The following is a 56045-nucleotide window of genomic DNA, read 5'->3' as shown; positions in this document are numbered from 1 at the left end:
CGTAGCTCGCCGCCAGCATCGCCAGCCGGCCGATGACACCGTACATGTAGAAGCGGTTGGGCGCGCTGGCGCCGGGCTTCTCGCCGGGGCGTGGCAGGTGCGGCGAGTCGGCAAAGGCCAGCGGCACGTAGCTGGCGCCGGGGGCGTTGAGGTTCTCGTCGATGCCGCGGTGAGCATGCACGCGGTAGAAGCCGCCGACGACGTAGCGGTCCATCATGTAGACGACCGGCTCGGCCACGGCCTCGTGCACGCGCTCGTGCGTGGGCACGCCCTCCTGCACGACGACTTCCTGACCGAGGTCGTCGGGCAGCGATGAAGCCAGCGCCTCGATGTCCTTGGCGTCGCGCACCGTCAGCACGCTGCGGCGGCCGTAGCTGCCCACGTCGCTCTTGATGATGACGAAGGGCTTCTCGTTGATGCCGTATTCCTTGTACTTGCGACGCACCTTGGTCAGCTGGGCATCGGCGGCCGTCTGCAGCGCCTCCAGCCCCGAGCGGCCATGCATGTCGACGCTGGCGGACATCGGGTTGATGAGCCACGGGTCCATGCCCAGCAGCTTGGCGAAGCGCTTGGCCACCTCCTCGTAGGCGCGGAAGTGCTGGCTCTTGCGCCGCACGCTCCAGCCGGCGTGCAGCGGCGGCAGCAGGTATTGCTCGTGCAGGCCCATCAGCTGCGGCGGCGTGCCGCCGGCGAGGTCGCTGTTGAGCAGGATGGTGCAGGGGTCGAAGCCCTTGAGCATCAGCCGGCCGCGCTTGCGCACCAGGGGTTCGATGACCAGGCTGCCGCCATTGGCCAGCGGCAGTTCGACGGGCTCGGTCTGGGCCGGGTCCAGCGCGCCCAGGCGCACGTTCAGGCCGGCCTGCGTGAAGATGCGCACCAGCGTCGCGAGGTGATCCAGGTAGAAGCTGCAGCGCGCGCCCGGCTCGGGGATGAGCAGCAGGTTGCGCGCCTCGGGGCAGATCTTCTCGATGGCCGCCATCGCGGCCTGCACGGCCTGGGGCAGCATCTGCGGCGTCAGGTGGTTGAAGCCGCTGGGGAAGAGGTTGGTGTCGACCGGCGCCAGCTTGAAGCCGGCGTTGCGCAGGTCCACCGACGCGTAGAAGGTCGGCGTGTGTTCCATCCATTCCAGCCTGAACCAGCGTTCGGTCGCCGGCATGGATTCCAGGATGCGGGCTTCCAGCTCGTTGATGGGGCCGTTCAAGGCAGTGATCAGGTGGGGAACCATGGCCGAATGATGTCAGATCGAAGGGCGAAGGCGGCCGCACTTGGGGGCGGCCGCGCGGATCACAAGACGCCGTCGGCGCAGCAGGTGCGGTCGCGGCCGGCGTGCTTGGCGCGGTAGAGCTGATCATCGGCCCGCGCGATGGCCGCCGCCAGCGTTTCGCCGGCCTGAACCCGCACCGCGCCGGCGCTGAAGTTGACATCGAAACCCAGCACCTCGCGGCAGCGCCCTGCCAGCGCCTCGTGCAGGCGCGCGTCCAGCCGCTCGAACGCGGCCGGCTCGCACTGGCGCAGCAGCACGCAGAACTCCTCGCCGCCGTAGCGGCCGACCAGGTCGCTGGCGCGCAACACGGCGCGCAGCGTCTCGCCGGTCAGCCGCAGCACCTCGTCGCCGACCGGGTGGCCGTGCTCGTCGTTGACGCGCTTGAAATGATCCAGGTCCAGCATCAGCAGCACGGCGCCCGGGTCTGCGGTGCCGGCGCCCGAGCCCAGCGCACGGCCGGCGCGGCCCATCCATTCGCGACGGTTCAGCAGGCCGGTCAGCGTGTCCAGCGATGCCAGCCGCACCAGCGCCTGCTCGGCGGCATCGCGGTGGGCAAGCAGGAATCCCATGGTGCCCAGCACCAGGCTGGCATTCAGCAGCAACAACGACGTGAGGTTGAGCGGATGCGGCGTGATGAAGTTCGGATAGACCGCCGGCCAGCCCAGCACCAGCACGGCGCGGGCGAGCGTCATGACGCCGTTGGCGGCCGCGGCCACGCCGCACAGCCAGCGCCAGCGCACCCCGCCGGCGCCCCGCAGCAGCAGCCAGCTGCCCCAGAGCACTTGCGCGCCGATGGTCAGGTTGGCGACCCCGGTCGCGAGCACCTGGTCCGGCAGCACGGCGAAATGCGCGACGCCCAGCAGCAACGGCACCACCACCAGCCAACGCCGGGGCACCGGCAGGCTCAGGAAGCGGCAGGCCGTCAGCACCATCGCCGAGGCCGACGCGCTCAGGGCCGTGACCCCGAGCGTCGCCAGCAGGCGCGGCAGCACCAGCGTCGCCGCGATCAGCAGCGTGAAGCCGGCGGCCTGCCCCAGCAGCATGAACTGCCAGGCCTGCAGGCCGCTGCGCGCACGGATGCCGACGCCGACCACCAGCGCCAGGCTCATCAGCAGCGCGTTGACCAGCACCGCCATGAGAAGGGTGATCACGTCCATCGCCGCCAGCATAAGCGGGCGGCCAGCGCGGGTCAGCCGCCCGGCCCGTACCCGCCCCCACCCGGTGTGCGGATGACGAAGACGTCGCCGGGCGCCATGTCGGCCTGGCCGATGTGGCCCAGCATCTCGACGCGGCCGTCGGCGCGCTCGATGCGGTTTTCGCCCGGCGCACCAGCCGCGCCACCGGCCAGGCCGAAGGCCGGATGCTCGCGCCCGTTGCTGAGGATGGAGGCGGTCATCGGGGCCAGGAAGCGCAGCCGGCGCTCGCCGCCGTCACCGCCGCGCCACTGGCCGGCGCCGCCCGTGCCGGGCCGGATGGCGTAGCTGTCCAGCCGAACGGGGAAGCGGAACTCCAGCACCTCCGGGTCGGTCATGCGCGAGTTGGTCATGTGCGTCTGCACGACCGGCGTGCCGTCGAAGCCCGGGCCGGCGCCCGAGCCGCCGGAGATGGTTTCGTAGTACTGGTACCGGGCGTCGCCGAAGGTGAAGTTGTTCATCGTGCAGCCGCCCGCGGCCATGACGCCGAGCGCGCCGTAGAGTGCGTTGGTGACGCACTGCGAGGTCTCGACATTGCCCGCCACGACCGCCGCCGGCGCCGTCGGATTGAGCATGCAGCCCTCCGGCACGATGACCTCGATGGGCTTGAGGCAGCCGGCGTTGAGCGGGATGGCGTCGTCCACCAGCGTGCGAAAGACGTAGAGCACGGCGGCCATGGTGATGGACCGGGGCGCGTTGAAGTTGTTGGGCAGCTGGGCGCTGGTGCCGGTGAAGTCGACCACCGCACTGCGCGCCTGGGCGTCGACGCGCACGCTCACGTGGATCTCGGCGCCGTTGTCCAGCGGCAGCGTGAACCGGCCGTCCTTCAGCACGGAGATCACGCGGCGCACCGACGCCTCGGCGTTGTCCTGCACATGCTGCATGTAGGCGGCCACGGTCTCGCGGCCGAACTGGGCCACCATGGCCTGCAGCTCCTGCACGCCCTTCTCGTTGGCCGCCACCTGGGCGCGCAGGTCGGCGAGGTTCTGTGCCGGGTTGCGGCTGGGGTGCGGGCCGCTCGCCAGCAGCGCCAGCAGCTCCGCCTCGCGCAGCCGGCCGGCTTCGACGAGCTTGAAGTTGTCGATCAGCACGCCCTCCTCGGCGATGGATCGGGAGAACGGCGGCATGGAGCCGGGCGTGATGCCGCCCACGTCGGCATGGTGGCCGCGGCTGGCCACGAAGAACCGGGGCCGTGCGTCGCCGTCGAGGAAGACCGGCGTGACGACCGTGATGTCGGGCAGGTGGGTGCCGCCGTGGTAGGGGTCGTTCAGCACGTAGACGTCGCCCGGGCGCATGCCCGCGTTGCGCTGGATCACCGAGCGGATGGACTCGCTCATCGAGCCCAGGTGCACCGGCATGTGCGGCGCGTTCGCGATCAGCTGGCCCTGGGCGTCGAACAGCGCGCAGGAGAAGTCCAGGCGCTCCTTGATGTTGACGGAGTGGGCGGTGTTCTGCAGCCGCAGGCCCATCTGCTCGGCAATGTTCATGAAGAGGTTGTTGAACACCTCCAGCATGACGGGGTCGGCCTCGGTGCCCAGCGCTCGGCGCGTCGTGCGTGCCTGAACGCGGGTGAGCAGCAGTTCGCCGCCGGGCTGCAGCTCGGCCTGCCAGCCGGGGTCGACCACGGTCGTGGCGTTGCGCTCGGCGATGACGGCAGGGCCGGCGATGCTTGCGCCAGGCGCCAGCAATTCGCGCTGGTGCAGCTCGGCCTCGCGCCAGCCGGCGGGCTGGCCGTCGGCCAGGCAGTACATGCGCACGCGCTCCAGCGGCAGCGGCTGGTGCCTGGGCACTGGCGCCGGCTGTGGCCGCGGTGCCAGCTCGGCGCCGGCGGCCAGCGCCTCCACCGAGACCGCCTCGATGACGAGGGGACGGTCGGGCATCAGGAAGGCGAAGCGCTGCCGGTAGCCGACCTCGAAAGCATCGCGCAGCGCCGCGATCGCCTGCCGCGCCGGTTCGCCGAGCGGCAGCACGCAGCCCAGCGCCGTGTCGGTGCCCTGGTAGCGCAGCTGGGCGCGGGCCACCGTGCGCAGCGCGTTCGCCGGCACGCCCTGGCCGGCCAGCTCGGCGCAGGCCTGCTCGGCCAACTGCCCGGCCAGCGCGCGGGCTGCGGCCAGGCCGGCGTCGTCCAGCTCGCGCTCGACGGAGGCCTCGCGCATGGCGGTCTGGTCGGCCAGGCCCATGCCGTAGGCGCTGAGCACGCCGGCCAGGGGGTGGGCCAGGATGCGCGTCATGCCGAGGGCGTCGGCGACGAGGCAGGCCGCCTGGCCGCCCGCGCCGCCGAAGCACTGCAGCGTGTAGCCCGTGACGTCGTAGCCGCGCGCGACGGAGATGCGCTTGATGGCGTTGGCCATCGCGCCGACGGCGATCTGCAGCGCGCCGGCCGCGACCTCCTCGGCCGTGGACGGGGTGCCGGCGCGGCTCATCGCCTCGGCGAGTTCGGCGAAGCGCTGCTGCACGACCTCGCGGTCCAGCGGCTGATCGGCGGCCGGCCCGAACACGCGTGGGAAATGGGCCGGCTGGATGCGGCCGAGCATGACGTTCGCATCGGTCGTGGCCAACGGGCCGCCACGCCGGTAGCTGGCCGGGCCGGGGTTGGCGCCGGCGGACTCCGGGCCCACCCGCAGCCGCGCGCCATCGAAGCGGATGACCGAGCCGCCGCCTGCGGCCACGGTGTGGATGCTCATCATGGGCGCCCGCATGCGCACGCCGGCCACCTCGGTGTCGAAGGCGCGCTCCAGCTCGCCGGCAAAGTGACTCACGTCGGTGGACGTGCCGCCCATGTCGAAGCCGATGACCTTGCCATGCCCGGCCGCCTGCGCGGTGCGCACCATGCCGACGATGCCGCCCGCGGGGCCGGACAGGATGGCGTCCTTGCCCTGGAAGCGGCTGGCCGCCGTCAGGCCGCCGGAGCTCTGCATGAAGAACAGCTGCACGCCCGGCATCTGGCTAGCCACCTGCTCCACGTAGCGGCGCAGGATGGGGCTGAGATAGGCGTCCACGACGGTGGTGTCGCCACGCGGCACGAACTTGATCAGCGGGCTGACCTCGTGGGACACCGACACCTGCGTGAAGCCGACCGCGAGCGCCAGCGCTTTGGCCGCCAGCTCATGGGCCGGCGCGCGCCAGCCATGCAGGAAGACGATGGCGCAGGCGCGCAGACCGGCGTCGTGGGCGGCCTGCAGCTCGCCGCGCAGCGCGGCCTCGTCGAGCGGCTCGATCTCCCGCCCCTGGGCGTCGCAGCGTTCGCGGGCTTCGACGACGCGCTCGTACAGCAGCTCGGGCAGCTGGATGTGGCGCTCGAACAGGCGTGGCCGGGCCTGCGTGGCGATGCGCAGCGCGTCGCGGAAGCCGGCGGTCGTGACCAGCAGCGTGCGGTCACCGCGCCGCTCCAGCAAGGCGTTGGTGGCGACCGTCGTGCCCATCTTCACGCACGCCACGCGCTCGGCGGTGATCAGCTCGCCGGGCTGCAGCCCGAGCAGGCGGCGCATGCCCTCGACGGCGGCGTCGCGGTACTGCTCCGGGTTCTCGGACAGCAGCTTGAGGGTGTGCAGCGTGCCGTCGGGGGCCTGGCCGACCAGGTCGGTGAAGGTGCCGCCGCGGTCGATCCAGAACTGCCAGCGGTCGGAGGCGGGAGGGGATTGCATCGAAGGGGTCCTGACAGAGTCGAGAAGGGGAGGCGCTCAGGCCGTGGCGGGCAGCAGTTCGCGGCCGCGGGTCTCGGGCAGCGCGAGGGCGGCCACGATGACGACGCCGTAGCACAGCGCGGCCATCCAGCCGAGCGTCTGCCCAAGCGGGTGGGTGGTGCTGAAATGGCCGATCAGCGCCGGGCAGATCGCGCCGACGGCACGGCCGAAGTTGTAGGAAAAGCCCTGGCCGGAGCCGCGCACGTCGCTTGGGAACAGCTCCGAAAGGAAGGCGCCCATGCCGGAGAAGATGCCCGACAGGAAGAAGCCGAGCGGGAAGCCGAGGACCAGCATCACGCCGTCGGTGATGGGCATCTGCGTGTAGCTCAGCACCAGTGCGCCGCCCATCACCGCGAACAGGATGAAGCAGCGCCGCCGGCCGATGGCGTCGCTGAGCCAGGCGCTCGTCAGGTAGCCGGCGAAGGAGCCGCCGATGAGCACCAGCAGGTAGCCGCTGGTGCCGAGCACGGACAGGTGGCGCTCGGTCTTCAGGAAGGTGGGCAGCCAGGTGGTGACGGAGTAGTAGGCGCCCTGCATGCCGGCGGCCAGCAGGCTGGCCAGCAGCGTCTGGCGCAGCAACGCGGGCGAGAAGATGCGCAGGAAGCTGCTGCGCTGGCCGGTGCGTTGGACGCGCTCGCGCTCGGCGCGGTAGACGGCCGGCTCGTCGAGGTTGCGGCGGATGTAGAGGATGAGGAAGGCGGGCAGGATGCCGATCCAGAACAACACCTTCCAGGCGGTCTCGGCCGGCAGCACCGAATACATGCCCCAGAAGGCCAGCGCCGAGGCGGCCCAGCCGACCGCCCAGCTGCTCTGCACGAGGCCCGAGGCCTTGCCGCGATGCCGGGCGTTGATGGACTCGGCGATCAGCACCGAGCCCACGGCCCATTCGCCGCCCATGCCGAAGCCCTGCATGGCACGCGTGAAGAAGAGCTGCTCGAACGACGACGTGAAGCCGCTGAGCGCGGTGAAGGCCGCGAACCACAGCACCGTCCACTGCAGCACGCGCACGCGGCCGAACCGATCGGCCAGCACGCCGGCCGCCCAGCCGCCCACGGCGGACGTGAGCAGCGCGCCGGTGGCGATGTAGCCGGCCTCGGCCTTGCTCATGCCCCAGGCCATGATCAGCGTGGGAATGAGGAAGGTGTAGATCATGTAGTCGAAACCATCGACGGCGTAGCCGGCGAAGGTGGCGGTCAGCGTGCGCCGCTCCGCGGGCGTGGTGTGTTGAAGCCACATGGTGTCGGTCCCGGTTGGTGGGTGTGGATCAGTGGCCGAGCAGCTCGCGATTGAGCAGGTCGGTCACCAGCATGTGACCCGGTGCATGGGTGATGCAGAACGGCAGCCGGGCGGTTGCGATGGCAGCCTGCGGCGTCACGCCGCAGGCCCAGAACACCGGCAGTTCGTCAGGCCGGAGCTCGATGGCGTCGCCGTAGTCGGGCCGGGCCAGGTCGTGGATGCCGATCAGCGACGGGTCGCCGATGTGCAGCGGCGCGCCATGGACCTGCGGCAGCCGCGAGGTGATCTGCACCGCACGGATGGCGTCGGCGGCGCGCAGCGGGCGCATGGACACGACCGTCGGCCCATGGAACGGCCCGGCCGCGCGCGTCGGGATCGCGCTGCGGTACATGGCCACGTTGCGGCCCTGCTCCACGTGGCGCAGCGCGATGCCCTCGGCCAGCAGCGCATGCTCGAACGAGAAGGAGCAGCCGATGGCGAACGTGACGAGGTCGTCACGCCACCAGCGGCCCACGTCGTTGGGCTCGTCGACAAGCTCGCCGTCACGCCAGACCCGGTAGCGCGGCACGTCGCTGCGCAGGTCCAGGTCGGCGCCCAGCGCCGGCACGGCGGTGTCGCCGGGCGACGTCACCGCCAGCAGCGGACAGGCCTGCGGGTTCAGGTCGCAGAAGCGCTGGAAGTCGGCGGCCTGCGCGGCGGGCAGGATGGCGAGGTTGGCCTGCACATGCGCCGCAGCCAGCCCGCTGGTGTGCCCGGTGAGCACGCCGGCGCGCGACGCGCGACGGATCTGCAAGGCTGTTGCAGCGGAAGAAAGGGCGAGGTCTGGCATCGGGTCTCCGGGTCACAGGCCGCATGGCAAGCGGCGTTGCGACGCATTCTGGGATTCCGAAGCCTCGTCCATCCAACGCAATATTTCAGTCGCCTTCCATCGAAAAAATCGATGAGGACAACGGCGGATTTGCTAGTCGATTCAGCGCACCGCTGGCATCCGGACTTTCCCGACCTTCGCTTTGGCGCCTGCGGTGACGTGCGCGATGGCGGAGTCCAGCACGCTTTCGGCGAGGCGGGACGTGGGGTCCTCGCGATAGCTGGCGTGGATGGGCAGCGGCGTCAGTTCAACGTCGCTGCGCAGGACCACCAGCGGGGCGCGGCGCGTCATCGGCTGCACGGCGGCCAGCGGCAGCGTGGCGACACCGAAGCCGCCCTCGACGAGCCGCACCATGGCGGAGATCGATGACACCGCATGCACCCGCGGCAGCGGCAGGCCGGACTCCTGGTAGAGCTGCAGCAGCGCCTGATGCGGCTGCGAGCCGCGCTGGAAGGTCAGCAAGTCCTGCCCGGCCAGGTCCGCCAGCGAGTAGCGCCGCCGCGTGTGCAGCTCCCGGTGCCCGACGAAGCTCATGGCCATGGCCGGCATGGGGCGGGTGCGGACGCCGCCGCCGTCGCTGGCGGGGATGGCGGCGAAAACGAGGTCCTGGGCGCCGCGCCGGACCTGGTCGACCAGCACCGGCGAGGTTTCCACCGTCAGCTCCAGCTCGAAGTCCGGGTTGGCCGTCCGCATCTGCTGCAGCCAGTCGGTCAGCCAGCTGTGCACGACCGACTCGATGGCGCCGATGCGCAGCGCCACCGGGCGTGCGGCGTTGCCGCCCATCTCCTCCTTCACCTGGCGTTGCATCTCCAGCAGCCGCTGGGCCAGCACGTCGAAACGCTGGCCGGCCATGGTCAGGCGGAACTGCTTGTCGCGCCGGTCCAGCAGCACCACGCCGAGTTCCTCCTCCAGCGCGGCGATGCGGGCCGACAGCGCGGACTGCGTGATGTGCAGCTTCTCCGCCGCCCGGGTGATGCTGCGCAGGGAAACGGCCCAGTGAAAGGCCTCGACAAAGCGGAGGTTCATGGCGGGCGATTATTCGAAATCCGGCGGCGCATGAAAAAAGCCGCCCACTGGGGGCGGCTCGGCGCTGCGGCTGCGGTCGATTACTTGTGGTACGCCGTCTCGCCGTGCGAGGAGATGTCCAGGCCTTCGCGCTCTTCCTCTTCGGTGACGCGCAGGCCGATGGTCAGGTCCACCAGCTTGTAGGCGATGACCGAGACGATGCCCGACCAGGCGATGGTCACGCCGACGGCCTTGGCCTGGGTCAGGAACTGGCCACCGATGGAGAAGGCGTCCGGCGCGATCATGGTCGCGGTGACCCAGTCGCCCATGGCGCTGGGGCCGCCGAGGTTGGGCGAAGCGAACACGCCGGTGAGCAGCGCACCGACGATGCCGCCGACGCCGTGGACGCCGAAGACGTCCAGCGAGTCGTCCGCACCCAGCATGCGCTTCAGGCCGGTCACGCCCCACAGGCAGGCGAAGCCAGCCACCAGGCCGATCACCAGGCCACCGCCGACGCCGACGTTGCCGGCGGCGGGCGTGATGGCGACGAGGCCGGCGACGGCGCCCGACGCGGCGCCCAGCATCGAGGCCTTGCCCTTGAGCAGCGCCTCACCCACGCACCAGGCCAGCACGGCGGCAGCCGTGGCAGCCAGCGTGTTGATGAAGGCCAGCGCGGCGAAGCCGTTGGCTTCCAGCGCGGAGCCGGCGTTGAAGCCGAACCAGCCCACCCACAGCAGCGAGGCACCGACCATGGTCAGCGTCAGGCTGTGCGGCGTGAACTGCTCGCGGCCGTAGCCGACGCGCTTGCCCACCATGTAGGCGCCCACCAGGCCGGCCACTGCGGCGTTGATGTGCACCACCGTGCCGCCGGCGAAGTCCAGCGCACCCCACTGCCAGAGCATGCCCGCCTTGCTGTTCATCTCGTCCGCCACGGCGGCGCTGGCGTAGGCGTCGGGGCCCATCCAGAACCAGACCATGTGGGCGATCGGCAGGTAGCTGAACGTGAACCACAGCACCAGGAAGGCCAGCACGGCCGAGAACTTCATGCGCTCGGCGAAGGCGCCGATGATCAGGCAGGCGGTGATGCCGGCGAAGGTCGCCTGGAAGGCCGCGAAGACGATCTCGGGGATGTAGACCCCCTTGCTGAAGGTGGCCGCGTTCGCGAAGGTGCCGGCGACGTTGTCCCAGATGCCCTTCATGAACAGCCGGTCCGTGCCGCCGATGAACTTGTTGCCCTCGGTGAACGCGAAGCTGTAGCCGTACAGCACCCACAGCACGACGATCAGCGAGAACCCGACCATCACCTGCATCAGCACCGACAGCATGTTCTTGCTGCGCACCAGGCCGCCGTAGAACAGCGCCAGGCCCGGTACCGTCATCATGATGACGAGCAGCGTGGACAGCATCATCCAGGCGGTGTCGCCCTTGTTGGGCACGGGCGCAGGCGCGGCTGCGGCGGACGCCGCCTCGGCCGGCGCGGCCGCCGCCGGAGCGGAAGCGGCGTCGACCACGGCAGCGGCCGTGGCCGTAGCCGCACTGGCGGCCGGCGCGGAGGCCGCATCCTGGGCCCAGGCGCCCGGCGCGAGCAGGCCCGCCGCGAGGGCGAGGCCGGCAAGGAGTTTCTTCATTTGAGTGCTCTCCAAACGGTTGTTATGCGACGCGTCAGAGCGCGTCATTGCCGGTTTCGCCGGTGCGGATGCGGACGACCTGGTCCAGCGGCGACACGAAGATCTTGCCGTCGCCGATCTTGCCGGTGCGGGCCGAGGACTCGATGGCCTCGATGACGCGCTCGACGACGTCGTCATTCACTGCCGCCTCGATCTTGACCTTGGGCAGGAAGTCGACGACGTATTCCGCGCCGCGGTACAGCTCGGTATGGCCCTTCTGGCGGCCGAAGCCCTTGACCTCGGTGACCGTCAAGCCCTGCACGCCGATGGCGCTCAAGGCCTCACGCACCTCGTCGAGCTTGAAGGGCTTGATGACGGCAGTGATCAGTTTCATGTCGAACTCCAGTGCTTCTTAGAAGGTCTTCTTCACGCCGACCACCAGCGTGGTCTTGCCCAGGAACTTGCCGTTGGCCGGGCTGGCGTAGAAGGTCTTGTCGGCATCGGTGCCGATGACGGCGCCGCTGAGCACCAGGCCGGAGAAGTCCTTGGCCAGCGTCAGCGAATAGTCGGTGTAGGACGCGACGGCGAGGTTCTTGACGGTCTGGTGGCCCACGTGCGGGGTCAGCGTCATGCCGCCGCCGACGTCGAAGGTGGCCGACACGTCGAAGTAGCTCGAGTTCTTGCTGTTGGCGTTGCCGAACAGGTTGGTCGTGCTGTGCGAATACTTGGCCGTGACGGGGCCGAAGGTCAGCGCGCCATAGACCTCGAACGTGTTGGCGTTGGCGAAACCAGGCACGTTCTTGAGCTTGTTGCTCGGATAGAGGTAGTACAGGCCGCCAACGTCCAGCGTCAGGCCCGAGGCGACCTCGGTCTTGTAGCCGCCGTAGAGGTCGATCTCCACATCCGCGTCACCACCCGGGATGTCCTTGATCCACTTGATGGTCGAGGCCCAGGTGCCGACATAGAAGCCGCTCGGGGACGCGTAGTCGATGCCGCCCTGCAGGGCCGGCTTCAGGCGGCTCTGCGAAATGCCGCGGTAGCGGTATTCGCTGACCGCGCCGACGTTGAACGACAGCGGATCCGGCTCATCGGCAGCGAAGGCCGGCAGCGCCGTGGACAACGCCAGGACGAGCAGCGAAAGGGACGACTTCATGCGGGGCTCCTGTTTCAGTTGGGAAGGGCAGTCGGGCGTTAACTGCAGCTTCCGTGCCAAGGCCCCGCCTCGGCACACCGCACGAATCTGGGCCGCCAGCGCCCAGGATGAAGGCGGAATTTGCACCAAACTTGGTTGCGCGGCACCGATGAAAGCACCATTCGGGTGCGACGGCCCTGGATCGGGGCGGGCAGGTCTGAGATGCGTCGCGGCCGGCCCGGCTTGTCAGGCAACGGCACCCCGGGCGCCGCACTATGCTGCGGGCCTCGCGACGCGCCCTGCCACCATGTCCCTCGCCACCGTCCACTCCCGCGCCCTCGACGGCCTCGCCGCCGCGCCGGTCACCGTGGAAGTCCATCTCGCGAACGGCCTGCCGAGCTTCACCGTCGTGGGCCTCGCGGACACGGAGGTCAAGGAAGCCCGCGAGCGCGTCCGCGCGGCGCTGCAGAACAGTGGGTTGTCCTTCCCCACGAACAAAAGGATCACCGTCAATTTGGCGCCCGCCGACCTGCCGAAGGAGGGGGGCCGCTTCGACCTGCCCATGGCCCTGGGCCTGCTTGCCGCCAACGGCCAGATCGACGCCGCCAAGCTGGCACGTTTCGAATGCGCGGGTGAGTTGTCGCTGGCCGGCGAACTGCGCCCGGTTCGCGGTGCGCTCGCGATGGCGCTGGCCTTGCGGCAGAACGGCGCCGGCCGCGAACTGCTGCTCCCCGAAACCAGCGCGGCGGAGGCGGCCCTGGTCGACGGCCTCACCGTGCGGCAGGCCAGGCACCTGCTGGATGTCGTCGCCGCACTGCAGCCCGATGGCGAGGGCTTGCCGCGCGCGGCCGCGTTGCCCCGCGAGAAGCAAAGCGGCCTGCCCGACCTTGCCGACATCAAGGGCCAGGCTGCCCCCAAGCGGGCGCTGGAGATCGCCGCCGCTGGCGGCCACTCGCTGCTGATGACGGGCCCGCCCGGCACCGGCAAATCCATGCTCGCCCAGCGCCTGCCCGGGTTGCTGCCGCCGCTGGATGACGAAGCCGCGCTGGAATCCGCCGCCGTGCTCAGCCTGGCCGGCCAGTTCGACATTTCGCGCTGGGGGCAGCGGCCTTTTCGGGCGCCGCATCATTCGGCGTCGAGCGTGGCACTGGTGGGTGGCGGCTCGCCGCCGCGGCCAGGCGAGATCTCATTGGCCCAGCATGGTGTCTTGTTCCTGGACGAGCTGCCCGAGTTCCCGCGCGCCGCCCTCGAAGCCCTGCGCGAACCGCTGGAGACCGGCCGCATTCTCATTTCACGCGCGGCGCGGCAGGCAGAATTCCCCGCCCGCTTCCAACTCGTCGCGGCGATGAACCCCTGCCCTTGCGGCCACCTGGGCAACCCGCTCAAGGCCTGCCGATGCACCCCCGATCAGGTGGCGCGTTATCAGGGCCGGCTCAGCGGGCCCTTCCTGGACCGGCTGGACCTGCTCATCGAGGTTTCGGTGATCCCGCCGCGCGAGCTGCAAGACCTGGCAATGGGCGAATCCAGCGCTGTGGTCGCCGAACGGGTGGCCGCGGCACGGGAACGCGCCGTTGTGCGGCAGGGCGTGGCCAACGCGCTGTTGCAGGCTCAGGATTTGGCGACACACGCCGTGCTGGATGCCGCCGCCAAGGCCTTGCTGGAGCGCTCGGCCGAGCGCCTGGGCTGGTCGGCGCGCAGCTTCCACCGCGTGCTGCGCGTGGCCCGCACGGTGGCGGATCTGGCCGGTGCCGCGGTCATCGCGCCGGCCCATGTGGCCGAAGCGATCCAGCTGCGGCGCGGGTTGTCGGGCGCTGCCGCGAGCTGAGCTCAGGAGCGCACGAAACCGTTCTCGGTCAGGCGCACTTCGTCGCCCACGCGCAGGCCCGGGTCGGCGCTGCGCTCGAAGCGGCGCAGGCGGCCGTCACGCTCCTTCACCTGCACGATCCAGACGGTGTAGGTCTTGTGGTTCTTCTCGATCTCGTTGCCGGCATAGCCGCCGGCGACCGCGCCGCCGACGGTGGCGATCTTCTTGCCGGTGCCGCCGCCGACCATGTTGCCCAGCAGACCGCCGACGACGGCACCGCCCACCGCGCCGACGCCGCTGGCCTTGCCCTGGCGCGTCTCGGTGTGCACATCGGTCACCCGTCCGCAACTGGCGCACAGCGCGGGCTGGGTTTCGCGTTCCACTGGCGCAGGCCGGGCTTCACGCTCGACAGGCGCCGGCCGGGCTTCACGTGCCGGTTCGGCGCTGGCCAGGCGTTGCGGCGCCGGCTCGATCTTCTGGGGGGCCGCTGCGGCCGGGGCTTCGACGGGAGTCTCGGTGCCGACGCCCTGCGAACGGCCCACTGCGTAGGCGCCGCCGAGCAGTGCCAGCACGACGGCCACGCCGGCGACGATCTGGGTGGACTTGACGGGGGTAGGGGTCGACATGGGGGCTCCGATGTGATTCACGATGCCCGCAGCATGCCGCCGCCAAATGACCCGCCCTGTAGGACGGCGCCGCTTCGGTTACAAGTCGGCCGCCCACCGCGGCCGGCGTGTCATCCGAGCAACGGCGCCAGCGCCCGGCGCGCGTCGGCCTCGGCCAGGCCGCAGCGCGCGGCCCAGTCGGCCAGCTGGTCGTCGCCGATGCGGCCGACGTTGAAGTAGGCCGCATCAGGGTGGGCCAGGTAGAAGCCGCTGACGCTGGCCGCCGGCGTCATGGCCATGCTGTCGGTCAGGCCCATGCCGATCTCTTCCGGACCGAGCACACGGAACAGGTCGCGCTTGGAGAGGTGGTCCGGGCAGGCTGGGTAGCCGGGCGCCGGCCGGATGCCCTGGTACTTCTCGGCGATCAGCGCTTCGTTGCTCAGCGCTTCGGCCGGCGCATAACCCCAGAACTCGCGGCGCACGCGCTCGTGCAGCCATTCGGCGGCGGCTTCGGCCAGGCGGTCGGCCAGGGCCTTGAGCATGATGGCCGAGTAGTCGTCGTGCGTCGCCAGGAAGTCGGCCTCCTTCTTGTCGACGCCCAGGCCCGCGGTGACCGCGAACAGGCCGATGTGGTCGCCCTGCTCCGCGACGAAGTCGGACAGGCAGCGGTTGGGCCGCTTCACGCCTTCGACGACCGGGCGCTCGCTCTGCATGCGCAGCCCGTGCCAGACCATCGGCGGCTCGCTGCGGATCTCGATGTCGTCGTCGTTCACGCGTGCAGCGGGGTAGAGGCCGAAGACCGCATGCGCCTGCAGCCAGCGGCCGTCGATGATCTTCTTCAGCATGGCCTGCGCGTCGGCGAACACCTTGCGCGCCTCGACCCCGACGACCGCATCGTCCAGGATGGCGGGATAGGGCCCGGCCAGGTCCCAGGTCTGGAAGTACGGGCCCCAGTCGATGTAGCGAGCCAGCTCGCCCAGGTCCAGGTTTTTCAGCACGCGGCGGCCGGTGAACTTGGGCGCGGGAGCCACGCGGGCCAGGTCGAGCACCGCCTTGTTGGCGCGTGCGGCGGCCAGCGTCACCAGCGGCGTCTGCTTCTTGTTGGCGTGCAGTTGGCGGGTCTTCTCGATGTCGGCCTTCAGCTCGGCGACGTAGGCCGCGGCGCGGTCGTCGCTGAGCAGCTCCGTGCACACGCCCACGGCGCGCGACGCGTCGGGCACGTAGACGACCGGGCCGTCGTAGTGCGGCGAGATCTTCACGGCGGTGTGCACGCGGCTGGTCGTCGCGCCGCCGATCAGCAGCGGCATGTGGCGCGACGCGAAGTAGTCGTCGCGCTGCATCTCGGCGGCCACGTGCTGCATCTCCTCCAGGCTGGGCGTGATGAGGCCCGACAGGCCGATGATGTCCGCGCCCTCTTCCTTGGCTTTCTTGAGGATGTCCTGGGCCGGCACCATGACGCCCATGTTGACGACCTCGTAGTTGTTGCACTGCAGGACCACCGTGACGATGTTCTTGCCGATGTCGTGCACGTCGCCCTTGACCGTCGCGATGACGATCTTGCCCTTGGGCTTGGCATCACCGCCGCCTTCGATGAGCAGGCGTTTTTCTTCCTCGATGTAGGGCAGCAGGTGGGCGACGGCCTGCTTCATCACGCGGGCGCTTTTGACCACCTGCGGCAGGAACATCTTGCCGGCGCCGAACAGATCGCCGACGACGTTCATGCCGGCCATCAGCGGGCCTTCGATGACATGCAGGGGACGGCCGCCCCTTGCCGAGATCGCCTGCCAGGCTTCTTCGGTGTCCTCGGTGATGAAGTCGGTGATGCCGTGCACCAGCGCATGGCTCAGCCGCTGGTTGACATCGCCTGCCCGCCAGGCCAGGCGGGCCGAGTCGTCCTTGCCGGCGCTCTTGGCGCGGTCGGCGATCTCGATGAGGCGCTCGCCGGCATCCGGGCGGCGGTTCAGCACCACGTCTTCCACGCGCTCGCGCAGCTCGGCATCGAGGTCGTCGTACACGCCCACCATGCCGGCGTTGACGATGCCCATGTCCATGCCCGCCTGGATGGCGTGATACAGGAACACGGTGTGGATGGCCTCGCGCACCGGCTCGTTGCCGCGGAAGCTGAACGACACGTTGGACACGCCGCCCGACACCTTGGCGCCCGGCAGGTTCTGCTTGATCCAGCGCGTGGCCTCGATGAAGTCCACCGCGTAGTTGTCGTGCTCCTCGATGCCTGTGGCGATCGCGAAGATGTTGGGGTCGAAGATGATGTCCTCGGCCGGGAAGTCCACTTCGTCGACCAGGATGCGGTAGGCCCGCGCGCAGATCTCGGTCTTGCGCGCGAAGGTGTCGGCCTGGCCCTGTTCGTCGAAGGCCATCACGACGGCCGCGGCGCCATAGCGGCGCACGAGCTTGGCCTGGCGGCGGAACTCGTCCTCGCCTTCCTTCAGCGAGATGGAGTTGACGATGCCCTTGCCCTGGATGCACTTCAGGCCGGCCTCGATGACGCTCCACTTGGACGAGTCGATCATGATCGGCACGCGCGCGATCTCCGGCTCGCCGGCTATCAGGTTCAGGAAGCGCACCATGGCCGCCTGGCTGTCCAGCATGGCCTCGTCCATGTTGATGTCGATGACCTGGGCGCCGTTCTCGACCTGCTGGCGCGCGACGGCCAGCGCCTGCTCGAACTGGCCGGCCAGGATCATGCGCGCGAAGGCCTTGGAGCCGGTGACGTTGGTGCGCTCGCCGATGTTGACGAACAGGCTGCCGGCGTCGATGGCGACGGGTTCGAGGCCGGAGAGCTTGAGGGGAGGCGGCGAGATGGTCATCGATGGCACGTGTGATCGATGAGCGCCGTTTAAACGATCCGAGCCTGGGGAAACTCCTCGCAGCGCTCCTCGGATGAGCCGGGAATTCTACGCAGCCGGCCCTTCGCCGTCGTGCAAGAGCGGCTCGCGCGCGCCGAAGGCCGTTACAGAATCCGCCGATCCATGGCCGCCTCCGAACTCTTCCACCTCCCCGCCCGCACGCTGCGGCTGGGCATGACCTTGCCGTACGACATCTACGACGAGGCCGGCAAGCTGATGTTCGCGCGCGGTCAGGTCTTGCGGGACTCGCCGCTGGTGCGCGCCCTGGTCGACGGCGGCGCGTGGGTGATGAGCGCAGACACCCTGGAATACCAGCGCGCGCTGGCCCACAGGCTGGACACCCTGGTGATGCAGGACGCCATGCTGTCTGACATCGCCAAGGCCGACACCAGCTTCCGCATGGAGGCGCCGTTGGCGTCCAAGGTCGAGCTCGGCCCGCGCGAGGCCTGGTCGGACCTGCTGCTGCACACCCACAGCCTGTTGCGCGAGACCGAGCCGCTCGACTTCCCCGCCCGCGTCGCCCAGCTGCGCGACGCCGCGCTGAAGCGCCTGCACGCGCATCCGGACGCGACGCTGATGCTGTTGGTGTTCGAGAGCAGCCAGGAGTTCGACGACTACAGCGCCCGCCATGCGCTGCTGACGCTGCTGCTGTGCGACCTGGTCGCGCGGCAGCTGCACCTGGACCCGGCGCTGAGCGAAGCCCTGCAGGGCGCGGCGCTGACGATGAACTACGGCGCCGGCACCGCCCATGACCGCCTCGCCAGCCAGGCCGGCCCGGCCACGCCCGCGCAACGCCAGGCCCTGGCCGCCCATGGCGACCGCGCCGCGCAGCGGCTGGCGCAGGCCGGCGTCACCGACCCGGTGTGGCTGACGGCCGTGCGCCTGCACCACGAGGCCGGCCCCGGCCCGCTGGCGGCGCGCAGCGACGGCGAGAAGCTGGCCCGCCTGCTGCGCCGCATCGATCTCTTCGGCGCCCGCCTGGCGCCACGCCGCAGCCGCACCGCGATGAGTGGCGCTGCCGCGGCCCGCGCCGTGTTCCTGGATGAGCTGGGCCAGCCCGACGAAGCCGGCGCCGCCCTCATCAAGGCCGTGGGCCTGTACCCGCCGGGCACCATCGTGCGCCTGGCCAACGGCGAGGTCGGCATCGTCTTCAAGCGCGGCTTCAGCGCCAACGAGCCGCTGGTGGCCGCCCTCATCGGCAAGAGCGGCAGCCCTTTGAGCAACCCGGTGCCGCGCGACACCCGGCTGGCCTCGCAGGCCATCGCCGCCAGCCTCGCGCCGGCCGATCTGAAGCTGCGGGTCAACCTGGACGCCTTGCTCAAGCTCTGACGCGAGGGCATTGAAAAGGGCGGCACGCAGGCCGCCCAGTTCATTGAACGCGGCCGCCGTTCAGCGCTTGGCCGAACCGCTGGCCGAGGTGTCCAGCGCGACGCCGTTGTCGGTGCGCGTGGCCTGGGCCGAAGCGCTGCCCTCGGCCTGACCCTTGCGGCCGGCGGCCTGGCCGCTGGCGCTGCCGCCGATCTCCTTCTTGCTGGCGTTGCCGCTGGCGCTGCCGCCCAGCGTCAGCGGTGCAGGCTTGGCGGGCGTGGCGGGCGTGGCGGGCGTCGCGGGAGCGGCCAGCGTGGCTGCCGAGGGCGCCGCAGGCATAGCCGGGGTGGCCGGCGTCGTCGCGGCCGGCGTCTCGCCGCGACTCAGCGTGCCGTTCAATGCGCCGCTGCCCTGGCCGGCCAGGTTGCCGCTGGCGCCGTTGGCCGTGCCGCCGAGTGCGCCGGTCACGCTGCCGTCGGCGCTGCCGCCCACGCTGCCCGCGGTCGAGGCCAGCGAGTCCTTGGCGCCCTGGCCGGCCGTCTTCAGCTCGCCGAGCTTGTCGGCGGCGCCGGACTTCACCTCGCCCACGGCGCCCTTGGCGGCGTCGACCTGGCCTTGCACGGCCGTCTTGCCCTCGCCCACCTTGGCGGCGGCGGTGTCCTTGGCGCCGCCCACGGCGCCCTGGGTCTTGTCCAGCGTGCCCTTGACCAGCGAACCGTCGGCCGAGCCGCTGGCATTGCCACCGACCTTGCCGCCGACGTCGAGCTGGCGCGGCGACAGCGCGCCGGTCAGGCCACCGGTGAGGCCGCCACCGGCACCGCCGCCGAGCAGGCCGGCGTGGGCGTTGGCCGCGAGCAGGCCGGCCGCGACGGCGGCAATGCTCAGCGTGGTGCGAAGAACTTGGGTGCGACGGGTTGCAAACATGATGACCTCCGGGTGATGTCTGAAGAGCCAGCCATTCCGGCCCTTTCATGGATCACAACGAGGCCCGTCGCGACTTCCTTCCCAGCCCAGGTGCAACGGTTTGTTTCTAGCGCGCCTGGCGCGCCTGCAGTTGCTCCGGCACGACGCGCAGATCCTCGGCCACCAGGCCACGGCCATACACCGGGTCGCGGCCCGGGGCGCCCAGGTCCACGGCCGTTGCGGCCAAGCGTTCGACGGCAGCCGCGGCGGCGGCCACGTCCGGCTCGCGCAGCTCCGCCGCCAGCAGGCCAGCCACCAGCGGCGCCGCGAAGGAGGTGCCGCGCGCCACGCCGTAGCCGCCGCCGCTGCGGGCGACGGCCATCTCGGCGCCGGGTGCAGCCCACATCACCTGCGGCCCCTGCGCCGCCTCGGGCAGCACGCGGCGCGCGGCGTTCACGCCCGTCACGCCAATGACGCCGGCATAGGCCGCCGGGTAGAGCGGCGGCGCGGCCGGGCCGTCGTTGCCCACGGCCGCGACCAGCAGATGGCCGCGCTGGACCAGCGACGCGACGCCCTGCGCCAGCAGCCGGTTCTGCGGGCCCACCAGGCTCACGTTGACGACCGCGACGCGCTCGCGCGCCATCCAGGCGAGCGAGCGCACGACCTCCTCGGCCGAGCCGCCGTCGGGCTTGTCGCAATAGACGTCGGCGGCGAACAGCTCGGCCTGTGCCAGCGCGCCGGCAAAGCCGCGGTCGCGGCCGACCAGCAACGACGCCACCGCCGTGCCGTGCTCGCTGGGCACGGCGGCGCCGCCGCAGCCGAAGCTGCCGCCGGCCACCCGGCGCAGCGCCGCGTGGCGGCGGTCCACGCCGCCGTCGATGAGGCCGACGCGCACCGGGCCACGCGGGGCGGCCGACGCGGAGCCCGCGCCTGCTGCAACCTCGCCACTGCGTGAATAGAGATGGTTGAAATCCGCCTGCAGGTCGGGCTGGGCCGCGCGCAGCCGGGCCAGCGCGTCGGCCGTGTCCAGGCCGGCGGGCACGCGCAGCACGACCTCGCGCAGGTCCAGCTCCGGCCAGGCCTCCTCGCGCAGCCGGGTCAGGCCCAGGGCCGCGGCGGCGGCGAGGGCCGCATCGTTGGGCGACACCAGCACCAACTCGCGGCGGCGGATGGGTTCACCGGCGGGGTCGGCCTCGATCAGGTCCGGGTGGCGGCTGAGCAGGTCGCGCACGGTGGTCAGGCGCAGGTCCAGCAACTGCGTCGTCGACGACAGCAGCTCGGGCAGCGGCGCCGGCAGCACACGGTCGACGACGCCGGGCAGGCGCGACACGCCGGGCAGCTGGGGGAGCTGGGGCAGGCGCAGCTGGGCCTGGGCGGGCAGGCTCAGCGCGGCGGCCATCGACAGGGCAAGGAAGGTTTTCATGGTGATTTGTGAGGATAACGAGCGAGGCCGGGAAGAAAATCCACGCCTCGTCCGTTGTCCGTGTATCGATGCCTGAAACCCCGACCGAACTCCGCCAGGAGATCGCCAACCTGCTGCCGCGGCTGCGCCGTTTCGGCCGCACGCTGGCCCACTCCCGCGAAGACGCCGACGACCTCGTGCAGGTCGCCGTCGAGAAGGCGCTCAACCGCACCGACCAGTGGACGCCTGGAACGCGTCTGGACAGCTGGATGTTTCGCATCATGCAGAACGCCTGGATCGATGAACTGCGCGCCCGCGAGCGGCGCGGCCAGACCTTCCTGCCCGAGGAGGACGGCGACAACGTGGGCGACGGCACGGCCACGGGATCGCAGCTCGACGCCATCCTCGTGCGCAAGGCCGTGGCCAGGCTCAGCGAGGATCACCGGACCATCGTCGGCCTGGTGTTGGTCGAGGGCCTGAGCTACCAGGAGGCTGCCGAGACGCTGGGCGTGCCGGTCGGCACCGTGACGAGCCGCCTGGCCCGCGCTCGCGAGGCGCTGCAGGAATTGTTGGGAGAGTGGCCATGAGCCGCAGTGATGAAGACCTGTTGAAGGCCGAGCGCCAGCGCATGGCCGCCGCCTTCGACGATGTGTTGAAGGAGCCCGTGCCGGACCGGCTCANNCGCGCGCGCGCCGTCAAGGCATGAACAGCTGGGCCGCCTGGGGCGGCATGGCCGCGACGCTGGTGCTGGGTACCGTGATCGGCACGCGGCTGGCGCCTTCGGTCGGGGACGGTCAGGACCGGCTGGTCGCCACCGGCGCCATCGCCCAGGCGCTGGACCGGCAGCTCGCCAGCGCGCCCACCGGCGCGGTGGCCGTGCAGCTCAGCTTCAAGGCCAAGGACGGGCGCTGGTGCCGCAGCTTCTCGACGGCGGCAGCGGCGGGCCTGGCCTGCCGCGAGCCCGACGGCGCCTGGGCGCTGCAGCAGGTGGCCGCCGTCGCGGCGGCCCCGAGCGGCATGCGCCAGGCCGCCAGCAGCCTGCCACCCACGGTGCTGGCCGCGGTGGATGCCGCCATGGCCGGTGAAGCGCTGAACGCCGAGCAGGAAAAGGCCGCAAGGGACAAGGGGTGGCGTTGAACGCGCGCCTTGCCCCGGCGGCAGGCTGGGATCGCGGGCAGAGCGCCGGGCCGCCCCAAGCCGGCCCGTGGGCGATGTGCTTGCGGCTCAACGCCGCAGGCATCGCCGTCCCCCAGGGGGACCGACCAGGCTGGCCCGCGTACGGCGAGGCCAGCGTGGGCGAGGGGCTCATCTGGCCAAGGGACTGATCTGCACGCTGACGATCTGCCACGCGCCGCCGCGCTTCACGTAGACGTCGATGTAGCGGTAGTGCGTGTCGAAGGGCTGGCCCTGGTAGCGGCCGGTCATGCGCGTGCGGCCGCTGAGCAGGGCGGTGTCGCCATACACGCGCACCTCGAAGTCCTCGACCGTATAGGGGTGCAGCACCACGTCCGGCGAGACCAGCCCGTCGACGAAGCTGGCCTTGGTCTCGACATTGCCGCGCGCATCGATCTGGCGGAAGTCGTCGGCCATGTTGGCCTCGATGGCAGTGCGGTCCTTGGCGACGATGGCTCGGTCCCAGGCGTCGGCCTGGGCTTTGAGTTGCGCGGCGAGCGTGGGTGGCGACGCCTGCGCGATGCCGGCGACGGCCAGTGCCGTCAGCAGCAGCGCGCGGCGCATGAACCCCGCGGGCCGAGCGCCGGGCCGCTCCCAAGCCGGCCCGCCATGGCGACATGCTTGCGGCGCGAGGCCGAAGGCATCGCCGCCCCCCGGGGGGACCGGGCGGGCTTGCCCGCGTGCCGCGGGGCGAGACTGGACGAGGGGCTTCACACTTCCAGGCTGCGCCAGATCAGGCGCGTGATCAGCCCGCGGGCGCGCTCGAAGTCGGCCTCGTCCAGCGCGGGCTTGCCCATGTAGAGCGAGAACTGCGGCGCGAGATCGGCGTAGGCCTGGGTGGAGGACCAGATCAGGAACATCAGGTGCGTGAAGTCCAGGCGCCGGATCAGACCCTCGGCCGCCCAGCGCTCGAAGCGCGCCACATCGGCGTGCAGCAGCGGCATGACCTGGGCCTTCAGCACGTCGGCATAGCGCGGCGCGCCGGCCATGATCTCGCGCGTGAAGACCGCGTTGCCGCTGGGCCGCTCGCGGCTGAAGCGCAGCTTGTCGGCCACGTAGCTCTCGATGGCGGCCTTGGGCTCGCTGGCCTCGGTGATGGCGTTCATGTTGGCCATCCACTCGCCCATGACGCTGTCGAGCACGGCGCGGTAAAGGTCTTCCTTGCTGGGCCAGTGGTAGAGCAGGTTCTGGCGCGACAGGTCGAGCGCGGCAGCGATGCTGTCGAGGCTGACGCCTTCAAAACCGAAGCGTGCGAATTGCCGTTCGGCCTCGGCGAGGATGGCCTCCTGCTTGCGAAGGGTGGCGGCGCGCGGGGTGCGCACGGCGGGGGCGGTCTCGTTCATGCACCGGATTTTGACGGGGCGCACCAAGCGAGCGCTGCGGGTTTTTACGTCTAGGTCAATTTTTACGGGGCAGTAATGTTTGGCTGTTTTCCACCCGGAGATTCCCGTGGACCTTGCCGACCTCCAATCGGGCCGCCTCACGCCGCCCGACTACGCGCAGAACTTCGCTGACGCCCACCCGCCGCTGCAGCGCACGCAGGCGCTGATCGAGGCCGAGCGCTGCTACTACTGCTATGCCGCGCCCTGCCAGACGGCCTGCCCGACCGGCATCGACATCCCCGCCTTCATCCAGCGCGTGGCGCAGGACAACGTGCGCGGCGCGGCCGAAGCCATCCTGACGGCCAACCCGCTGGGCGGCATGTGCGCCCGCGTCTGCCCGACCGAGGTGCTGTGCGAGCAGGCCTGCGTGCGCAACACCCATGAGAGCAAGCCGGTGGAGATCGGCCTGCTGCAGCGCTATGCGGTGGAGGGCCACTTCGCCAACCCCGGCGCCAAGCCGCTGTTCGAGCGCGCGGCGCCGACCGGCCGGCGCATTGCCGTCGTCGGCGCCGGGCCGGCGGGACTGGCCGCGGCGCATGGGCTGGCGCGGCGCGGCCATGAGGTGGTGCTGTTCGACGCCAACGCCAAGCTCGGCGGGCTGAATGAATATGGGCTGGCGACGTACAAGGTCGCCGGCGGCTTTGCGCAGCGCGAGATCGACTGGCTGCTGTCCATCGGCGGCATCACACCGAAGCTGAACTGGCGGCTCGGCCGCGACATGACGCTGGACAGCCTGCTGGCCGAACACGACGCGGTCTTCCTCGGCCTGGGGTTGGCCGGCGTCAATGCGCTGGGCATCGTCGAGCCCGAGCTGCCCGGTTTGCGCAATGCGGTGGACTTCATCGCCGAGTTGCGCCAGAGCGCGCCGGAGATCGTGCCGGTGGGCCGCAGGGTGGTCGTCATCGGCGGCGGCATGACGGCTGTGGACGCGGCCGTGCAGGCCCGGCTGCTTGGTGCCGAACAGGTGACCATGGTCTACCGCCGCGGGCCGGACGGGCTGTCCGCCTCCACGCACGAGCAGCACTGGGCGCAGACGCGCGGCGTGACCCTTCGCTGCTGGGCACGGCCCCTGGGCGTCGAGGCCGGCGGCGGCGTGCTGCGCGGCATGCGCTTCGCGGCGACGCGGCTGGACGGCGGCCACCTGGTCGACACCGGCGAGCAGTTCTTCATCGAGGCCGACATGGTGCTGCGCGCCATTGGCCAGACCTATGTCGCCGAGTCGGCCGGCCCGGCCGTCGAACTGCAGGGCGGGCGCATCCGCACGGACGCGGACTTCCGCACCAGCGTCCCGCGCGTCTGGGCCGGTGGCGACTGCCGCTTCGGCGGGCGCGACCTGACGGTGGAGGCCGTGGAGCACGGCAAGCGCGCCGCCGAGTCCATTCACGCAGCACTGACGGGAGTGGCCCATGGCTGACCTGAGCACCAACTTCCTGGGCATCAAGAGCCCCAACCCCTTCTGGCTCGCCTCGGCGCCGCCGACCGACAAGGAGGTCAACGTGCGTCGCGCCTTCGAGGCCGGCTGGGGCGGCGTCGTCTGGAAGACGCTGGGCGAGGACCCGCCCGTCGTCAACGTCAACGGCCCGCGCTACGCCACGCTGTGGAGCCAGGACCGGCGCGTCATCGGCTTCAACAACATCGAGCTGATCTCGGACCGGCCGCTGCAGGTCAACCTGGACGAGATTGCAAGAGTGAAGCGCGACTTCCCGGACCGGGCGATGGTCGTGTCGCTGATGGTGCCCGTGAACGAGCAGAGCTGGAAGGACATCCTCGCCAAGGTGGCCGACACCGGCGCCGACGGCGTGGAGCTGAACTTCGGCTGCCCGCATGGCATGAGCGAGCGCGGCATGGGCTCCGCCGTCGGCCAGGTGCCCGAGTACATCCAGCAGGTGACCGAGTGGTGCAAGAAGCACACGCGCATGCCGGTCATCGTCAAGCTCACGCCCAACATCACCGACGTGCGCTTCCCGGCCCGCGCCGCGCATGCCGGCGGCGCGGATGCGGTCAGCCTCATCAACACCATCAACTCGGTGATGGGCGTGGACCTGGACCGCATGACGATGAGCCCCGTCACCGACGGCCTGGGCTCGCACGGCGGCTACTGCGGCCAGGCGGTCAAGCCCATCGCGCTGAACATGGTGGCCGAGATCGCGCGCGACCCGGCCACGACCGGGTTGCCGATCAGCGGCATCGGCGGCATCACGACGTGGCGCGACGCGGCCGAGTTCATCGCCATGGGCTGCGGCACGGTGCAGGTCTGCACGGCCGCCATGGTCTATGGCTTCAAGATCGTGCAGGACATGTGCTCGGGCCTGTCCAACTTCATGGACGAGAAGGGCTATGCGTCGCTGGACGACTTCCGCGGCCGCGCGGTGCACACCGTGAAGAACTGGAACCAGCTCAACCTCAACCACGTCGAGAAGGCGGTCATCCACCAGGACAGCTGCATCCAGTGCGGCCGCTGCCACGTCGTCTGCGAGGACACGTCGCACCAGGCCATCTGGGCGATGAAAGACGGCCAACGCCACTTCGAGGTGAACGAGGCCGAGTGCGTCGGCTGCAACTTGTGCGTGTCGATCTGCCCCGTCCCTGGCACCATCACGATGCGTGCGCTCCAGCCCGGCGAGACCGATGCCCGCACCGGGCGGGTCATCGATGGCACTTACGCCAACTGGACGACGCATCCGAACAACCCCATGCGCGCCAGCTGCGCCTGAAGGACGATTCATGAGTCAGTACGAAGTCGGCCACTGGATCGCCGGCGCGATCAGCCGCGGCACCGGTGAACGCCACCAGGACATCTACAACCCCGCCACCGGCCAGGTGCAAGGCCAGCTGCTGCTGGGCAGCATGGCCGACCTGGACGCCGCCGTCGCCTCCGCCACGCAGGCAGCGAAGGCCTGGAGCCAGACGCCGCCGCTGGCCCGCTCGCGCGTGCTGTTCAAGTTCCTCCACATCCTGCAGGAGCGCCGCGAGCTGCTGGCCGGGGCCATCGTGCGCGAGCACGGCAAGACGCTGCCCGACGCCATCGGCGAAGTGGCCCGCGGCATCGAGGTCGTCGAGTTCGCGACCGCGATGCCGCAGCTGCTGAAAGGCGAATACACCGAGCAGATCGCCCGCGGCATGGACGCCTGGAGCATGCGCCAGCCGCTGGGCGTCGTGGCCGGCATCACGCCGTTCAACTTCCCGGCCATGGTGCCGATGTGGATGTACCCCATCGCCATCGGCTGCGGCAACGCCTTCATCCTGAAGCCCAGCGAGCGTGACCCATCGTCCTCGCTCTTGATGGCGCGCTGGCTGCAGGAGGCCGGCCTGCCCGACGGCGTGTTCAGCGTCGTGCAGGGTGACAAGGACATCGTTGATGCCATCCTCGCCCACCCCGGCATCGCGGCGGTCAGCTTTGTCGGCAGCACGCCGGTGGCCGAGCACATCTACAAGGTCGGCACCGCCCACGGCAAGCGCGTGCAGGCGCTGGGCGGCGCGAAGAACCACATGGTCGTCATGCCCGACGCCGATCTGGACGGCGCGGTCGATGCACTGATGGGCGCCGCCTACGGCTCGGCCGGCGAGCGCTGCATGGCGATCTCGGTGGCCGTGGCGGTAGGTGACGTGGGCGACAAGCTCGTCGCCGCGCTGGCGCCCAAGGTCAAGGCCCTGAAGATCGGCGAAGGCCATCAACAAGGCGCCGAAATGGGCCCGCTGATCACGCGCGCCTCGCAGCAGCGCGTGGAGCGGCTGATCGGCGAAGGTGTCGAAGCGGGCGCGAAAGCGGTGGTCGACGGCCGCGGCCTGCGCGTGCCGGGCCATGAGGACGGTTTCTTCGTCGGCGGCACCATCCTGGACGGCGTGTCTGCCGAGATGAGCTGTTATCAGGAAGAGATCTTCGGCCCCGTGCTGTGCGTCGTGCGCGTGCCCGACCTGGCCGCCGCCATCGCGCTGATCGAAGCCAACGAGTACGCCAACGGCGTGGCCATCTTCACGCGCGACGGCCATGTGGCGCGCGAGTTCGTGCATCACATCCAGGTCGGCATGGTGGGGGTCAACGTGCCGCTGCCGGTGCCCATGGCCTTCAACAGCTTCGGCGGCTGGAAGCGCAGCCTGTTCGGCGACCACCACGCCTACGGGCCCGAGGCGGTGCGCTTCTACACGCGCCACAAGGCGGTGATGCAGCGCTGGCCCGACAGCACGCCCAAGGGCCCGCAATTTGCTTTCCCGCAGAACCTGTGAGCCCCTCGCCCACTCTCGCCTTGCTGAACGCCGGCGAGCCTGGTCGGTCCCCCGCGGGGACGGCGATGCTCGTGGCATCGAGCCACGAGCACATCGCCAAGGGCAGGCCGGCTTGGGAGCGGCCCGGCGCTCGGCCCGCAAATGCGACATGCACCACTGAGCACAAGGACGCACCATGACCGACCCCACGCTGAGCAACCCGGACCTGATCCCCACGACGGCCGCTCAGCGCACCTGGCGCTGGTACCACTTCGCCGCGCTGTGGGTGGGCATGGTCATGTGCATCCCGGCCTACACGCTGGCGGCCAGCCTCATCGAGTCGGGCATGAGCTGGGGCCAGGCGGTCGGCACGGTGTTCCTGGGCAACCTCATCGTGCTGGTGCCCATGCTGCTGATCGGCCATGCCGGCGCCAAGTACGGCATCCCGTATGCGGTGCTGGCGCGCGCCTCGTTCGGCACGCGGGGCGCGCGGCTGCCGGCCCTGCTGCGCGCGCTGGTCGCCTGCGGCTGGTACGGCATACAGACCTGGTTCGGCGGGCAGATGATCTACACGCTGGCCGGCGTGCTGATCGGCCATCCGCTGGGCGGCGACCCGCTGCCGGGCCTGGGGATCAGCGCGGCGCAGTTCGGCTGCTTCCTGCTGTTCTGGGCGCTGCAGTTCTGGTTCGTCGTGCACGGCATCGAGGCCATCCGCAAGCTGGAGACCTACACCGCGCCGATCAAGATCGTCATCTGCTTCGTGCTGCTGTGGTGGGCCTGGGACAAGGCCGGCGGCTTCGGGCCCATCCTGGACCAGCCCTCGCAGTTCGTCGAAGGCGGCAAGAAGGCCGGCCAGTTCTCGGCCGTGTTCTGGCCGTCTCTGACGGCGATGGTGGGCTTCTGGGCCACGCTGGCGCTGAACATCCCCGACTTCACGCGCTTTGCCAAGACCCAGCGCGACCAGCTGGTCGGCCAGGCCATCGGCCTGCCGCTGCCGATGGGATTGCTGGCCGCACTCGCCGTGTTCGTCACGTCGGCCACCGTGGTCATCTACGGCAAGGCGCTATGGGACCCGGTGGACCTGGCCAGCCGCATGACGGGTGCGGCCGTGCTGATCGCCCTCATCGTGCTGCTCATCGACACCGTCAGCGTCAACCTCGCGGCCAACCTGGTCGGCCCGGCCTACGATTTCTCGGCGCTGGCGCCGGGTCGCATCAGCTACAAGCTGGGCGGCATCATCACTGCCGGCATCGCCATCGCGATGATGCCGTGGAAGATCCTCGAATCGACCCAGGGCTACATCTTCACCTGGCTGATCGGCTACTCGGCGCTGCTGGGGCCGGTGGCGGGCATCCTCATCGTCGACTACTACCTGCTGCGCAAGACCGAGCTGGTGGTCGACGACCTTTACCGAGAGGGTGGCCGCTACAGCTACCGCGGCGGCTGGAACATGGCGGCCGTCATCGCCTTCGCCGTCGGCGTGGCGCCCAACATCCCGGGCTTCCTGAACGCCGCCTTCCCGGCCACCTTCCCCGAGGTCGGCGCAGCCTTCAAGGCCATCTACACCTATGCCTGGTTCGCCGGGCTGGCGCTGGCCGCCGTCGTCTACGGCGTGTTGATGGCCGGCAAGACGCAACCCCAACCGCTCACAAGGAGCGCCACGTGACCTCTTCTCCCTTGTTGATCCGCGGCGCCATCGTCGTCAACGCCGACGCGGAATCCCGCACCGATGTGCTGTGCGTCGATGGCCGCATCGCCGCCATCGGCGAGCGCGCCGCGCGCGAGGCACCGGCCGGCACGACGACGCTGGACGGTACCGGCCAGTACCTGATCCCCGGCGGCATCGACCCGCACACCCACATGCAGTTGCCCTTCATGGGCACGGTCACGCAGGACGACTTCTTCACCGGCACCGCGGCGGCGCTGGCCGGCGGCACGACCAGCATCATCGACTTCGTCATCCCCAACCCGCAGCAGCCGCTGATGGAGGCCTACCGCACCTGGCGCGGCTGGGCGGAGAAGAGCGCGGCCGACTACGCCTTCCATGTGGCCGTGACCTGGTGGGACCAGAGCGTGAGCGACGACATGGGCACGCTGGTGCGTGACGAAGGCGTGAACAGCTTCAAGCACTTCATGGCCTACAAGAACGCCATCATGTGCGACGACGAGACGCTGGTGAACAGCTTCAAGCGCGCGCTGGAACTGGGCGCCATGCCGACCGTGCACGCCGAGAACGGCGAGCTGGTCTACCTGCTGCAGGCCGAGGTCGCCAAGATGGGCATCACCGGCCCCGAGGGCCACCCGATGTCGCGCCCGCCGATGGTCGAGGGCGAGGCCGCCAACCGCGCCATCGCGATCGCCGACGTGCTAGGGGTGCCCATCTACATCGTGCACGTCAGCTGCGTCGAGAGCGCCGAGGCCATCGCCCGGGCGCGCGCCCGCGGCCAGCGCGTCTATGGTGAGGTGCTGGCCGGCCACCTGCTGATCGACGACAGCGTCTACCGCGACCCCGATTTCAACAAGGCCGCCGCCTACGTGATGAGCCCGCCCTTCCGCCCCAAGATCCACCAGGAGTTCCTGTGGCGCGGCCTGCAGAGCGGCCAGCTGCACACGACGGCCACTGACCACTGCACCTTCTGCGCGGAGCAGAAGGCCGCGGGCAGGGACAACTTCGCCAAGATCCCCAACGGCTGCGGCGGCGTCGAGGAACGCATGGCCGTGCTGTGGGACGCAGGCGTCAACTCCGGGCGCCTCACGCCCAGCGAGTTCGTCGCGATCACGTCGGCCAATGCGGCCAAGCTGTTCAACATGTACCCGCGCAAGGGCGTCATCGCCGAGGGCGCCGATGCGGACCTCGTGCTGTGGGACCCGGCCGGCATCAAGACGCTGAGCGCCACGACGCAGTTCTCGAAGAACGACTTCAACATCTTCGAGGGCCGCACGGTGCGCGGCATCCCCAGCCACACGATCGCGCAAGGCCGCGTCGTGTTCGCCCGCGGCGAGCTTCGCGCCGAACAAGGCAAGGGCCGCTACCTGAAACGCCCGCCCTTCGGCGCGCAGTTCGACGCCGCCATCAAGCGTGCGCAAGACCTCGCGCCTACCGCCGTCGCACGATGAGCACGCAAACCGTCATTCCGCAACTGCGTATGACCGACGCGGCGCGCGCACAGGCCTTCTACATCGACCAACTCGGCTTCAGCATCGACTGGCAGCACCAGTTCGAGCCCGGCCTGCCGCTGTTCCTGCAGCTCACGCGCGAGGGCCAGACGATCTTCCTGACGGGCCATGCGGGCGATTGCCAGCCCGGCGGGGCCGTCTACTTCTGGGTGCCGGACGTCGACGCGACCTACGCCGCCTTCATCGCCAAGGGCGTGAAGCCCGTGAAGCCCATAGCCGGCATGCCCTGGGGCGTGCGCGAGTTCCTGCTCGTCGACCCCGACCACAACCAGCTGCGCTTCGGCACCAAGCTGCCGGACTGAGGACACTGCCATGGACACCGCCGTCACCCGACCCGACATCACGACGCTGCGTATCAACGGCCAACGCCTGTGGGACTCACTGATGGAGCTCGCGAAGATCGGCGCCACCGAGAAAGGCGGCGTCTGCCGCCTGACGCTGACCGACCTCGACAAGCAGGGCCGCGACCTCGTCACCCGCTGGGCGCGCGAGGCCGGCATGACGGTCACCATCGACCAGATCGGCAACGGCTTCATGCGCCGGCCGGGCCGCAACAACAGCCTGCCGCCCATCATGACCGGAAGCCACATCGACACCCAGCCCACCGGCGGCAAGTTCGACGGCAACTACGGCGTGCTGGCCGGCATCGAGGTCGTGCGCACGCTGAACGACCACGGCATAGCGACCGAGGCGCCCATCGAGGTGGCCTTCTGGACCAACGAGGAAGGCTCGCGCTTCGTGCCCGTCATGATGGGCTCGGGCGTGTTCGCCCAGGCATTCACGCTGGAGCACGCCTACGCGGCCACCGACACCGAAGGCAAGACGGTCAAGGGCGAGCTGGAGCGCATCGGCTACGTCGGCGATCAGGTACCCGGCGACCACCCCATCGGCGCCTACTTCGAGACCCACATCGAGCAGGGGCCGGTGCTGGAGGACCACGACAAGACCATCGGCGTCGTCACCGGTGTTTTGGGCATCCGCTGGTACGACTGCGTCGTCACCGGCATGGAAGCCCACGCCGGCCCCACGCCGATGGCGCTGCGCAAGGACGCGCTGCAGGTGGCCGCACAGCTGATGCAGGAAGTGGTGGCCTGCGCCCACCGCCACCCACCGCACGGCCGCGGCACCGTGGGCATGGTGCAGGTGCACCCCAACAGCCGCAACGTCATCCCCGGCCGCGTGAAGTTCAGCATCGACCTGCGCAACGCGACCGACGCGCTGTGCGACGCGATGGACGCGGACATCCGTGCGGTTGCGGCCAAGCTGTCAGCGGAGAGCGGCCTGCCCATAGCGATCACGCCCGTCAGTGCCTACCCGGCCCAGCCCTTCCACGCCGACTGCATCGCCGCCGTGCAGAAGGCCGCCGACGCGCTGGGCTACAGCAACATGCGCGCGGTGTCCGGCGCCGGCCACGACGCCGTCTACATGGCGAGGCTGGCGCCCGCCGGCATGATCTTCATCCCCTGCAAGGACGGCATCAGCCACAACGAGATCGAGGACGCCAAGCCCGAGCACATCGAGGCGGGGTGCAATGTGTTGTTGCAGGCGATGCTGGAGCGGGCAGGGTGACGCCACGCGGCACGCAGCATTCGTCCGTACCGACGGCTGACCCTCAAGCCACCGCGCTCCTCACCGCCTCCCGCACCAGCCCATCGAGCTTGCCGGTGATCTGCGTGAACTCGCCCGACACGACGGCGAACTCGCGGCCCGACATGCCGGCCCGCGCGGCGACGACCTGGGCGTTGAAGGACACGATGCGCGCGTGCTTCGCGATCTGCTCGATGTCGCCCATGACCGACGCCAGCTGCTGCTTCGCTTCTGCGGCCTGCCTGCGGGCGAGCTCTTCGTAGAGCTGGGTCAGCCGGTTCAGCGTCGCCAGCAGCGGCGTGGCGCTGTCCACCAGCCCCTCCAGCAGCTCCGGCACGCTGGGCGCCTCGGCCGCAATGGCCTGCAGCGTGCGCTGCGCCAGCGCGATGAAGGCGGTGATGCGCTCATCCGCGCGGTCCGGGCCGAAGTAGGCCTGCTTCAGATCGCCACCCAGCATTTCGGGCGACAGCTCGCCTTCGAGCAGCGCGCGGTGAGCATCGCGGAAGGTCGCGAGCGCCTCTTGTGCCGTGGCAATGGCGGCGCCGCGGCCCTGCGCAGCGAGCACGGCGTAGAGCACGACGCGCTGTGACGTGAAGCGGCGCCGGCCCGAGAGGTTGATCAATGTGCCGAAGCGCTCGCCGGAAGCCGGCTTGGATGCAGCGGCGGCTCGCTTTGGTGCATCGTTGGACGTACGCACTTGGTGCAGCATGGCAGATTCCGTGAACAGGGTCACAACCTGCGCCGCCCTCGGCCACCCGGTCGCCCTCGCACCCTGGGTGAGCACGGGGCGTGCCAGCAGCACGGTGCCCATGGGCGCCGGCTCGAGCGCCAGCGCCAGCCTCAGCGTCGGTGGCGTGGCCCATGCGCCGGGCACCCTGGATGGCCTGGCGAGAAAGACCGCCGCCGCTGCACTCGCGACTTCGGCATCGGCGACCAGACGAATGCCGCCGTGAACGGCAAGGTCTGCCCGGTCGGTCGCGCCGCGCCGCGCACTTCCTTTTCGGGAAGCCCGTCAGGCCCGCCGGCCGGCGAGGGCCTGCAGCCGCTCGCTCGCGAGCGCCAGCGTCTCGTCGCGCTTGGCGAAGCAGAACCGCACATGGCCGCGCTCCTGCGGCCGCTGGTAGAAGACCGACAGCGGGATCGCTGCGACGCCGATCTCGGTCGTCAGCCACCTGGCGAAATCCAGCTCCGGCATGTCGGACACGGCGCGGTAGTCCACCGTCTGGAAGTAGGTGCCCTCGCACGGCAGCAGCTTCAGCGGCGTGCCTTCGAGCGCGGCGCGAAAGCGGTCGCGCTTGGCTTGATAGAAGTCACTCAGCCCCCGCCAGGGCGCCGGGTTGGCGAGGTAGGCGGCAATCGCGTGCTGCGTCGGCGTGTGCACGGTGAACACGGTGTACTGGTGCAGGCGGCGGAAGGCGGCACTGAGCGCCGGCGGCGCGGCAACGAAGCCGACCTTCCAGCCGGTCACGTGGAAGGTCTTGCCGAAGCTGCTGACGAGGAAGCTGCGCTCGCGCAAGGCCGGGTAGCGCGCCACGCTCTCGTGCGGCGCGCCGTCGAACACCATGTGCTCGTAGACCTCGTCGCTGATGACGAACAGGTCATGCTGTTCGGCGATGCGCGCTAGCTCCTGCAGGTCGTCGGCGGTGGCGATGCGGCCGCTGGGGTTGTGCGGCGTGTTCAGCACCAGCGCGCGCGTGCGCGGGGTGATGGCGGCGCGCACCGCATCCCAGTCCAGTCGATAGTCCAGCGTCATCGGCACGCCCACCGGCACCGCGCCGGCCAGGCGGATGGCGGGGTCGTAGCTGTCGTAGGCCGGCTCGATGATGACGACCTCGTCGCCCGCGGCCACGCAGCTGTGCAGCGCCGTGATGATCCCTTGCGTGCCCCCGGCGGTGATGGTGATGTCGCGCTCGGCGTCGTAGGCCGAGCCGTAGAGCGCGTTCAGCTTGGCCGCCACCGCCTGGCGCAGCGCCGGCACGCCGGTCATCGGCGGATACTGGTTGTGGCCGGCGGCCATTGCCTCGGTGACGGCCTGCAACAGGGCCGGGTCGGCAGCGAAGTCAGGGAAGCCCTGGCCGAGGTTGACGGCGCCATGCTCGGCGGCCAGCGCCGACATGACGGTGAAGATGGTGGTGCCGGTATGGGGCAGCTTGGTGGGCAGGACGGGCATGGTGGGTGATTCTGCGGGAGCCGCGCCGGCCTTCTGCGCCGGGCGCCTATGCTGATGCGTTCCTTCACTCCTGCACTTTCACCTTGACCCCGGACCTGACCCTGCGCGCCGCCACGCCGGACGACGCAGCCACCATTTCCGCGCTGGCCATCCAGGTGTTCCTGGACACCTATGCCGGCGACGGCGTGCGGCCCGACCTGGCCCGCGAGGCACTGCGCGAGTACGCGGTCGACGCCTTCGACGCCCGGCTGCGCGAGCCGCAGCGACGCTTCGTGCTGGCCGAGCGCGGCACCGCCCTGCTCGGCTTTGCCGAAGTGCACCTGGCCGCGCAGCCAGCGCCGGCGGGCGGCCTCACCGGTGCCGAGTTGATCCGCTTGTATGTACAACCTGTGGCACAAGGCTCAGGACTGGGCCGCCGGTTGATCCGCGCCGCCGAGGCGCTGGCGTCGGAAGCGGGCCTGGGCTCGCTCTGGCTCACCGCCTGGGACGGCAACCGGCGCGCGCTGGGCTTCTACGCTCGCGAGGGCTATGCGGACATCGGCGCCACGAGCTACAGCTTCGAAGGCAACAGCTACGGCAACCGCGTGCTGGCGCGAGAGCTCACGCCGTCCTAGGCCCGCCCAGCAGCACCCGCCGCGCCGCCAGCGCGATGGGGAAACCGAACACGAAGCAGTGCGCCGCGATGGCGGCCGCGTCCAGCTTGGGCGGCCAGAAGGGCGTGTGCAGCGCCGACAACGGCAGCACGACGTGGTTCATGCCGAAGTACACGACGAAGCCGTAGGCCAGGCCCGCGGCCGTCGCGTTGCGCAGCAGCGCGGGCAGGCGCAGCGCCGCGACACAGAAGATCGCGGCCCAGATCAGCGCCATGCCGTAGTGCAGCGCGACGCCGAGCGCAAACGTCGCCTCGCCACCGCTGAAGGCCGCCTCGCGGCCGATGAGGCCGGCCGCGACACCCTGGAAGACCTTGAGCTTCATGCCGTAGTAGCTGAGCGCAAAGACGAGGTCACCGGTGCCGGCCACCAGGCCGCCCCAGACGATGGCGCGGGCCAGCGGCTTCATTCGACACGCCCCGGCGGGCCCTTGAGCTCGACGACGTTGCCCTCGGGGTCGCTGAGGTAGATGGACGGCCCCTCGCCCTCGGCACCGTAGCGGCTCTCGGTCTTGCCGGCATCGACGCCGTGCGCGGCAAGGTGCGCGCGCAGGGCCGCCTCGTCGAAGGGGTCGACGCGCAGGCAGAAGTGGTCCAGGTTGCGGCCCTCCGCACCCGGCGCCGCGCCGCCCATGCGGCCCAGCTTGCCGTCCACCGGCACGAGATCGATGAGCGACCGGCCGGCGCGCAATTGCACGAGGCCGATCGCGTCCTGGCGGCGCTCGACGCTGCAGCCGAGCGTGTCGACATAGAAGCGCACCATGCGGTCGAGGTCGACGACGCGCAGCACGAGATGGTCGATGCCTTGCAGCTTCAGCATGCGGCGTTTCCTTTCTGGGTGGCCAGCATCATCGCGCGCGGCGACCATGCCGAAAGTGACGACGGGTTTGTCCTGAGTAACGAGCCGGGGTCGTCGCGCTCAATAGGCGCATGCAAGCACCGCAGGCCCTTTCACCGTGCACCCCGGCATGAGCTGGCTGAGCCGCCTCGGCTTCGTCGCGCCAGCGGCTTCGTCCGCGCAGGCCGATGAGGCCGCGCTGCTGGCGCGCCTGGCCGACGGCGATGCCGACGCGCTGGCCTTGCTGTACCGGCGCGAGAGCGGCTCGGTCTACCGCTATGCGCTGGCGCTGGCCGGCGACGAGGCCACCGCGCTGGACGCCGTGCAGGAGGCCTTCGCCCAGCTGCTGCGCGGGCCGCAGGCCTTCGACGCCGCGCGCGGCACGCTGGGCGCCTACCTGGCCGGCATGGCTCGCCACCAGCTGCTGAGCCAGTGGCGCGATGCGCGCCGCCACGTCCCGCTGGACGACGCATTCGACACCGACGACACCGCCCAGGCCATGCCGGCCAGCGACGCCCGCCTGGCGGCGGCCCAGCAGCAGGACAGCCTGTGGGCGGCCATCCGCCGGCTGAGCTGGCCGCAGCGTGAGGCGCTGGTGCTGGTGGACCTGCAGGAGCGCAGCTACGAGGAGGCCGCCACGCTCGCGGGCGTGAGCCTGGACGTGCTGCGCACCCGCCTGCACCGCGCCCGCCAGCGCCTGGCCGAGTTGCTGGCCGTGGGAGAACGATCATGAGCCTAGACGACACGCCCGCCTGGCTGCCACGGGCCCGCGCCGAGTTCGCGCAGTGGTGCCCCGACGCCGAACAGGACGCCACGCTGCTGGCGCGCCTGACGCAGCAACTGCAGGCACAAGAGGCCCGACGCCGCACCGCCCGGTCACACGAGCCGCGCTGGCTGCGCCGCCTGGCCTGGGGCAGCGGCGCACTGGGCGCCACGGCCGTGCTGCTGCTGAGCGCGATGCTGCTGCTGGACCCGCCCGGCAGCCAGGCCGCGCAGGCCGCCACCGTCGCGGGCAGCGGCTTCATCCCGCTGGTGCCCGAGCGCGAGTTCCGCCAGGCGCTGGCGGCCGGCCGCAGCGCCGCCGTCTGGCTGCAGCCGGCCGAGCTGCCGCGCGAGCGCCTGGCCCTGCTGGGCCTGCCCTTCGATGCCACGCGCGCCGGCGAGACGGTGCGGGCCGAGCTGATGTTGCACCCCAGCGGCGAGGTGCTGGCGGTGCGAGTCCTGAACTGATGCGTAGACGGAGAACGATGATGAGCAAGACCCTGATGAGCCTGTCGCTGCTGGCCTTGGCCGCCTCGGCCTGCGCGCTGGAGGCGGACGTGACGGTGCCCCGGGACATCGCGAGCGATGTCACCCGCGAAGTGAACCGCGAGATGACCCGCGTAATGGCCGACCTGCCCCGGCAACTGGCTCTGGGCGACCAGGCCCTGACCTTCGCCGGCCGCGAGCTGGAGGCCGAGCGCGTGGTCAAGGGCGCGCCGTACTGCGCCACCGCCGTGCACGAAAGCATCCAGCCGCTGGGCGACGGCAACCGCATCGTGCGCAAACAGCAAAGCCAGCTGTGCCGCGACGGCGAGGGCCGCACGCGCCGCGAGGTGCAGCGTGAAGGCGGGCCCAAGGTGGTCTACCTGAACGACCCGGTGGCCAAGGAGAGCTGGGTCGTCTACCCCGACCAGAAGCGCGTGCAGCGGCTGCGCGGCAACACGGCCTGGATGCAGGGCGGCCACGACGAGGCGATGTCGGCCTGGCAGGCGTCCATGCAGGACTGGGGCGAGCGCATGCGCGAGCAGGCCGGGCGCTGGAAGGAATGGGCCGGCAGCGTGGCCGAGCGCGCCAAGGCGGCGGACGTGGAGCGCATCCGCAGCCGCTCCGGTGAACCGGGCATCGTCATCGAGCGCGAGCTGGTCGCACCGGCCGCGGCGGCGAGCGGCGCCAGCGCGGCCATGCCCGTCGAGCGCAGGCGCGAGCTGCGCGTCATCCACGCCAGCGAGATGCCGACGCCGCCCGCCATGCTCGCCCCGCCGGTGCCACCGGTGCCGCCCACCCCGCTGATGCTGCAGCTGCCGCTGCAGCCACGCAGCGGCGGCGTGACCACGGCGCTGCCGCCCAAGGAAATCGACGGCGTGAAGGTCAACGGCGAACGCACGACCTGGACGCTGGAGGCCGGCAAGATCGGCAACGAGAAGCCCATCGTCAGCACCCGCGAGGTCTGGCGCAGCCCCGAGCTGATGCTCACCGTGCAGAGCCGCGATGCCGACCCGCGCAGCGGCGAGCAGAACTACCGGCTGGAAAAGATCAGGCGCGGCGAGCCCGACCCGGCGCTGATGAAGCCGCCAGCAGACTTCGGCGAGAGCCCGCGGCGCAACGCCCGGCCGGCCGAGCCGACCAAGGCGTCCTGACGCCTCAGTTCACCGGCGCTGCGTCTGCGCCGGGCGCCGGCTTGAGCATGCCGACCAGGTTCTGCGCGATGCCCGTGATGCCTTGATTCGACAGGCCCGCGTCCTGCATCACCGCGTCGACGATGGGCTTGGCGATCTGGTACTGCAGCGCCGAGTTCATGACCTGCTCGGGGAAGGTCGCGCCGTTCGCGCCACCGCCTTCCGAGCCGCCGCTCTGGCCGGGCATGCCGTTGACCTGCACGATGCGGATGGAGTCGATGTTCTCCATCGGCTTGACGGCCTCGGCCAGGATGGTGGGCAGCTGTTGCAACAGCTGCGTGCGCACCTGCAGGTCGATCTGCGCGGCCGACAGCGTGTTGAGCGCCTCGTTGATCGCGCGCCGCCCCTCGGCCTCCGCGATCGCAGCGGCCTGCTTGGCCTTGGCCTCGATGGTCAGCGCCTCGGCGCGGTCGATGGCGGCCTCCTTCTCGGCCGAGGCCGAGACCTTGACCGCGATCGCGTTCTGCTCGGCGTCCTTGCTGGCCTCGATCAGCTGGATGGCCTTGTCACGTTCGGCCACGGCCACCTGGCGCGCGGTGTTCACCGTTTCCTCGGCCTTCACGGCTTCGGCACGCGCCAGGTTGGCGGCCGCGTCAGCCTCGGACTGCTCGCGCGACTTGGTGGCGATGGCGATCTGCGTGTCCTGGCGCGCGATCTCGACCTGCTTGCGCTGGTCCGCGCGCTTGAGCTCGGCCTGGCGCTCCTGCTCGATCTCGCGCGTCTGGATGACCAGGTTCTTCTCGATCTCCGCTGCCTTGATCTCGCGCTCGGCCTCGATGCGGCGCTGGCCCACCTGGCGCTCCGCCTCGATCTTCACGGTCTCGGCTTCGCGGTTGCGCTCGGCCTGCTGCGACGCGATTTGCGCGGACTGCTCGGCGCGCGCCATCTCGATTTCGCGCTTCTGCGTCAGCGAGGCGAACTCCTGGTCCTTCTCGATGGTGAGCTTCAGCCGGCTGGCCTCCAGGTTCTTGGTGCGCACCTGCACCTCGGTGTCCTGCTCGACGTCGTTGCGCTGCTTGCGGCGCGCCTCGGTTTGTTCCGTCAGCCTTGTGAGGCCCTCGGCGTCGAAGGCGTTGTTGGGGTTGAAGAACTGCTTGTCGGTCTGGTCCAGGCTGGTGAGGGAGACGGACTCCAGCTCCAGGCCGTTCTTCTCCAGGTCCTCGGCGACGGCGTTCTGCACCGCCTGCACGAAGTCGCGGCGCTTGTCCTGCAGCTCCTGGATGGTCATGGTCGCCGCGGTGGCGCGCAGGCTGTCGACGAACTTGTCCTCCACCAGCGCCTTCAGCTCGTTGGGGCTCATCGTGCGCGCGCCCAGTGTCTGCGCCGCGGTGCTGACGGCCTCTTCCGTCTGCTTCACGCGCACGAAGAAGGCCGCCGTCACGTCCACCCGCATGCGGTCCTTGGTGATCAGGCTCTCGCGCTCGCGGCGCAGCACCTCGAGCTTGAGCGTGTTCATGTTGACCAGCACGCGCTCATGGAACACCGGCAGCACGATGGCGCCGCCGTCCATGATGACCTTCTGCCCGCCCAGGCCCGTGCGCACGAAGGCCAGCTCCTTGGTGCTGCGCTTGTACAGCCGCGCGAAGACGAAGCCGATGGTCAGCAGGCCGACCAGGGCAATGCCGGCGATGCCGGCGATCTCGATGATGTTGTCCATGTTGTGGGTCTCCCTCAGATCAGGTTGGGATGCGGATTGGCGATGCAGCGATAGAACGCCCCGGCCTTGCGCACGATCAGTATCTGCGCGCCTTCTTCGAACACTTCGTCGTCCAGGTCAGGCTCGACCATCAGGTAGTGCGTGCGCCCGAAGGCGTCGCGCACCCGCGCCTGCGCCGCCAGGCCACGGCGCGCCTGCCCGCCGCTGATGACGCCTGAGCGGCCCACCAGCGACTGCTCGCTGACGGCGCTGCTCTCGTCGCGCGGAATGATGTGCGCCACCAGGCTGCCCAGGCCACGCACCGTGGCCAGCCCCGGCGGCACGGCCAGCAGCCCCGCCAGCCAGGCGGGCAGGAAGCCGCCGAGCAGGTTGAACGCCACCTTCTGCAGCGCATAACCGAACAGTGCGTAGCCCAGCAGGAACAGCAGCAGCAACACCAGCGCCGGCACGCGGCCCAGGTGCAGCCAGCCGAGCACGCGGTCCAGGCCGGACTCGGGAACCGCATGCGGCAGCAGGTCGTCGATGACGTTGCTGGGGCTGAGCGCGACCAGCATGCCCAGGCCTTCCAGCAAAGCGATGGCCACGATCAGCGCCACGGCGACGCCGAAGGGCAAGGTCTCGGGCGAGGTGAACAGGTTCATCGAAGCAAGTCCTGGGAGTTGCGGCCGGGCGTGAGTGTCAGGCCTGTCAAGCTTGCCCTGCCTTGATTTGAGCCATCCGCTCGGCGATCTTGTGGTCGCGCACCAGTTGCTCCAGTTCGCTCAGGCGCGCGGCTTGTTCCAGACTGGCAGCCTGCTGCGTACCGTCCAGTCCCGTCTGGCGCTGGTAGATCTTGTCGAAGGCGTCGGCGACCTTGCCCAGGCGCTGCTCGACGTTGGCCTGCCCCACCGGCTGCGCGGCCGACTCGGTGGCCGCGCGGCTCTTGCGGAACTCGGCCAGCGCCTCCTGCATCTCGCGCTTCTTGGCCAACAGCGCCGCAGTAAAGCCCTGCAGCTCCTGCTCCTGGCGTGCCAGGTCGGCCAGCGTCGTCTCCAGCACGGGGATCTGCGCCTCGATGTCGATCTGCCGCGACACGGCAGCGCGCGCCAGGTCGTCGCGCTGCGCGCTGAGCGCCTGGGCGATCTGGTCACGCAGTTCCTCATGGCCGCGGTTGAGCTTGGCGTGCTGCTGCTGGGCAAGATGGCGGTTGGCGCTGACGGTGCCCAGCTCATGGCGCACCTCGTCGATGACGCCATCGGCCTCGCGGATGGCCTGCTCCATGGCGGCATGCGGGTTCAGGTCCTCGATCTTGTCCAGCAGCGCATGCACGCCGCCGGCGATCACGCGGCCCACGCGGGTCTTCAGGGAATCGGCCATGTCAGGCTCCTTGGTTGACGGTGGTGAGCGTCGAGGCCAGCTCGACGGTGGGGCCGAGGTGGCGCTTCACCACCTCCGGGTCGAAGGCGTGCGCGCCGCCGGTCGTGGCCTGGCGCAGCAGGGATTCGCCGAGCAGCGCGGCGCGGCGCACCAGCGCGTCCTCCAGCTTCGCTGCTTCGTCTGCGGTCGTGGGCGCGCTGCTGATGACCAGGGCCATCAACGTCGTGACCTGCTCGACGAGCAGATTGAGCACCTCGGAATGCCGGCCCTCGCTGCCCTCGATGCGCACCAGCGCCTCGCGCAGCCGGTGCGTCAGCTCCCGCGCCCAGCCGTGGGCGGCCACGTAGTCGAACGCGCCGTCGTGCTGGCGCTTGAGCTGCCCCAGCAGCACGCGCAGCTTGTCGCTGTTCGTCGTGGCGCCGTCCACCTGCAGCTGCGCGAGCCAGAGATAGAGGTCGCTGGGGATGCGAGCCGACAAGGGCTCCATCGTGATCGTCTGCGTCGCCATGCGGCACCGCCTTCAAATGAGTTCCAACGAACACGAATGTATTCGTTTGAATTCATTTGTCAACACATCGCTGGCCGCGCCGTTCTGGCGAGGAGCGAGGGGGGTCAGTGCTTCGCGCCGGGCGCCGGACTGATCACACGCGCGCGCGGCATAGCGCCGCGCGCACTGACTGCTTTCCGCGGGTGCTGTTAGTCAGCGAGGACGAACCTGGCATCCGTTCGACTGAGGAGTTCGAAGGTATCGATCCACGATATGCCAAAGTGCTGGCACACGTTAGGGATGCTGTACTTGCGCTTCATCTGCAGGTTGAACTGCTCGTGGGTCACGATGACGGCCTCCTGTATGGAGATCGCCTTGGCGATGAGCCAGGGGTCGGCGCCATCCAGGAACTCTTCAAGCGCTCCGGCCTTCATCGTTGCCACCTGTGAGGCCACATGCGTAGCGACCAGGGCAAAAGCCTGTTGCGTGGCTTCATCAGAGACGGGCAGAAAAAGCCCGCCCTGGCTCTTGGTCCATTCAGCAAGCTCGTCGTTGCCACGCCTGAGTTCAGCGCCAACGGGCTCGATGCTGGCCACCATGCCGGCAACATGGCTGCGCTGCACCCAACTCCAGTAGGCCGGGCAAACCGTCATGCGGTAGTAGCGGTTCTTCGCTTCGATCAGCGTGTTGGCGTCAAGCAAATAGGTCATGCGCCAAGCTGCCCTGCGAAGTCACGGATCTTCGACGGCTGCACCCCCAGCAGCCGGCCAGCATCGCGCAGCAGCAAGCGGCCGCTGAATGCTTCAGCGATGACTGCTCGGGCGAAGCGGGCGCTGTTCTTGGCCCCGGCATTCCGATAGAAGCTGCCACCGCCGCCCTCAGCCGTGCGGAAGGCATCAAGCTCCGCACGGTAGAAGGCCGAATAGGTCGCTTGATCGACAAGATCCATATCCAAGGCCCGACGGATGACGACAAACCGGCTCACATGGAATCGGTGCGCAAGCTCGGCCACACGCGCGGCGAGGTCTGGCGCGGCAGTTGCCCACAACTCGGCAAAGACACCCGACGGCGCAAGAAACTCGCCGGCAATCCCATTGCAGGCGATCTCTTCACGGCGTGTGTTGCCAGGCGTCACGTTGGAAATCCCGCTGCTACCGATCCAGACATGGGCAAGCTCATGCAGCAGCGTGAACAGCCGCGCCGACGGCGCATCGGAGGAGTTGATGAAGACAACAGGCGCAAGCGGGTGGCTGATCGCGAAGCCCCGGAACTCGCTCACGTCGAGCTTGCGATGGGTGTTGTTGCCCACGATGCCGCTGCGCATCACCAGCACCCCGGCACGCTCGGACGCCTCGATCAACTCGCGGTAGTAAGTCTCCCAGTTGCGCTGCCCCTGCTCGACATCCACACCCAGTACATCGCGGATGTCCTGGGCCACCCGCGCCAGGTTGGAGTTCGTGTTGAAACGGCCGACAAAGGGCAAGGGTTCGCTGCCTTGCTCCTGAAGGTACTCTGCGAACCAGGCCTGCCGCTGCATGGCGTGCTGGACCGTTTCCATGAGGTTGATACTGGGCCGATCAGCAGGGGCGCCGCCCACGGTGCGCAGGTCAGGCAGCGCGGGCTCATCGGCAGGCGCCGCCGGCAAGAAGAGGTAGCCGAACGGCGCATGCAGCGCGCTCGCGACATGCTGAGCCTGTCTAAAGGTGGGCTGCGCTTCGCCTTCTTCCCAACGCTGGAACTGCTCGGGCTTCACCCCGGCGGCAAGAGCCGCCTCGTTCACGTCGAGACCGACGCGACCACGCGCCCAGCGGAGCATCGCCGGGTTGATCAGAGCGTGGGCGTGGGCCATTGGCTGATTCTAGGGAGTCATTGGTGAACTTCTGCACTGCGCCTAGGAGGCAGCACATGACGGCGGCTCCCGACCTCAATGAGATAAGCGCTCGGTTCAATTTGAGCTCTGGCTGACGCTCCCCACGCTCAACGGCGCCGGGCGAAACACAGCCCCCGCCTCAAGCCGCCGCCAGCAAGCCGCTAAAGAACTTCTCCCCGCTCACCCGCGGCTTGTAGGCCGACACGGCCTTGGCAATCGCCGCGATATGGTCGGGCGTCGTGCCGCAGCAGCCGCCGGCGATGTTCAGGAAGCCGGCCTTGGCGAACTCGCCGACCAGACGCGCCGTCACGTCCGGCGTCTCGTCGAAGCCGGTGTCGCTCATCGGGTTGGGCAGGCCGGCGTTGGGGTAGCAACTGACCGCAACCTCGCCCGCCACCTTGGACAACTCCTCGATGTAGGGGCGCATCAGCGTGGCGCCCAGCGCGCAGTTCAGGCCGATGGCGATGGGGCGGGCGTGGCGCACCGAGTGCCAGAAGGCCGTGACCGTCTGGCCGGACAGGATGCGGCCCGAGGCGTCGGTCACCGTGCCGGAGATGATGACGGGCAGGCGCTCGCCGGTGTCTTCCATCAGCTCGTCCAGCGCAAAGATGGCGGCCTTGGCGTTGAGCGTGTCGAAGATGGTCTCGACGAGGAAGAGGTCGGCGCCGCCGTCGAGCAGCCCCTTGGCCTGCTCGTAATAGGCCGTACGCAGCGCATCGAAGTCGACGTTGCGGGCGCCCGGGTCGTTCACGTCCGGGCTGATGGACGCGGTGCGTGGCGTGGGGCCCAGCGCCCCCGCGACGTAGCGCGGCTTGTCCGGCGTCGAGTACTTGTCGCAGGCGGCGCGGGCCAGCTTGGCGGCCTCGACGTTCATCTCATAGGCCAGCTCGGCCAGGTCGTAGTCCTCCTGGGCGACGGAGGTGGCGCCGAAGGTGTTGGTCTCGATGAGGTCGGCACCGGCGGCCAGGTATTGCTCATGGATCTCGCTGAGCACGTCGGGCCGCGTGAACATCAGCATCTCGTTGTTGCCCTTCAAGTCCTTGGGGTGGTCCTTGAAGCGCTCGCCGCGGTAGTCGGCCTCGGTCAGCTTGTAGCGCTGGATCATGGTGCCCATCGCGCCGTCGAGGATGGCGATGCGTTGCTGGAGCAGGGCCGGCAGGCCTTGGGCGCGGGTGTAGGCGATGGGCTTCATGGTCCGGCGATTTTCGCAGGCCGGGCCGGCTTGCGCTTCTCAGTTGCCGAAGAAGCCCTGCGCCTCGGCCAGCACCACGTCGGGCGCCTCCTCGGCGATGTAGTGGCCGCTGTCCACGGCGCGGCCGCTGACGTCCTCCGCTGCGGCCTGCCAGAGCTGCAGCGGCTGGAAGCAGCGGCCGACGACGCCTTGCGCGCCCCACAGCACGCGCAGCGGCTGGGTGACGCGGCGGCCGGCGTCTCGGTCGGCGCGGTCATGGTCGAGGTCGATGCCGGCGCTGGCGCGGTAGTCGGCACAGATGGCCGCCGCCGTGCCGGGCCGGGCGATGCTGCGCTCGTACTGGCCCCAAGCCTCGGGCGTGAAGAAGCCGCCGCCCCGCCGGCCCATGCCGTCGCGCAGGTAGGCGACGGGGTCGGCTTCGATCAGGCGCTCGGGCAACGGCGCGGGCTGGATCAGGAAGAACCAGTGCCAGTAGGCGCGCGCGAAGGCCTCGGTGGTGCCTTCGTACATCGCCAGCGTGGGTGCAATGTCCAGCAGCATCAGGCGGCCCACGGCGTGCGGATGGTCCAGCGCCAGCCGGTGTGCCACGCGCGCGCCGCGGTCGTGGGCCAGCAGGTCGAACCGTTCATGGCCCAGCGACCGCATCAACGCGAGGGCGTCCAGCGCCATCTCGCGCTTGGCATAGGCCGCACTGCCCTCGCCCGCCGCGGGCCGGTCGCTGTCGCCATAGCCGCGCAGGTCCATCAGCACGACACGGCGTGTGCGCGCCAGCTCGGGCGCCACGCGGTGCCACATCGCCATGGTCTGCGGATGGCCGTGCAAAAGCAGCAAGGGCGACCTGCCGGATTCCGACGGGCCGCCCTGGCGGGCAAACAGTGTGACGCCGTCACGCTGGATGGTTAGCGGTTGGAAGTCGGTCCACATCGTGGACCGATTCTGTCAGGCCGTGCGCAGGAAGTAGAGGTTGGCGCTGGCGCGGGTCAGCATCACGAAGCCACGCAGCGCCGGCACATAGCGCAGGCGGTTCTGCATGCCGCTGAGGTTGTCGGGCGACGGCGCGATCTTCAGGCTGCCACCGTCCAGCACGCTCATGTCCCAGACGTTGCCGTCGTTGGGCTTGATGACATAGACGCGACCCGCCGCCGCACCCTGCCCCGCGGTGAACAGGAACCGGTCGTTATCCGGGTCATAGTCCATCGCCGCATACATCGGCTTCTCGGCCTGCCACTGCGTCAGCGCGCTGCTCGGGTTGAAGCTCACCGAGGTCTGCGGGCCGCCGGCTGCGGGCACCCGGCTGGCTGCCATGCGCTGCGGGTCAAAGCCCTGCCCATCGCCCCACTGCAGGCAGAACATCTGGCTGCGGCGGGCGTCGAAGGCCATTGGCCAGCGCGCGGAATCCCCACTGGAGCTGGTGGCAAGGTCGGTCCACTTGCGATCCACCGGCGACCATTTCTTGAGCCACGTGCTGACGATCTCGCCGGTGCCGCGGATCTGCGCTGCGCCGTAGTGGCTTCCCGGTGCGTCGGGCCAGGTCTTGGCCGGGTCCCACTTGTTGGTGTCCAGGTTGAAGCTGTCGATCGTCGGGAAGGCCCAGGCGGAACCATAGGTGGCATAGGCACCGAACAGCATCAGCCGGTTGACCTGCGGCACGAAGTGCAGCGAGCTGTACAGGTGGCGCGAGGCGGGCAGGCCATCGGAGTAGTAGGCAACGTCCTTCTCGACGGCCTTGCTGGGCGCCAGGCGCAGCGTCCAGCTCGGCGCGTCCGATGCCAGGCTCAAGGACACCACCCGGTTGTCGGAGGAATCGCCATGACCGCCTGCCGCAGCGATCAGGATCTCGCTGGTGAGGTCGTTGATGGCCATGCCGCTGTAGGCGTCGACCGCGGCGCCACCCGCGCCCGAGGTGCCCGGGATCTCGAACCATTGGCCGATCGGCTTGTCCGCCATCCAGGCCGGCGTGATGCGCGTCGGCGCCACGGACCAGACCGGCGCGTTGTTGAAGGCGTCACGCAGGGACGGGTAGTTGCTCGCCTTGATCAGGCGCTGATGGGCGGCGACGGCCCCGTTGACACCATGGCGCAGCGCATAGGCCAGGGCGGTGGTCAGGTTGGCCCATGCCGCACGGTCGCCGGGCAGGATCTCTCCGGCCAACGTGCCTTCGACATTGCCGAACCAGCTCGGCTGGCTGGCATAGGTGGCCGCGTAGACGGCTGCATCGTTGGCGTACCACGGCCCCTTGCCGCCCTGGAAGTCGGGCGAGCGCGCCGGCGAGATGCTCGCCGTGTACTGCGCGGCGTTGACGTACCAGAAGCCGGAAGCCGGCCCGAGGCGCATCACGGCACTGCGCGCCTTCCAGCGGAAGAAGGCGTCGTGCTTGGCTGTGACGGCGTCCGGGATGGGCAGGCCCATGGCCAGCGAATAGCCGAAGGCGGCGGTGACGAAGTCCTGCTGCCAGGAGGCGCCGAACTGCATGTCGTTCGTGTAGCCCTCGCCGGGCTGGATCCAGCCGAAAGGGTTGTTCGGCTGCGCCACATAGACCGAGTGGAAGTTCTCGATATTGGACTGGACGCAGTTGATGAACTCCTGTCGCAGCGCCGTGTCGTTGTCGGGCGTGATGTTCAGGGCCTGGGTCAGCGTGCGCCACTGCCAGGCGCAGGCTCGCGTCTGCCAACCGCCGAAGCACGGCTGGACCAGACCCTGCGAGCCGCGGCGCATGATGTTCTCGTCGGCCTTGGTGAGGTAGTCCAGCGTCGCCGCGAACTGCACCTGTTCCATGAAATACCAGCGGCCCGTCAGCAGATAGGCCATGTACCCCACCGAGGGGCTGTGGGCGCAGTCCCACTTCGGCGACATGGTTCCCGTCGGCTTGGGCGTGTACTGGCTGCGCGTGGACCCGCCCACGTCACTCACCCGGCTGTCACCGTGCAGCACGAGGTTGGGGTACTGCGAAAAGCGTATCGGCCGCTGGGTCTTTTCGTCGCGGTAATGCAGCGGGTAGCGCCCCGCCGCATAGCCGTTGCGCACGACGGCACCGTAGGTGTTGAGGCTGTCGCACGTCAGGTACAGCACGTCGTGCTCCGGCAGCAGGCCGATGGGCTGCTGGTAGCCGGTGGCGGGCATGGAGTCGCCCTGGTAGTTGAAATTGGCCTTGTCCAGCGGCTTGAAGCTGGTGGCAAGTTCCTTCGCGACGGCGGCGGTGGCCGGCACGCGCGCGCTGTAGGTCGGCACCAGTTCCGTCGCCTGCAGGTACGCCACGTCGTGCCGCGGCGTCACGCCAGGGTCGTCGCCCAGCCAGTAAGACAGCGCGGTGCCGTTGATGAGCGGCGTGCGGCAGTGGTGCGGCAGGTCGATGGCGACCGAGCAGCGCTCGGTGCCGCCCAGCTTGAAGGCGTAGGTGGCGGACTTGTTCGTCGGCCCGGCGACCATCAGGTAACCGTTCTCGACCCACGGCAGCACCTCGACGGCGCCGCCCGCGAACAGGCGCACTTCCAGCCAGGCGACCAGATGGGCATCGCTACCCACCGGCTTGCGGAAGATCCAGGACGACATCTGCGGGCCGCTGGCCCAGGTCTCGAACGGCGCGTCCCACTCGGCCGCGCCGAACGTGGCGGTGCCGAACGAACCGGCGGCGATCTCGGCGGTGACACCGGTCTTCTTCAGGTCGGCCAGGCCTAGCACCGCGGCCGTCTTGGCCTCGGCGTCGATGCGGCGCAGGCGCACCGTCAGCATCGAATTGGCCGTCACGTCCACCACGCCCGCCAGTTGCGCGAACTTGAGGGAGCCGTCGGGCCAGGTGGTGCGCGGCACCACCTGCAGCGCACTGAGGCTGGAGCCGACGCCCTTGCCCGCCGGGATGTCACCGCGGCGGAAGGCAAAACCGAGGCAGAACGGCGCCTTCGCCTGGGTCTTGCTGCTGATCAGGCTGAACTGCATCGCGCCGTTGTAGAGGCCGAGGGTGGCACCGACCGCCTGGGCTATCGGCGCCGGGGCGGGAGCCGGGGGCGGCGCGGCAGCCGGAGGAGGAGCCGGCGGCGGGGGCGGGGGTGGGGGCGGTGCCGGGGGGACCGGCGGCGGCGCGGCTGCGATCTCGGCGCCGGCGGCAATCGCGGTGTTCGCGGCCTCGGGCGCGGTGCCACCGCCGCATCCGACCAGGGGCAGTCCGCCACCAATGGCGGCGGAATACTGAAGAAACTTGCGACGTTGAGGGTCGTTCATGGCAAAGCAATCCTTTGCGGCGCAATGCAAGCGCAGCGGGGCAATCAGGGGGACGGGCTGGATTCTGAGGGGCCACAAAGGGGGTCGGGTGGCCAAACGTTACGAACTCAGGATTGCCCACGGTATAAGTTTGCGTTATGCAGAACGGTTCTCCGCGCGCTTGCTGGCAAGCCGGCGGCTCCGAACAATGCCAACTCTTTCGCGCTTTGGCGCTGTGGGATTTCTCAAGTGATGAAGCTTCTTCGCTGTGCCTTGCTGACCGCCGCGGCGCTGGCGGCCACTTCGGCCGCCCATGCCCAAGGCAAGCCACTCGTCTATTGCGCCGACGCCAGCCCGGAGGGTTTCGACCCCGGACTGTGGGACAGCGCCAGCACCAACACGGTCAGTGCGCAGATGTTCGACGGCTTGCTCGGCTTCAAGCGGCCCACGACCGAACTGATGCCCAAGCTTGCAACGAGCTGGGAGATTTCGCCGGACGCGAAGAGCTTCACCTTCAAGCTGCGTGAAGGGGTGAAGTTCCACAGCACGCCCTGGTTCAAGCCGACGCGGGACTTCAACGCGGACGACGTGGTGTTCACGTTTCAACGCTTCATTGACGCAAACCACCCCTTCAACAAGGCTTTTCCGGCCAATTTCATCTATCCGCAGAATCTGGGCCTGCCCAAGCTCATCGAGGGCATCGACAAAATCGATGACCGTACAGTTCGTTTCCGGCTGCGCCAGCCGAACGTGACCTTCGTCGCGAACTTCGCCTTCGCCTGGGCCGGCATCCACTCGGCGGAGTACGCCGCCCAGCTGCTCAAGGCGGGCAAGGCCTCGCAGATCAATGTCCAACCGGTCGGCGCAGGGCCGTTCATGTTCAAGAGCTATGCCAAGGACGACGTGCTGCGCATGACCGCCAACCCCGATTACTGGGGCGGCAAGCAGCCGACTCAGAACCTGGTGTTCAGCATCAGCCGGGAGCCGAATGTGCGCGTGCAGAAGATCGCCGCGGGCGAATGCCATGTCGCGGCGGCGTTGCGCGACGTCGACGTCGCCTCGCTGGCCGGCAACGCCAACGTCAACGTCGAAAAGATCCAGGCGCTCAACATCTCCTACCTCAGCTTCAACCTGAAGAAGCCGCCCACCGACAAGCGCGAGGTGCGCGAGGCGCTGGACATCGCGATCGACCGCAATGCCATCTTCAAGGCGCTGTTCCCGCGCGGCGACGCAATGCAGGCGGTCAGCGCCTTCCCGCCCGCCATCCCCGGCTACAACAAGAAGCTGAAGAACGAGTTCGACCCGGCCAAGGCCAAGGCGCTGCTGGCCAAGGCGGGCTTCCCCAACGGCTTCGAGATCGACCTCTGGGCATTGCCCGTCACGCGGCCGACCAACCCCAACGGCCAGCTGATGGCCCAGCTCATCCAGCAGGACTGGGCCAGGATCGGCGTGAAGGCCAGCATCAAGACCTATGAATGGGGCGAGTACCTCAAGCGCGCCAACAACGGCGAGCACAACGTCTACATGAGCGGCTGGAGCGGTGAAACCGGCGACGCCGACGACTTCCTGACGCCCAACCTCAGCTGCGCCGCCAACAAGAGCGGCATCAAGTTCTGTAACGCCGAGTTCGAGAAACTCATCGACGAGGCGCGCGCGACGCCTGATCCGAAGAAGCGCATCGCGCTGTACGAGCGCGCGCAGGAGATCTTCAAGCACGAGCGGCCGTGGATCACGATGGCGCACTCCACCGTCTACGTCCCGGTGCGCAAGGACGTGGTCGGCTTCAAGATGGCGCCGAACGGGTCGGTGGACTTCGAAGGCGTCTACAGAAAATGATCGTCAAGGCCGTCGTGAATTCATGGGCCGAGCGCCGGGCCGCCCCAAGCCGGCCCTCACGACCGGAAGCCGGGCCGTTCGCCCGGCTATCGGTCGGCCCCCTCGGGGGGCGGACCAGCGGTCACGCTGGGCCGGGGGTCTGAATGCGCTTGCGCCACATCGAGGTCTTCCACGCCATCATGCAGGCCGGCACCATCAGCGGCGCCGCCCAGCTGCTGCACATCTCGCAGCCGGCCGTCACCAAGGTGCTGCAGCACTGCGAGCTGCAACTCGGCATGGCCCTGTTCGACCGCGTGCGCGGCAAGCTCTACCCCACACCCGAGGCGCAGCGCCTGTTCGTCGAGATCGACAAGCTCAACCGCGACCTCGTCGGCATTCGCCGCCTGGCCGCCAACCTCAAGAGCGGCGAGAGCGAGCAGGTGCGCCTCGTCGCCACGCCGGCGCTGGCCATGGCCATCGTGCCCGCTGCGATGACGCCGTGGTGCAAGGCCTTCCCCAACGCCAGCTGCTCGCTGGCCACGCACCACACCCGCGAGATCGTGTCGGCGCTGCTGCTCGGCGAGGCCGACCTGGCCCTGTCGCTGCAGGACCCACGCCACCCCGGCATCAAGGCCGAGACCATCGCCAGCGGCGCGATGGTCGCGCTGTGCCCGGTCGGCAGCCCCGAGGCGCAGGCCGACGGGCCGCTCGGCTTGGCCGACATCCGCACCGAGATCGTCGGCCTGCAAAGCGACGACCCGCTCGCCGGCCTGCTGCACCACGCGGGCGAGGCGCTCGGCCAGCATCTCGCCAGCCGCATCACCGTGCAGACCTACCAGCTCGCTCGCGCGCTGGTCGAGGCCGGCGTCGGCATGACGCTGGTCGACCCCTTCACCGCCGCCAGCGCCGACCTCACCAAGGTGCGCGTGCGGCCGCTCGCGCCGGCGGTGGGCGTCAACCTCTACCTGCTCAGCGCCGCCAGCGCGCCGCTGGGGCAGGCGTCGCGCCGCCTCGTCAAGTTCATCACCACGGCCGCGCAAACCCATCTCGCCCGACTGCCGTGATCCGCATCGAGGACATCGCCGCACACCCGGACTTCCGCGCGCTGAGCAGCCTGCAACACGGCATCGCGGTGGACCTGCGCTACGCCACGGCCGACAACTTCGTGGGCCACGCCGTCTATGCCGGCATCGACTGCGCCTGGCTGCGGCGCGAAGCCGCCGAAGCGCTCGAAGCTGCGGCCGCCTGGCTGCACGCGCGCCGCCCCGGCTATCGCCTGCTGGTGCTGGACGCGCTGCGCCCCCAGCGCGTGCAGCAGCGCCTGTGGGACGAGCTGCAGGGCACGCCGTTGACCATGTACCTCGCACACCCGGAGCGGGGCTCCATCCACAGCTTCGGCATGGCCGTCGACCTGACACTGCTGGACCCAGCCGGCCGCGAGGTCGACATGGGCAGCGGCTTCGACGAGATGACGCTGGCCTCCCACCCCGACCACGAGGCCGAGCACCTGGCACTGGGCGCATTGACGCCGCAGCACCTCGTCGAGCGTGGCTGGCTGCGCGCGGCGATGCGCGAGGCGGGCTTTCACGCCATCGCCACCGAGTGGTGGCACTTCGACTTCGGCGACCGCCTGGCGGTCAGGCGGGATCTGCCGCGGGTGCTGTGACGCCCAGGCGCCTCTTTGCGTGCAGACGCTGCCGGTCACCGGCATAGCCTCCAACCGGGCAACGCCCCCTGCCGCCTTCTGCAGGGGTTTTTCACGTGTGCCGAATCACCGGACAAGACTGACGGTCCAGTCAATCCAGGACTGCGACAGCGTCAACCTCGATCAGGTAGCCCGGGGACAGTGCGCTTACGCCGAGCACGACGTCCGCGGGCTTGTGAGCCCCGAACAACGCGGTCCGGGCAGCTTCGATAACCGGCAAGCACGAGTCGCGCTCGTAATTGACGACATAGATCGTGATCCTGGCGACCTGGTCTGGCCTGGCACCCGCAGCAGCAAGTGCGCGGCCGAGATTGGCATACACCTGTCGCGCCTGAGCCGCGAGATCGCCCGGGCCGACGAGCTTGCCGTGTATGTCTTCGGGCTCCTGGCCCGCAATGAAAACCAACTTGCTGCCGGTCGCAATGACGACTTGGGTGTACGTTTGCGGCGACGGCAGATCATCGGGATTGATGCACTTGAGCGTCATTGACTACGTCTCCTGAGTGGTGCCAGGTCTCAGCTCGAAAGGTGGACACCGGCCGGTGATTACAACGATATGTAGCGCTGGCCTGTTCGCGCTGCACACAGACAAGCTGGTGGTGCCGCCGGGCCCTGCGACCCAAATGGCATGCTGGCGGCACCGCCAAGCGCAGCTCAGGCCTCGGTTTCCTTGGCGAATACGACAAGGGACTGGCCCTCGTGTTCGACGACCTCCAGCTGGGACCAGCCGCTCCTGCGCAACAGATTGACCGCAGTCGCGGTGCCGCAGTAGATGCGCTTATAGCCCAGGTGATGCGCGTGGCGCACCAAGGCTTCGAGCATGCGAGCGCCAACGCCCTTGCCGCGATGCGAAGGAATGACAAAACCGGCGGCCGCCCAGGGCGTCAGGTACCGGTGCGTCGGTAGCGACTCTGCCTTGAGGGCGCACACACCGACCAGTGTGTCACCTACCAAGGCAACAAGACCCACGGGAAGGCGCCCTTCCGAGGCGGCGAACGCAGCTGCATCCTGCGCGGCATTGCCGCGACCGCCCGCGCCGTACCACTCGGGCCACTCCTCGATGAACCACTGCGCAACGAGAGGAGCAAGCCCGCCGCGCTGAGCAAGTGGCGCGATGGTCAGCACGGCAGCTTCGGAGGTCAGATCGCCTTTTGCATGAAGACGCTCAAGGGGTCGTCGGCATAGCCGCCGAAAGGTCCGCAGCGCTTGAAGCCGCGGCGCTCGTACAGGCCCAGCGCTTCGGGCTGGAACGGCCCCGACTCCAGCGTCAGCAGCGTGCAGCCGCGGGCGATCGCCTCGGCTTCGAGCCGGGCAAGCAGCCGCTGAGCCAAGCCCTGGCCGCGCGCCGTGGGGCTGACAAACATGCGCTTGAGTTCGCCGAACTCCGGGCCCAGCACGATGGCGCCACAGCCCAAAGCCTGACCCGCCGCGTCGCGGGCCACGGCGAACAGCACGTTGGGTTGTGTCAGCGACGCCAGATCCAACGCATGCCGGCTCTCGGGGGGGTAGAGGGTGTCCTGATAGGCGTCCAGCTCGGCAATGAGGGCGATGACCTCGGGCTGGTTGGCGGATTCGAAATTGATGCTGGTCAAGCCCGGGGCTCCTGGTGATCTCGTGAGGTGTCAGCCGTCGCCGCGCGGCGAAGGATGGGCCAGCCTGTTTTGTAGCAGCGTCGAAAGCTCGGCCAATGCGCGGCGTGACGACTCCTGATTTGGCGTGTCGAGGCATTTCTTGCTGTGGACTTCAACGTCAACGTTACCAGCCCAAGACTGGCAGCCCGAGGCCAATACGTAGGGCGAATGCCCCCGGGAAAACTGGTGAATCAGGCGTGCTCGGTGACGCGCCGCATCCACTGCAAGTCGTCGGAACAGCCGGCGTCGCATTGGCCGCTCGCCACCATCGAATAGAGCCAGTGCAGTTCGGTTACAAGCTTTCCCGTCGCCCATGCGACTTCCCTTGCCAACCTCATTGCAACGTGGCGCACGCGGTGGCATGGCACCGGGCCAGTTCACCCGCCCACGCCGCCACCCTCTCCCTTACCGCCGCCGGCCCCACCACCTCCGCCTCCGGCGCCAGCGACATCACCAACCGCGCCGCCTGGTCCACGCTTTCGATCGGCAGGCTGACCCGCGCCCAGCGCTGCTCGCCGGCCGGCTTCTCGGCCACGGCCGCCGCCACGGCCTGTGCGGCGTAGCGGCCGTTCTCGGCCAGCCGCCGGCGGCCCTCGGCCGTGATGCGCAGGACCGCGACCTCGGGCCGCAGCTCGCGCTCGAAACGCCGCAGCGACGCCTGCCACCAGGTAGGTAAATCGAAGTCGGCCGGCCGCTCAAAGCTCTCCTCGCCCACGCTCAGCGACTGGATGTTGGCCACCTTCAACGTCAACGTGCGCGCGCCGGCCCGTGCCACCGCGTACCAGCTGCCGCCCTTGAGCACGAGGCCCAGCGGCTCGGCCTTCCAGTCACGCTCGCCCTTCCAGCTCAGGTAGCGCAGCTCGACGCGGCGGCACTCCAGCACGGCTTGCGCCAGCGTCGGCAGGTGGGCCGCCGGCTCACCGCCCTGGTACCAGTCCAGCGGGTCGACATGCAGCCGCGCCTGCAGCCGGCCGGCCAGCGCGGCCGTGTCCCCGGGCAGCGCGGATTGCAGCTTGACGCGCAGCCGCTGCGACGCTCCGCCCAGGCCCAGCTCGCTCGCCGCGCCGGGCAGGCCGAGCAACGGCAGGGCTTGCGCCTCGTCGCCCAGCAGGCCGTTGAGCCGCGTCGCGAAGCCCTCGCGGAGCCTGAAGCCGCCGCTGCGGCCGCGCTCGGCGTAGACGGGAACGCCGGCGGCCGAGAGTTCGTCGATGTCGCGCAGGATGGTGCGCACCGACACCTCGAACTCGCGCGCCAGCGCCAGCGCGGTGATCTGCGGGCGCAGCTGCAGCAGGATCAGGATGGACAGCAGTCGACTGGCGCGCATGTGGGCGGGGCGATTGGCACGGCAGCGATTGTCAACACGGCAGGCGCTGCAGGCGCTCGCGCAGCCGCGGCGCGGCGTGGTCGAGGAAGGCGCGGCATTTCATCGGCAGGCGGCCCTGGCCGGGGTAGATCAGGCTCACCGGCACGGGCGCGGGTTCGTGCGTGGGCAGCAGGCGCTCCAGCGCGCCAGCCTGCACGCTTTCGGCCGCCTGGTAGGACAGCACGCGCGTCACGCCCAGCCCCATCTGCGCGGCGGCGAGGGCGGCTTCGGCGGTGGAGACGGCCAGGCGCGCCTTGATATCAACGGTCTCGCCGGGGAAG

The 56045-nt window shown here is 69.7% G+C and carries 50 protein-coding genes, 1 pseudogene and 1 riboswitch (2 of these 52 running past the window's edge); of the genes and pseudogenes, 18 read left to right on the top strand and 33 right to left on the bottom strand.

From position 1 onward, the window contains the following. The 9 genes from gshA to ASD35_RS01835 all read right to left on the bottom strand — a co-directional run. Positions 1-1225: the 5' portion of a glutamate--cysteine ligase gene (gene gshA, locus ASD35_RS01875; protein WP_056873198.1), read on the bottom strand. Its footprint begins 47 nt before the window's first position; only the first 1225 of its 1272 coding nucleotides appear in the window; the start codon lies at positions 1223-1225; its stop codon lies off the left edge, out of view. Between the two features lie 59 nt (positions 1226-1284). After that, on the bottom strand, positions 1285-2415 hold the full coding sequence (locus tag ASD35_RS01870; protein ID WP_157275307.1) for a GGDEF domain-containing protein: 1131 nt from the start codon (positions 2413-2415) through the stop codon (positions 1285-1287). Positions 2416-2453: 38 nt separating this feature from the next. Further along, positions 2454-6101 carry a hydantoinase B/oxoprolinase family protein gene (locus tag ASD35_RS01865; RefSeq protein WP_056873196.1) on the bottom strand — a complete coding sequence of 1216 codons (3648 nt, stop codon included), beginning with the start codon at positions 6099-6101 and terminating at the stop codon, positions 2454-2456. A 36-nt stretch (positions 6102-6137) separates the two neighbouring features. Continuing rightward, entirely contained in the window at positions 6138-7376 is a 1239-nt protein-coding gene (locus ASD35_RS01860; RefSeq protein WP_056873195.1) for an MFS transporter, read from the bottom strand. Between the two features lie 28 nt (positions 7377-7404). After that, on the bottom strand, positions 7405-8205 hold the full coding sequence (locus ASD35_RS01855) for a putative hydro-lyase (protein WP_056873194.1): 801 nt from the start codon (positions 8203-8205) through the stop codon (positions 7405-7407). A 141-nt stretch (positions 8206-8346) separates the two neighbouring features. Continuing rightward, a complete protein-coding gene (locus ASD35_RS01850) occupies positions 8347-9270 on the bottom strand; it encodes a LysR family transcriptional regulator (RefSeq protein WP_056873193.1) in 924 nt (307 codons plus the stop codon). A gap of 80 nt (positions 9271-9350) precedes the next feature. Continuing rightward, the gene (locus ASD35_RS01845; protein ID WP_056873192.1) at positions 9351-10877 is read right to left on the bottom strand and encodes an ammonium transporter; all 1527 of its coding nucleotides are present in this window, start codon (positions 10875-10877) and stop codon (positions 9351-9353) included. Between the two features lie 34 nt (positions 10878-10911). Continuing rightward, a complete protein-coding gene (glnK, locus tag ASD35_RS01840) occupies positions 10912-11250 on the bottom strand; it encodes a P-II family nitrogen regulator (RefSeq protein WP_056192325.1) in 339 nt (112 codons plus the stop codon). Between the two features lie 18 nt (positions 11251-11268). Then, positions 11269-12009, bottom strand: coding sequence for a TorF family putative porin (locus ASD35_RS01835; protein ID WP_056873191.1), 741 nt, complete (start codon positions 12007-12009; stop codon positions 11269-11271). 286 nt (positions 12010-12295) lie between these two features. Between ASD35_RS01835 and ASD35_RS01830 the strand changes: the two genes are divergently transcribed. Beyond that, positions 12296-13813, top strand: a complete 1518-nt coding sequence (locus ASD35_RS01830) for a YifB family Mg chelatase-like AAA ATPase (protein ID WP_056873190.1) — start codon at positions 12296-12298, stop codon at positions 13811-13813. A 2-nt stretch (positions 13814-13815) separates the two neighbouring features. Here ASD35_RS01830 and ASD35_RS01825 read toward each other — a convergent pair whose 3' ends face one another. Then, positions 13816-14418 (bottom strand): glycine zipper 2TM domain-containing protein, encoded by a 603-nt coding sequence (locus ASD35_RS01825; protein ID WP_056873189.1) that lies wholly within the window; start codon positions 14416-14418, stop codon positions 13816-13818. A 110-nt stretch (positions 14419-14528) separates the two neighbouring features. Then, positions 14529-17225: a methionine synthase gene (metH, locus tag ASD35_RS01820; RefSeq protein WP_082579819.1), complete on the bottom strand. Its 2697-nt coding sequence runs from the start codon at positions 17223-17225 to the stop codon at positions 14529-14531. Positions 17226-17238: 13 nt separating this feature from the next. Next, positions 17239-17302: riboswitch (S-adenosyl-L-homocysteine riboswitch) on the bottom strand. An 85-nt stretch (positions 17303-17387) separates the two neighbouring features. Here metH and ASD35_RS01815 point away from each other — a divergent pair. Further along, positions 17388-18593 carry a hypothetical protein gene (locus ASD35_RS01815; protein WP_056873188.1) on the top strand — a complete coding sequence of 402 codons (1206 nt, stop codon included), beginning with the start codon at positions 17388-17390 and terminating at the stop codon, positions 18591-18593. Positions 18594-18653: 60 nt separating this feature from the next. Here the strand turns inward: ASD35_RS01815 and ASD35_RS01810 are convergent, their stop codons facing one another. Continuing rightward, positions 18654-19496 (bottom strand): hypothetical protein, encoded by an 843-nt coding sequence (locus ASD35_RS01810; RefSeq protein ID WP_056873187.1) that lies wholly within the window; start codon positions 19494-19496, stop codon positions 18654-18656. A 106-nt stretch (positions 19497-19602) separates the two neighbouring features. Continuing rightward, positions 19603-20898 (bottom strand): S8 family serine peptidase, encoded by a 1296-nt coding sequence (locus ASD35_RS01805; protein ID WP_157275306.1) that lies wholly within the window; start codon positions 20896-20898, stop codon positions 19603-19605. 68 nt (positions 20899-20966) lie between these two features. Here ASD35_RS01805 and ASD35_RS01800 point away from each other — a divergent pair, with 68 nt between their 5' ends. Both ASD35_RS01800 and ASD35_RS26915 read left to right on the top strand, forming a co-directional pair. After that, a complete protein-coding gene (locus ASD35_RS01800; RefSeq protein ID WP_056873186.1) occupies positions 20967-21464 on the top strand; it encodes an RNA polymerase sigma factor in 498 nt (165 codons plus the stop codon). Between the two features lie 95 nt (positions 21465-21559). Further along, positions 21560-22014: pseudogene (locus ASD35_RS26915) on the top strand (hypothetical protein); the annotation flags it as partial. 168 nt (positions 22015-22182) lie between these two features. Here ASD35_RS26915 and ASD35_RS01790 read toward each other — a convergent pair. Both ASD35_RS01790 and ASD35_RS01785 read right to left on the bottom strand, forming a co-directional pair. Then, positions 22183-22614 (bottom strand): nuclear transport factor 2 family protein, encoded by a 432-nt coding sequence (locus ASD35_RS01790; RefSeq protein WP_056873184.1) that lies wholly within the window; start codon positions 22612-22614, stop codon positions 22183-22185. A 146-nt stretch (positions 22615-22760) separates the two neighbouring features. Further along, a complete protein-coding gene (locus tag ASD35_RS01785; protein WP_056873183.1) occupies positions 22761-23393 on the bottom strand; it encodes a TetR family transcriptional regulator C-terminal domain-containing protein in 633 nt (210 codons plus the stop codon). Positions 23394-23499: 106 nt separating this feature from the next. Here ASD35_RS01785 and ASD35_RS01780 point away from each other — a divergent pair, with 106 nt between their 5' ends. The 7 genes from ASD35_RS01780 to ASD35_RS01750 all read left to right on the top strand — a co-directional run bounded on the left by ASD35_RS01780 (position 23500) and on the right by ASD35_RS01750 (position 32381). Then, positions 23500-24846, top strand: coding sequence for an NAD(P)-dependent oxidoreductase (locus ASD35_RS01780; RefSeq protein ID WP_235538203.1), 1347 nt, complete (start codon positions 23500-23502; stop codon positions 24844-24846). After that, positions 24839-26146: an NAD-dependent dihydropyrimidine dehydrogenase subunit PreA gene (preA, locus tag ASD35_RS01775; protein WP_056873182.1), complete on the top strand. Its 1308-nt coding sequence runs from the start codon at positions 24839-24841 to the stop codon at positions 26144-26146. The genes ASD35_RS01780 and preA overlap by 8 nt, the downstream gene beginning before the upstream one ends. A 10-nt stretch (positions 26147-26156) precedes the next feature. Beyond that, positions 26157-27656 carry a CoA-acylating methylmalonate-semialdehyde dehydrogenase gene (locus tag ASD35_RS01770; RefSeq protein ID WP_056873181.1) on the top strand — a complete coding sequence of 500 codons (1500 nt, stop codon included), beginning with the start codon at positions 26157-26159 and terminating at the stop codon, positions 27654-27656. Positions 27657-27831: 175 nt separating this feature from the next. Continuing rightward, a complete protein-coding gene (locus tag ASD35_RS01765; protein ID WP_056873180.1) occupies positions 27832-29301 on the top strand; it encodes an NCS1 family nucleobase:cation symporter-1 in 1470 nt (489 codons plus the stop codon). Further along, the gene (gene hydA, locus ASD35_RS01760; RefSeq protein WP_056873179.1) at positions 29298-30752 is read left to right on the top strand and encodes a dihydropyrimidinase; all 1455 of its coding nucleotides are present in this window, start codon (positions 29298-29300) and stop codon (positions 30750-30752) included. Before ASD35_RS01765 ends, hydA begins: the two co-directional genes overlap by 4 nt. Further along, the gene (locus ASD35_RS01755; RefSeq protein ID WP_056873178.1) at positions 30749-31114 is read left to right on the top strand and encodes a VOC family protein; all 366 of its coding nucleotides are present in this window, start codon (positions 30749-30751) and stop codon (positions 31112-31114) included. The genes hydA and ASD35_RS01755 overlap by 4 nt, the downstream gene beginning before the upstream one ends. Before the next feature lie 10 nt (positions 31115-31124). Next, positions 31125-32381, top strand: coding sequence for a Zn-dependent hydrolase (locus ASD35_RS01750; protein ID WP_056873177.1), 1257 nt, complete (start codon positions 31125-31127; stop codon positions 32379-32381). Positions 32382-32424: 43 nt separating this feature from the next. On the opposite strand, the gene ASD35_RS01745 is transcribed toward ASD35_RS01750, so the two are convergent. Both ASD35_RS01745 and ASD35_RS01740 read right to left on the bottom strand, forming a co-directional pair. Next, positions 32425-33108, bottom strand: a complete 684-nt coding sequence (locus ASD35_RS01745; RefSeq protein ID WP_056873403.1) for a type IV pili methyl-accepting chemotaxis transducer N-terminal domain-containing protein — start codon at positions 33106-33108, stop codon at positions 32425-32427. A 303-nt stretch (positions 33109-33411) separates the two neighbouring features. Continuing rightward, a complete protein-coding gene (locus ASD35_RS01740; RefSeq protein ID WP_056873176.1) occupies positions 33412-34569 on the bottom strand; it encodes a methionine aminotransferase in 1158 nt (385 codons plus the stop codon). Between the two features lie 83 nt (positions 34570-34652). Here ASD35_RS01740 and ASD35_RS01735 point away from each other — a divergent pair, with 83 nt between their 5' ends. Continuing rightward, complete coding sequence (locus ASD35_RS01735; RefSeq protein WP_056873175.1) at positions 34653-35183, top strand: GNAT family N-acetyltransferase; 531 nt, start codon at positions 34653-34655, stop codon at positions 35181-35183. On the opposite strand, the gene ASD35_RS01730 is transcribed toward ASD35_RS01735, so the two are convergent. Further along, entirely contained in the window at positions 35170-35628 is a 459-nt protein-coding gene (locus tag ASD35_RS01730) for a hypothetical protein (RefSeq protein WP_056873174.1), read from the bottom strand. The genes ASD35_RS01735 and ASD35_RS01730 overlap by 14 nt on opposite strands. Then, entirely contained in the window at positions 35625-36038 is a 414-nt protein-coding gene (locus tag ASD35_RS01725; protein WP_056873173.1) for a VOC family protein, read from the bottom strand. The genes ASD35_RS01730 and ASD35_RS01725 overlap by 4 nt, the downstream gene beginning before the upstream one ends. A 148-nt stretch (positions 36039-36186) precedes the next feature. Here ASD35_RS01725 and ASD35_RS01720 point away from each other — a divergent pair, with 148 nt between their 5' ends. The 3 genes from ASD35_RS01720 to ASD35_RS01710 are packed head-to-tail and all read left to right on the top strand — an operon-like array spanning position 36187 to position 38455. Then, the gene (locus ASD35_RS01720; protein WP_056873172.1) at positions 36187-36789 is read left to right on the top strand and encodes an RNA polymerase sigma factor; all 603 of its coding nucleotides are present in this window, start codon (positions 36187-36189) and stop codon (positions 36787-36789) included. After that, positions 36786-37286 carry a hypothetical protein gene (locus ASD35_RS01715; protein ID WP_056873171.1) on the top strand — a complete coding sequence of 167 codons (501 nt, stop codon included), beginning with the start codon at positions 36786-36788 and terminating at the stop codon, positions 37284-37286. Before ASD35_RS01720 ends, ASD35_RS01715 begins: the two co-directional genes overlap by 4 nt. A 20-nt stretch (positions 37287-37306) precedes the next feature. Further along, positions 37307-38455, top strand: coding sequence for a hypothetical protein (locus ASD35_RS01710; RefSeq protein ID WP_056873170.1), 1149 nt, complete (start codon positions 37307-37309; stop codon positions 38453-38455). Positions 38456-38459: 4 nt separating this feature from the next. Here ASD35_RS01710 and ASD35_RS01705 read toward each other — a convergent pair whose 3' ends face one another. The 9 genes from ASD35_RS01705 to ASD35_RS01665 all read right to left on the bottom strand — a co-directional run bounded on the left by ASD35_RS01705 (position 38460) and on the right by ASD35_RS01665 (position 48989). After that, positions 38460-40151 carry a flotillin family protein gene (locus tag ASD35_RS01705; protein WP_056873169.1) on the bottom strand — a complete coding sequence of 564 codons (1692 nt, stop codon included), beginning with the start codon at positions 40149-40151 and terminating at the stop codon, positions 38460-38462. A gap of 14 nt (positions 40152-40165) precedes the next feature. Continuing rightward, positions 40166-40792: a YqiJ family protein gene (locus ASD35_RS01700; protein ID WP_056873168.1), complete on the bottom strand. Its 627-nt coding sequence runs from the start codon at positions 40790-40792 to the stop codon at positions 40166-40168. A gap of 46 nt (positions 40793-40838) precedes the next feature. Then, complete coding sequence (locus ASD35_RS01695) at positions 40839-41507, bottom strand: PspA/IM30 family protein (protein WP_056873167.1); 669 nt, start codon at positions 41505-41507, stop codon at positions 40839-40841. A gap of 1 nt (position 41508) precedes the next feature. Next, positions 41509-42015 (bottom strand): hypothetical protein, encoded by a 507-nt coding sequence (locus ASD35_RS01690; protein WP_056873166.1) that lies wholly within the window; start codon positions 42013-42015, stop codon positions 41509-41511. Positions 42016-42203: 188 nt separating this feature from the next. Further along, positions 42204-42704: a DUF4411 family protein gene (locus ASD35_RS01685; RefSeq protein ID WP_056873165.1), complete on the bottom strand. Its 501-nt coding sequence runs from the start codon at positions 42702-42704 to the stop codon at positions 42204-42206. Further along, positions 42701-43843 carry an ImmA/IrrE family metallo-endopeptidase gene (locus ASD35_RS01680; RefSeq protein ID WP_056873164.1) on the bottom strand — a complete coding sequence of 381 codons (1143 nt, stop codon included), beginning with the start codon at positions 43841-43843 and terminating at the stop codon, positions 42701-42703. Before ASD35_RS01680 ends, ASD35_RS01685 begins: the two co-directional genes overlap by 4 nt. Positions 43844-44003: 160 nt before the next feature. Then, positions 44004-45056 (bottom strand): homocysteine S-methyltransferase family protein, encoded by a 1053-nt coding sequence (locus tag ASD35_RS01675; RefSeq protein ID WP_056873163.1) that lies wholly within the window; start codon positions 45054-45056, stop codon positions 44004-44006. Between the two features lie 39 nt (positions 45057-45095). After that, complete coding sequence (locus ASD35_RS01670; RefSeq protein WP_056873162.1) at positions 45096-45980, bottom strand: alpha/beta fold hydrolase; 885 nt, start codon at positions 45978-45980, stop codon at positions 45096-45098. 15 nt (positions 45981-45995) lie between these two features. After that, on the bottom strand, positions 45996-48989 hold the full coding sequence (locus ASD35_RS01665; RefSeq protein WP_056873161.1) for a hypothetical protein: 2994 nt from the start codon (positions 48987-48989) through the stop codon (positions 45996-45998). A 513-nt stretch (positions 48990-49502) separates the two neighbouring features. Between ASD35_RS01665 and ASD35_RS01660 the strand changes: the two genes are divergently transcribed. The 3 genes from ASD35_RS01660 to ASD35_RS01650 all read left to right on the top strand — a co-directional run bounded on the left by ASD35_RS01660 (position 49503) and on the right by ASD35_RS01650 (position 52731). After that, complete coding sequence (locus ASD35_RS01660; RefSeq protein ID WP_056873160.1) at positions 49503-51086, top strand: ABC transporter substrate-binding protein; 1584 nt, start codon at positions 49503-49505, stop codon at positions 51084-51086. A gap of 143 nt (positions 51087-51229) precedes the next feature. Next, the gene (locus ASD35_RS01655) at positions 51230-52129 is read left to right on the top strand and encodes a LysR family transcriptional regulator (protein ID WP_056873159.1); all 900 of its coding nucleotides are present in this window, start codon (positions 51230-51232) and stop codon (positions 52127-52129) included. Next, positions 52126-52731 carry a M15 family metallopeptidase gene (locus ASD35_RS01650; RefSeq protein WP_082579815.1) on the top strand — a complete coding sequence of 202 codons (606 nt, stop codon included), beginning with the start codon at positions 52126-52128 and terminating at the stop codon, positions 52729-52731. Before ASD35_RS01655 ends, ASD35_RS01650 begins: the two co-directional genes overlap by 4 nt. 130 nt (positions 52732-52861) lie before the next feature. Here the strand turns inward: ASD35_RS01650 and ASD35_RS01645 are convergent, their stop codons facing one another. The 5 genes from ASD35_RS01645 to ASD35_RS01625 form a co-directional block, all read right to left on the bottom strand. Next, positions 52862-53257, bottom strand: a complete 396-nt coding sequence (locus ASD35_RS01645) for a RidA family protein (protein ID WP_056873158.1) — start codon at positions 53255-53257, stop codon at positions 52862-52864. A gap of 167 nt (positions 53258-53424) precedes the next feature. Beyond that, a complete protein-coding gene (locus ASD35_RS01640) occupies positions 53425-53895 on the bottom strand; it encodes a GNAT family N-acetyltransferase (protein WP_056873157.1) in 471 nt (156 codons plus the stop codon). Between the two features lie 14 nt (positions 53896-53909). Continuing rightward, on the bottom strand, positions 53910-54362 hold the full coding sequence (locus tag ASD35_RS01635; RefSeq protein ID WP_056873156.1) for a GNAT family N-acetyltransferase: 453 nt from the start codon (positions 54360-54362) through the stop codon (positions 53910-53912). 373 nt (positions 54363-54735) lie between these two features. After that, a complete protein-coding gene (locus ASD35_RS01630; protein ID WP_056873155.1) occupies positions 54736-55725 on the bottom strand; it encodes a YafY family protein in 990 nt (329 codons plus the stop codon). A gap of 31 nt (positions 55726-55756) precedes the next feature. Continuing rightward, positions 55757-56045, bottom strand: partial view of a LysR family transcriptional regulator gene (locus ASD35_RS01625; protein ID WP_056873154.1) — the end only. Its footprint extends 605 nt past the window's final position; the window shows 289 of its 894 coding nt (coding positions 606-894); its start codon lies off the right edge, out of view — the gene reads right to left on this strand; the stop codon is at positions 55757-55759.

Source organism: Pelomonas sp. Root1444 (assembly GCF_001426885.1).
Classification (GTDB): domain Bacteria; phylum Pseudomonadota; class Gammaproteobacteria; order Burkholderiales; family Burkholderiaceae_C; genus Pelomonas.
This window is presented reverse-complemented; position numbering and strand designations above follow the sequence as displayed.

Coding starts and splice junctions, on each gene's coding strand:
- ASD35_RS01725 (WP_056873173.1), bottom strand. CDS start 36,038: ATGCTGAAGCTGCAAGGCATCGACCATCTCGTGCTGCGCGTCGTCGAC.
- ASD35_RS01715 (WP_056873171.1), top strand. CDS start 36,786: ATGAGCCTAGACGACACGCCCGCCTGGCTGCCACGGGCCCGCGCCGAG.
- ASD35_RS01675 (WP_056873163.1), bottom strand. CDS start 45,056: ATGAAGCCCATCGCCTACACCCGCGCCCAAGGCCTGCCGGCCCTGCTC.
- ASD35_RS01720 (WP_056873172.1), top strand. CDS start 36,187: ATGAGCTGGCTGAGCCGCCTCGGCTTCGTCGCGCCAGCGGCTTCGTCC.
- ASD35_RS01815 (WP_056873188.1), top strand. CDS start 17,388: ATGGCCGCCTCCGAACTCTTCCACCTCCCCGCCCGCACGCTGCGGCTG.
- ASD35_RS01665 (WP_056873161.1), bottom strand. CDS start 48,989: ATGCAGTTCAGCCTGATCAGCAGCAAGACCCAGGCGAAGGCGCCGTTC.
- ASD35_RS01845 (WP_056873192.1), bottom strand. CDS start 10,877: ATGAAGAAACTCCTTGCCGGCCTCGCCCTCGCGGCGGGCCTGCTCGCG.
- ASD35_RS01700 (WP_056873168.1), bottom strand. CDS start 40,792: ATGAACCTGTTCACCTCGCCCGAGACCTTGCCCTTCGGCGTCGCCGTG.
- ASD35_RS01750 (WP_056873177.1), top strand. CDS start 31,125: ATGGACACCGCCGTCACCCGACCCGACATCACGACGCTGCGTATCAAC.
- ASD35_RS01805 (WP_157275306.1), bottom strand. CDS start 20,898: ATGAAAACCTTCCTTGCCCTGTCGATGGCCGCCGCGCTGAGCCTGCCC.
- ASD35_RS01645 (WP_056873158.1), bottom strand. CDS start 53,257: ATGACGCTCAAGTGCATCAATCCCGATGATCTGCCGTCGCCGCAAACG.
- ASD35_RS01695 (WP_056873167.1), bottom strand. CDS start 41,507: ATGGCCGATTCCCTGAAGACCCGCGTGGGCCGCGTGATCGCCGGCGGC.
- ASD35_RS01810 (WP_056873187.1), bottom strand. CDS start 19,496: ATGTTTGCAACCCGTCGCACCCAAGTTCTTCGCACCACGCTGAGCATT.
- ASD35_RS01655 (WP_056873159.1), top strand. CDS start 51,230: ATGCGCTTGCGCCACATCGAGGTCTTCCACGCCATCATGCAGGCCGGC.
- ASD35_RS01660 (WP_056873160.1), top strand. CDS start 49,503: ATGAAGCTTCTTCGCTGTGCCTTGCTGACCGCCGCGGCGCTGGCGGCC.
- ASD35_RS01790 (WP_056873184.1), bottom strand. CDS start 22,614: ATGCGCCGCGCGCTGCTGCTGACGGCACTGGCCGTCGCCGGCATCGCG.
- ASD35_RS01730 (WP_056873174.1), bottom strand. CDS start 35,628: ATGAAGCCGCTGGCCCGCGCCATCGTCTGGGGCGGCCTGGTGGCCGGC.
- ASD35_RS01865 (WP_056873196.1), bottom strand. CDS start 6,101: ATGCAATCCCCTCCCGCCTCCGACCGCTGGCAGTTCTGGATCGACCGC.
- ASD35_RS01670 (WP_056873162.1), bottom strand. CDS start 45,980: ATGTGGACCGACTTCCAACCGCTAACCATCCAGCGTGACGGCGTCACA.
- ASD35_RS01705 (WP_056873169.1), bottom strand. CDS start 40,151: ATGGACAACATCATCGAGATCGCCGGCATCGCCGGCATTGCCCTGGTC.
- ASD35_RS01745 (WP_056873403.1), bottom strand. CDS start 33,108: ATGCTGCACCAAGTGCGTACGTCCAACGATGCACCAAAGCGAGCCGCC.
- ASD35_RS01830 (WP_056873190.1), top strand. CDS start 12,296: ATGTCCCTCGCCACCGTCCACTCCCGCGCCCTCGACGGCCTCGCCGCC.
- ASD35_RS01740 (WP_056873176.1), bottom strand. CDS start 34,569: ATGCCCGTCCTGCCCACCAAGCTGCCCCATACCGGCACCACCATCTTC.
- glnK (WP_056192325.1), bottom strand. CDS start 11,250: ATGAAACTGATCACTGCCGTCATCAAGCCCTTCAAGCTCGACGAGGTG.
- ASD35_RS01785 (WP_056873183.1), bottom strand. CDS start 23,393: ATGAACGAGACCGCCCCCGCCGTGCGCACCCCGCGCGCCGCCACCCTT.
- ASD35_RS01860 (WP_056873195.1), bottom strand. CDS start 7,376: ATGTGGCTTCAACACACCACGCCCGCGGAGCGGCGCACGCTGACCGCC.
- preA (WP_056873182.1), top strand. CDS start 24,839: ATGGCTGACCTGAGCACCAACTTCCTGGGCATCAAGAGCCCCAACCCC.
- ASD35_RS01680 (WP_056873164.1), bottom strand. CDS start 43,843: ATGGCCCACGCCCACGCTCTGATCAACCCGGCGATGCTCCGCTGGGCG.
- ASD35_RS01770 (WP_056873181.1), top strand. CDS start 26,157: ATGAGTCAGTACGAAGTCGGCCACTGGATCGCCGGCGCGATCAGCCGC.
- ASD35_RS01825 (WP_056873189.1), bottom strand. CDS start 14,418: ATGTCGACCCCTACCCCCGTCAAGTCCACCCAGATCGTCGCCGGCGTG.
- ASD35_RS01855 (WP_056873194.1), bottom strand. CDS start 8,205: ATGCCAGACCTCGCCCTTTCTTCCGCTGCAACAGCCTTGCAGATCCGT.
- ASD35_RS01800 (WP_056873186.1), top strand. CDS start 20,967: ATGCCTGAAACCCCGACCGAACTCCGCCAGGAGATCGCCAACCTGCTG.
- metH (WP_082579819.1), bottom strand. CDS start 17,225: ATGACCATCTCGCCGCCTCCCCTCAAGCTCTCCGGCCTCGAACCCGTC.
- ASD35_RS01850 (WP_056873193.1), bottom strand. CDS start 9,270: ATGAACCTCCGCTTTGTCGAGGCCTTTCACTGGGCCGTTTCCCTGCGC.
- ASD35_RS01690 (WP_056873166.1), bottom strand. CDS start 42,015: ATGGCGACGCAGACGATCACGATGGAGCCCTTGTCGGCTCGCATCCCC.
- ASD35_RS01765 (WP_056873180.1), top strand. CDS start 27,832: ATGACCGACCCCACGCTGAGCAACCCGGACCTGATCCCCACGACGGCC.
- ASD35_RS01630 (WP_056873155.1), bottom strand. CDS start 55,725: ATGCGCGCCAGTCGACTGCTGTCCATCCTGATCCTGCTGCAGCTGCGC.
- ASD35_RS01755 (WP_056873178.1), top strand. CDS start 30,749: ATGAGCACGCAAACCGTCATTCCGCAACTGCGTATGACCGACGCGGCG.
- ASD35_RS01710 (WP_056873170.1), top strand. CDS start 37,307: ATGAGCAAGACCCTGATGAGCCTGTCGCTGCTGGCCTTGGCCGCCTCG.
- ASD35_RS01835 (WP_056873191.1), bottom strand. CDS start 12,009: ATGAAGTCGTCCCTTTCGCTGCTCGTCCTGGCGTTGTCCACGGCGCTG.
- ASD35_RS01685 (WP_056873165.1), bottom strand. CDS start 42,704: ATGACCTATTTGCTTGACGCCAACACGCTGATCGAAGCGAAGAACCGC.